The following is a 55235-nucleotide window of genomic DNA, read 5'->3' as shown; positions in this document are numbered from 1 at the left end:
CACCCCGACCATGCCGCTTGCTGTCGGCGACTACATGTTCGGCAACTATCCCGCCGACAACGTCCAGGCCGCAGTGCTCGCAGCCTACGCCGTCGAGAAGGGCTACAAGAAGGCTTACATCCTCAAGTCTCCCGATAGCGCCTATACGCTGAAGCTTCCGGAATATTTCGGCGAAGCCTTCAAGGCCAAGGGCGGCGAGCTTCTGGGCGAAGGCACCTTCAGCATGGGCCAGCAGGATTTCGGCGCCGAAGTCACCAAGATCAAGGCGATGAATCCGGCACCCGACGTCATCATGACGGCTGCCTACGAGCCCGATTTTCCGGCCTTCATCCGCCAGCTGCGCGGCGCCGGCGTCACCATTCCGATCCTCGGCAGCGACGGCATCGATTCGCCGACGACATTCGGACTTGGCGCCACCGTCGACGGCGTGGTCTTCACCACGGCCGGGTTTGCCAGTGAGGGCAGCCCGCTCGCCGACTTCAACGTGAAGTACAAGGAGAAGTTCGGTCAGGTGCCGGATACGGTCTACATTGCCAACGGCTACGACCTCGGAAAGGTCATCGACGCTGCCGTGACGGAAGCCAACAGCATCGACCCGGTCGCCATCCGCAACGCCATCGCCTCGCTCGAAAACGTCCAGGGTGTCACCGGCCCGATCAGCTACGCCGGCACGCAAGGCATGCCATTGCGTTCGGTCTCGCTGGTTCGCATCGGAGGTGGCAACCGCGAGCTGATCAGCCAGGGCGTTCCCGCCGCGGCCGACATTCCGGCCCCCTGAGCCGCCACCACTTGCGATCTTCGGCGCCGCGCCGGAGATCGTTCGGCCGCCTGCAGGGCCGTCTCGCAATCCATGGCAAGGACTTTGCCCCGATGATGCACAGTGAAATTCCCGCTCAGAAGCCCCTGCTCGAAGTGAGCGGCCTCAAGGTTGCCTATGGTGCCGTCGAGGCGCTGAAGGGGGTCGATCTCACCGTCAACAAAGGGCAGATCGTCACGCTGCTCGGCGCCAACGGCGCCGGCAAGAGCTCGACGCTGAATGCGCTGATGGGCCTGGCGGCAAAGAAGGCGGGGCGGGTGTCGTTCAATGGCCAGGACATTTCCGGCCTGCCGCCGGAACAGATCGTCAGGCTCGGCATGACGCTGACGCCGGAAGGCCGGCGCATCTTTCCAAGCCTGACGGTGGACGAACACCTGCTGCTTGGCGGCGCCATGCACAAGGCGCGCGGGGTGATATCCGACGTGCGCGAGGACATGCTGTCGCGTTTCCCGATCCTGAAAGAACGTCTTAGCCAGAAAGCCGGTTCGCTGTCCGGTGGCGAGCAGCAGATGCTGGCGATCGCCCGTTCGATGATGTCGTCGCCCGACCTTTTGCTGCTCGACGAGCCTTCGCTCGGGCTGGCGCCGCAGGTGGTCGACCTGATCTTCGACCTGATCGCCGGTCTGCGCCAGAAGGGCCTGACGATCCTGCTCGTCGAGCAGAACGTAGCACTTTCGCTCGAAATCGCCGACGCGGGCTATGTCATGGCGAACGGGCGCATCGTGCTCTCCGGCACTGCCGCCGAACTTCGCAATTCAACTGAAATCCAGGGTGCCTATCTCGGCGCTTGAGGCCGGGGGCAAAGAGGTCACAACGATGGACATGTTCCTGCAGCAGCTGGTCAACGCGCTGAGCCTCGGCGGCACCTATGCGCTTCTCGCGCTTGGGCTCGCGGTCGTCTTCTCGATCATGGGGCTGATCAATTTCGCCCATGGCGAACTGATGACGGCGGCGGGCTACGGGCTGTGCTTCGCCCTTCTGCTGGGCGTGCCCTTTCCGCTCGCCATCTTCGGCGCGCTGATGATCGCGGTGGCGCTTGCCATGTTGATGGAGCGCATCGCCTTTCGGCCGGTGCGGGGCGCGAGCGGCACGACGCTGCTTCTCACCAGCTTTGCCGTCAGCGCCATCCTGCGCGTCATCTTCCAGAACTTCATTTCGGCGCGGCCGAAGCCGGTGCCGATGCCGGAGAGCTTTTCCGGGACGATCGAGATCGGTGGCCTTCACCTCGGCCTGATCCAAGGCACATCGATCCTGGTCACGGTCATCATGCTCGTCGGGCTCAACCTCTTCCTGCGCACCACCGTTCTCGGCCGGGCGATGCGTGCGGCTTCGGAGGATTTCGCCATCGTCCGGCTGATGGGTATTCGCGCCAATGCCGTGGTTGCGACCGCCTTTGCCATTTCGGGACTGCTCGCGGGCGTCGCGGGCATTCTCTGGGTGGCGCAGCGCGGCAGCGTCGATCCGCTGATGGGCTTCCTGCCGGTCTTGAAGGCCTTCATCGCCGCGATCATTGGCGGGCTCGGCAGCCTCTCCGGCGCCGTTGCCGGCGGCTTCCTGCTCGGCTTCATCGAGGTGTTCCTGCAGGCCTATCTGCCGGAAAGCCTGCTCAGCTACCGCGATGCCTTCACCATCCTGCTCGTCATCGGCGTGCTTCTCTTCGCGCCGCAGGGGCTGCTTGCGCGCAAGACGATCGTCAAACTCTGAAGGGTTGCGCCCCACCTGTCGGTTGACCAGAAAAAACGCTCCGGCGTCGGAAATGTCAGACGGTGACAGATCCTGCTGTTTGACGAAAGGGGCATCCCCACGCCCTCATTCCGGCCTTGTGCCGGAATCCAGCGATCCGACGTCGGTCGGGTCAGAGGACTTTTCAGCCCAAGGACTTGGGCTGGCTGGATCCCTGTGACAGGCACAGGGATGAGGGAAGTCTTCGCTGGTGTCGGGATTTCCCGATCTGCTATGACGAGGCCTGACTTGTCGACTGTCCGCTGTCCATCATCGCCGTACGTTTTGTCGGAACCTCCAGATCCCCCTTGGGAAAGCTGCCACAAGCGGCGTTGCGCAACGCCTCGCTCCGAGCAGACAGACAGAATGCAACCGCTCCTTGTCAAACGCCAGAAGCGAAAAACGCCGCGGTGAGGGCCGCGGCGCATGGTTGGTTGGTCTATTTATTGGCGCAATTCCGGAGGGAAGACCTTCTCCGGATTTGCCTGCGATCAGCGCGCCGGCGGCGCGTACATCAGGCCGCCCTGGCTCCACAGCTTGTTGAGGCCGCGGTCGATCTTGAGCGCACTGTCCTTGCCCAGGTGCTTTTCGAAGACCTCGCCATAGTTGCCGACGGCGGAGATCGCCTGGAAGGCCCATGTCGGGCCGAGGCCCAGCGCCTTGCCGGCTTCGTTGTCGATGCCCAGGAACCGCTTCTGGCCGACCGTGCCGCTTTCCTGCATCTTGGCCGCGTTCTCCTTGGTGATACCAAGTTCTTCGGCCTCGATCATCGCGAACAATGTCCAGCGAACGACCTTGAACCACTGCTCGTCGCCCTGGCGCACGGCCGGTCCGAGCGGCTCCTTGGAGATGACTTCCGGCAACACGACGAAGCGGTCCGGGTCGTTCAGCGTCAGGCGCTGGGCGTAGAGCGCCGAGGCGTCGGTCGAATAGACGTCGCAGCGCGCCGTGTTGAAGGCCTGGATCGTCTGGTCGGGCTTTTCGAAAGCGATGACCTGGTACTGGATGTTGTTGGAGCTGAAGTAGTCGGCCATGTTCTGCTCGGTGGTCGTGCCGGTTTCCGTGCAGACGGAGGCGCCCGAGAGTTCCTTGACGCTCTTCACGCCGAGGTCGTTGCGCACCATGAAGGCCTGGCCGTCATAGTAGTTGACGCCGACGAAGCTCATGCCGAGATCGCTGTCGCGCGACAGCGTCCAGGTGGTCTGGCGCGAAAGCAGATCGACTTCGCCCGACTGCAGCGCGGTGAAGCGCTCCTTGGTCGAGAGCGGCACGTATTTCACCTTGTCCGGGTTGCCGAGCGTGGCCGCAGCGACCGCGCGGCAGAAGTCGATGTCGAAGCCGCTCCACTCGCCCTTGTCGTTCGGCGCGGAAAAGCCGAGCACGCCCTGGCTGACGCCGCAGCGAAGTTCGCCGCGTTCCTTGACGACATCAAGCGTGGCGGCGCTGGCTGCCGTTCCGGCGAGAAACGCCGCACTCGCAAGTGCTAGAATTCCAAGTTTCATTGTCCTGTTCTCCTCTTGTTATGCAGTTTTAAAGGCACGCGTCTTCGCTGCCGGGGCACGTGCGCGTCCCGGCCAACTGGCTATCGTTTCGGCGGTATCGAGCCCGGTCTTAACCGAGCTTCCTGCTCACATCCGCAAAGGTCTCTTCGAGGACGGCGAGCAGATGATCGGCGTCGCGTTTCGAGAAGATCATCGGCGGACGCATCTTCAAGACGTTGTCATGTGGCCCTTCGGTGCCCATCAACACGCCGCGCTGGCGGGCGCCGTTGGAAACGGCCCGGGCAAATTCGGTGGCGGGTGCCTTGGTATTGCGGTCGCTGACCAGTTCGATGCCAAGGAACAGCCCCATGCCGCGGACGTCGCCGATCACCTCGTAACGCGCCTGCATCGCCCGGAAGGAGCCGATGAGGTAGTTGCCGATAGCAAGTGCGTTGCCGCGCAGGTCCTGCCCCTCGATGACGTCGAGCACGGCAAGGCCGACGGCGCAGGAAACCGGGTTTCCGCCGAAGGTGTTGAAGTACTCCATGCCGTTGTTGAAGCTGTCGGTGACCTCGCGGGTGGTGACGACGGCGGCCAGCGGATGGCCGTCGCCGATCGGCTTGCCCATGGTGACGATGTCGGGAACGATCCCTTGAGTCTCGAACGCCCACCAGTGGCTGCCGACACGGCCGAAGCCGACCTGAACCTCATCGGCGACGCAGACGCCGCCGGCTTCGCGCACCAGGCGATAGACTTCCTTCAAGTAGCCTTCGGGCAGGAACACCTGGCCGGCAACGCTCGGGATCGATTCCGCGATGAAGAAGCCGAGGCCTTCGCCCTTTGCCTGCATGGCCGCGATCTGCTCTGCGACGCTTTCGGCAAAGCGCTTGCCGTGTTCTTCTGCCGGCCAATCGGCGGGCGCGCGATAGCTGTCGGGAACGGCAGCGACATGGACATGCGGTTTCGGGCCCTTGCCGCCTTTGCGACGGAATTTGTAGGGGCTGATGTCGATCAGCTCCTGCGTGGTGCCGTGATAGGACCAGTCGAGCGTGATGGCGTTTTCACGGCCCGTATGCGCGCGCATCATGCGCAGCGCCAGGCTGTTTGCCTCCGAGCCGCTGTTGACGAAACCGGCGACTGTCAGTTCTTTCGGCAGCGTCGCGGTCAGCCGTTCCGCATAGGCGACAATATTGTCGTGCAGATAGCGCGTGTTGGTGTTGAGGATCGCCGCCTGCTTCGTCATCGCCTCGACGACCGCGGGATGGGCGTGGCCGATGTGGCAGACATTGTTGAAGCAGTCGAGATAGGCGCGGCCACTGTCGTCGATCAGCCAGACGCCTTCGCCGCGCACGAACTTGATCGGCTTTTCGTAGGAGATCGACAGGTTCGGCAGCAGCAGTTCCTTGCGCAGCTTGACGATCTCGTCATGCGCACGACCGCTCTTTGCGTAAAACTCCTCGGCAATGCCGGCGAAGGTGCGCGCATCGGGGAAGAGCTCGGCCCAGACGTCGAGATATTGCGGTTCGCCGACGCCGATGATTTCGGTCGCCGAAAGGTTTGCGTCGATGGAAAGCTGCAAATGCAGGTGCGGCGCCCAGCCGCCGTTTTCCATCGGAGCACCCATTTCGCCGACGAGCGCACCGGCTTCGAGCCGGTCGCCAGCCTTGATCCGGCCCATTGTCTCGTGCGCCAGATGACCCCAGAGCGACACGAAGGGCGGGCAGCCCTCGGGTTCGTGGCGAAGCGCAATCAGGCAGCCGTAACCAAGCGGGTCCGCCTCGATCTCGACGCTGACGACGGTGGCGGCGATCGGTGTGAACACCTTGGTGCCGGCTGCCATGAACAGGTCGAGCCCGAGATGGCAGGTGCGGCGGGTGTTCTCGACCAGCCGTGAGACGAACATTTCGCCGGCATAGACGGTGCGCGCCTCACCCCAGGGGCCGATGCCGAGATCGACGCCGTTTTCGCGGCAATAGTCTTCCCAGATCGCCTGGGCCTCATCCGGCTGTTCACCGGCGGATTTCACCGTCATCGGATGATCAGGGTCGCCGTAGGGCACGAGCGCTGCTGGGTAGGTCGCGGCCGGGCGTTCGAGCAGCGGCGCGAGCGCCTTGCGGTTTTCGCTAATCCAGGCGGTAACGCCGCGCGTTCCCGGAGCTGCCTCGAAGCCGCAGGCCTTGCGCAGGATCGCGGTGGCAAAGCGCGGGTTCATCCGGTCGAGTTTGCGCAAGAGCGTCCAGGCTGGCCTTTCGCTGATGGCAAGGTAAGGATTGTCGGTCGTGTGGGCGCGGCGCGAGGCCGAGATCGTCACCGAGGTGACGAGCCGCATGGCGATGAGGTCGAAGAGAAGATCGACTTCCTCTTCGAGCAGCGGATATTCCGCGTGGAAGCCGCGGGCGATGGCGGCGGTGGCGCCGATCGGGTCGGGATGGTCGAGACCGGCATAGGCGGCGGCAATGGCGACTTCGGCAATGACGGGCGCATAGAGTGCGTCGCCGAAATCGATCAGCCCGGAGATGCGGTCATGATCTGATTTGTCGACCAGTACGTTCCAGTCGTTGGCGTCGTTGTGGATGACAGCCGACCGCAGTGTCGCCAGCCTCGGCTCCACCGACTTTGCAAAGCGGACAAGGAAACGCTCCAGCAATGCGCGGTCATCCGGCTCGGTTACATGGTTCAGCCTGTCCCTGGAACGGCCGGCCTTGCGAATGTCCCAGTCGAGGTCGCGCAACGCACCCGGATGCATGAAGCCTTTCAGCGAGGCGTCGAAGCGGCCGAGCATCTGGCCGAGCGACTGGAGCGCACTGGTGCTGCGGCCGGTTTCGGCGAGCGGGTTGCCCGAGACCCAGCTGACGAGGCGCAGCCTGTGGCTGACGCCGTGCTGGCTGGTGGTTCCGGCAAGGCTGGTGCCGGCCAATGTCGGCTTGATGTGCGGCACCGGCAATTCGGCGGCAAAGGTTCCGACATGGCTGAGCAGCGCCGTCTGGAAGTCGCTCTCGACCTCGGGCTCGGCGGCATTGACGACCTTCAGGATATAGGTGGCGCCGTCGGCGGCCTCGACCTTGAAGTTCTGGTCGCGTTCGCTGGCCAGCAGCGACAGCGTGCCGGAAAGGCCGTAATGCTGCTTCAGCAGTGCTGACGCAGCGTCGATAGAAAAGTCTGGTGTCGTCTTCAGCATGTCGTTCATGGGAACCCTCGTCTTGAGAGGCAGAGTTGCACGAGCGGCCGACGCATGCATCCGGCATTATGCCGGTTGCACCGACATTATGTTTATAATAACCGTCATCTTGTCGGCGCGCTCGGAGGCGGAAATCATGCAGGACATCGACGCGATCGACCGGACGATCCTCAGCATCCTGTCGCGGGAGGCGCGCATCCCGATGAAGTCGCTGGCGGGCAGGATCGGGCTTTCCCGAAGTGCGACGACGGAGCGCGTCACCCGCCTGGAAAAGGCGGGCATCATTCGCGGCTACCGCGCCGATATCGGCCAGCTGGAGGAGGGGCAGATCCAGGCCTTCCTGCTCGTCACGCTGCAGCGTACGCCGTCGATCGGCGTGCTTGACCGGCTCGCCGGCTTTTCTTCCGTGCGCAAGGTTTCCTCCGTCAGCGGCCAGCTCGATCTGGTCGTCGAGGTCGAGGTCGGCTCCATCAACGCGCTGAATGAACTGCGCAACGAAGTGGCGACCATGGACAACGTCGAGGATCTGACGACGTCGATCGTGCTCAGGCGGGATATCGAGCGTAGCTGATATTCCCGGGGATATCGAAAGAACCTGAGGCGTATCACCCCTCGCTCAGCATCTCCGCCTCGCCGGAGAAGCGCTCGACCAACGTACGGCGCACGCGGCCGATGTCGCGCAACGGCGGCTCGCCGAAGTGGCGGGCATATTCGCGACTGAATTGCGACTGGCTCTCGTAGCCGACCTGATGGCCGGCATCTCCGGCATCGAGACTTTCTTCCAGCATCAGCCGCCGCGCCTCCTGCAGCCGCAACTGCTTCTGGTACTGCAGCGGGCTCATTGCGGTGATCGCCTTGAAATGGTGGTGCAGCGACGAAACGCTCATCGAGACCCGGCTCGCTAGGTCGTCGATGCGCAGCGGCCGGGAATAGTGCTCCTTCAGCCAGGCGACGGCGCGGCCGACCTGATGCGGCTGGCTTTCGACTGTTGCCATCTGGCGAAGCCGGTGGCCGTGCGGGCCGGTCACCAGGCGATACAGAATTTCCTGCTCGACCAGCGGCAGCAGTGCGGGAATATCGTCGGGCCGGTCGAGTAGCCGCAAGAGCCTGAGTGCTGCATCTTCGAGGTCAGGTGTGATCTTGCTGACCGTCATGCCGCGCGGCGAGGCGGAGGCCGGCATATGCCCCTGCGCCAGAAAGTCGAGCAATGCCGGAATCTTGGCCGTATCGATCTGGAAGGCGAAGCTGAGATAAGGCTCGTCGGCCGAAGCCTTGCAGACCTGCGACAACACCGGCAGGTCGATCGACGTCAGCAGATAATCGGAAGCGCCATAGATCAGCGTCTCGTCGCCGAGTACCACGCGCTTGGCGCCCTGGACGATGATCGCAAGGCTCGGCTTGTAGGCCGCGCAATTGACGGGTGCGTCGCCGGAATGGCGATGAATGCTCAAACCTGGGATTGCGGTCTGGTGGTCGCCGTCCTTCCCGGTGATCCGGGCAATGACGTCGATCATGTCCTGTCTGGCAGTCTGTCGCGTGGCTGTCATATTCTGTGGTCTTTCCAGCGGCTTAGCATTGTGTGCGGCAATGCTCAGATAAGGCTTCGAAGCGCTATTGCCATCATATATTTTTCATTCTTGCAGGATCGGGCAAAAACTTTGCAGGATCGCGATAACGCTTTTGCCGATCGCGAACGCATAGTCCCTGCCTGCGATCTGCCGGTAACGCTCCGGTCATTTCGCATCTCCCAAAATTGAAGGACAGACTGATGGCCATTGCAAGAGGATATGCGGCGACCGACGCGTCGAAACCGCTGACGCCCTTCACCTTCGAACGTCGCGAGCCGCGCGACAACGACGTGGTGATCGACATCAAATATTGCGGCGTCTGCCACTCCGACATTCACCAGGCACGCAACGAATGGGGCAACTCGGCCTTCCCGATGGTCCCCGGCCACGAGATCGTCGGCATCGTCACCGCCGTCGGCTCCAAGGTCACCAAATTCAAGGTGGGTGACCGCGCCGGCGTCGGCTGCTTCGTCGATTCGTGCACCACCTGCGCGACACGCGACGTCGATCTGGAGCATTACATGCCAGGTCTGGTGGTGACCTATAACGGCGTCGAGGCCGACGGCAAGACAGCGACGCAGGGTGGCTACTCCGACAGCATCGTCGTCAAGGAAGGCTATGTCCTGTCGATCCCGGAAAACCTGCCGCTCGACGCGGCGGCACCGCTTTTGTGTGCCGGCATCACGCTCTATTCGCCGCTTCGTCACTGGAAGGCCGGTCCCGGCAAGAAGGTCGCGATCGTCGGCATGGGCGGTCTCGGCCATATGGGCGTCAAGATCGCCCACGCCATGGGCGCGGAGGTGACGGTGCTCAGCCAAAGCCTGTCGAAGAAGGAAGACGGGCTGAAGCTCGGTGCCGACCACTACTTCGCCACCAACGATCCGGAAACCTTCAAGACGCTTCAGGGCCAGTTCGACCTGATCATCTGCACGGTCGCAGCCGAGATCGACTGGAACGCCTATCTCAACCTGTTGAAGGTCGACGGCGATTTCGTGCTGGTCGGTATTCCGGAAAATGCCGTGCCGGTCCATGCCTTCGCGCTGGTTCCGGCCCGCCGCAGCATTTCCGGCTCGATGATCGGTTCGATCAAGGAAACCCAGGAAATGCTCGACTTCTGCGGCGCCCACAACATCGTCTCGGAGATCGAAACGATCAAGATCCAGGAGATCAACGAAGCCTACGAGCGTGTCGTCAAGAGCGACGTCCGCTACCGCTTCGTCATCGACATGGCGTCGCTCGACGCGGCGTAAGCGCGGGTTCAGGGGTGCCGTACTAAAGTGCTTGCCCCGGGATCCCATCGGCTCCCGGGGTCATTCTTATTTGGTCTCAGACGAGCGGCAGTGGCCCGTCGTTCTTGATCTCTTCCATGACAGCATAGGTGCGGGTTTCCTTGACGCCCGGCAGCGTCCACAGCACCTGGCCAAGGAAATTGCGGTAGGCCGCCATGTCCTCGAAGCGGGTCTTGACGAGATAGTCGAAGCCGCCGGCGACCATGTGACATTCGAGAACCGCCGGCGCCTGCTTGATCGCGATCGCGAACTGATCGAACACGTCGGGCGTCGTCTTGTCGAGCATGACCTCGATGAAGACGAGCAGGCCGAAGCCGAGCTTCTGCGGATCGAGACGGGCGCCGAAGCCCGAAACATACCCTTCCTTCAACAGCCGGCGCAGTCTTTCGCTTGTTGCCGTCGGTGACAGGCCGATGCGATCGGCAAGCTCCAGATTGGTGATCCGGCCATCCGCCTGCAGGATGTTGAGAATTCTACGGTCTATCTTGTCGATCTGATGCATCGTGCCGCCTCCCGCTCGCGCCTCAGGCGGCAAGTCGCGTTTCCGCGAGTTTCACCCAATAGGAAATCCCGTGCGGGATCGCTTCGTCGTTGAAGTCATAGCCCGGGTGGTGCAGCCCGGCGGTGTCGCCGTTGCCCATGAAAATGAAGGCCCCCGGGCGGGCGAGCAGCATGTAGGAGAAATCCTCGCCGCCCATCATCGGATCGAGCGACGGCCTGATATTGCCTTCGCCGGCAATTTCCGCCGCTGCCTTCAGCGCGTAGCCCGTCTCGTCCTCATGGTTGACGGTCACCGGATAGTTGCGGCTGTACCAGACATCGACGGTTGCGCCATAGACGTCGGCGATGCCTTCGGCGATCAGCCGGATGCGGGTCTCGCCGATATCGCGCACTTCGGGCTTCAGGGTGCGCACGGTGCCGCCGAGCACCGCCTCCTCCGGGATGACGTTGTGGGCAAAGCCGGCGTTGAATTTGGTGACCGAGACCACGACGGAAGCGAGCGGATCGACCGTTCTCGACGCGATTGTCTGCAATGCAGTGACGATCTGCGTGCCGATGACGATCGGGTCGATCGTCTTGTGCGGCTGGGCCGCATGGCCGCCACGGCCCTTGATGGTGATGGTGAACTCGTCGGTCGAGGCCATGATCGCGCCGACGCGGCTGCCGAAATGCCCGACGGGCATGCCAGGCATATTGTGCATGCCGTAGACTTCGGCGATGTCGAAGCGCTCCATCATGCCGTCCTTGACCATCTCGTTGCCGCCGCCGCCGCCTTCTTCTGCCGGCTGGAAGATGACCGCGACGCTGCCAGCGAAGTTGCGGGTCTCGGCCAGATATTTGGCCGCGCCGAGCAGCATGGCGGTGTGGCCGTCATGGCCGCAGGCGTGCATCTTGCCGGAAGTTTCCGACGCCCAGGACTTGCCTGATGTCTCGGTGATCGGCAGCGCATCCATGTCGGCGCGCAGGCCGATGGTGCGGCCAGCACCGAGATTGCCCTTGATCAGGCCGACGACGCCGGTCCGACCAAGGCCGGTCACGATTTCGTCAACGCCGAACTCCTTCAGTTTCATTTCGACGAAGGCTGCCGTATTTTCCACCGCGAACAGGAGCTCGGGGTTCTTGTGCAGATGACGCCGCCATTCGGTGACTTCGTTTTGCAGTTCGGCGGCGCGGTTGAGAATCGGCATGAGTTGAGTCCTGTCGGTCTGTTCGATCACATCTATCTGCGGTGGATTGGCGCAGCAGCCAACGAATGGGCTTTGCCATCTCCTCGCCATATAGGCTAAATAGCCGGACGAGACGAGGCAACAGCGGAATTTCGAGGACTATGGTGGTGACAGCAGGATTTTTCACGCGAGGCAAGGCAAGAGCAGTGGGTATCGTGGCCGGTGCCTGCGCGAGCCTTCTCATGGCTATGCCGGCGGTTGCCAATCCGCGGCTCGTCGTCGACGTCAATACGTTGAAGGTTTACGAGCATCAGGACATCTTCCAGAAATGGTATCCGGCGTCGCTGACCAAGCTGATGACGGCCTATACCACCTTCCGGGCGATCAAGTCGGGACAGTTGGCGCTGACAAGCCCTGTGGTGATGACCAAGAACGCCGCTTCGGAGCCGCCGAGCAAGATGTTCTACAAGCCCGGCCAGGCGATGACGCTCGACAGCGCGCTGAAGATGATGCTGGTGAAGTCGGCGAACGACGTGGCCGTGGCGATCGCCGAAACCGTTGGCGGTTCCGAGCCCGCCTTCATCGACAGGATGAATTCCGAAGCGCGCCGCATCGGCATGACGTCGTCGCATTTCATCAATGCCAACGGCCTGCCGGGGCCCGGCCAGTACACCACCGCGCGCGACCTTGCCGTGCTGGCGATCACGCTGAAGCGCGAGTTTCCCGAATACGCGTCCTATTTCTCGCTGGAAGGGTTCACCACCGGCAAGAAGGACTATGCGAACTACAACATGCTGATCGGCCGGTTCGAAGGCGCTGACGGCATGAAGACCGGTTTCATCTGCGCGTCCGGTTTCAACCAGGTCTCCTCGGCGACGCGTGATGGCCGCAGCGTCGTTTCCGTCGTGCTTGGCGAAGACAGCCTCGGCGCCCGTGCCGACGAATCCGCGCGCCTGCTGCAGACGGCGCTGACGACATCGGGAACAGCCAAGCCGTCGCTGGTACAGATCGCGCCTTATGGTGAAACGCGCGACCTGGTTGCCGATGTCAGCAAGCAGATCTGCTCGAAAGCGGCAGCCAGGGTGCGCAGCGAAGGGCGTGACGAAGCCGGGCGGCAGAAGCTGCTCTCGCCGTTCATCCACGAGATCGGCCGTCCGCTGAAGCTGGCCTTTGCCGGCCTCATCCCCGGCAGCGGCGACAAGCTGGCCAAGGTGGGCGCCGATCCGGCTGGCCAGGGCGATGTCGCCAATGTGCCGATCCCGGTGCCGCGGCCGAGCCTCTGATCGGAGTTTCCAATGGTTAGCCCACTGCCGGCCGTGCCGGTTTCGATCCTGACCGGTTTTCTCGGTGCGGGCAAAACGACGCTGCTGAACCGGCTTCTGAAGGACCCGGATCTCTCGGATACGGCCGTCATCATCAACGAATTCGGCGATGTCTCCATCGACCACCTGTTGGTGGAAGCCTCAAGCGACGGCGTCATCGAGCTTTCCGACGGCTGCCTGTGCTGCACGGTGCGCGGCGAGCTGGTGGATACGCTTGCCGACCTCATGGACCGGATGCAGACCGGCCGGATCAAGCCGCTGAAGCGCGTCGTCATCGAGACGACCGGACTTGCCGACCCGGCGCCGGTGCTGCAATCGGTGATCGGCAACCCGGTGATTGCCCAGAGTTTTCGTCTCGATGGCGTGGTGACTGTGGTGGATGCGGTCAACGGGCTGCAGACGCTTGCCAACCACGAGGAAGCTCTGAAGCAGGTCGCGGTCGCCGATCGCATCGTCATCAGCAAGGCGGACCTTGCCGACCAGGCACAATTGGACGAGTTACGGTTGCGACTGCGGGCGCTCAATCCGCGCGCGCCGTTCATTGATGGCGACAGTCCCGAAGCAGGGCGGGGCGCGCTCTTTGCCTGCGGCCTTTACGACCCGGCGTCGAAGATCGCCGATGTCGGCCGCTGGCTGCAGGACGAAGCCGATCATGGGCATCATCTCCACGATCAGCATCATCATGACGGCGACCACGGCCACCATCGCGATCATGATCACCACCACCACCACCACCACCACCACCACCACCACCACCATCATCACGATGCGACGCGCCACGGGGCGGACATCCGTTCGTTCAGCATCGTGCATGACAGGCCGATCGAGCCGATGGCGCTCGACATGTTCATCGATCTATTGCGCTCGGCCCATGGCGAGAAGCTGTTGCGGATGAAGGCGATTGTCGCAGTCTCCGACAATCCGGAGCGGCCGTTGGTCCTGCATGGCGTGCAGAATGTCTTTCACACGCCGGAGCGGCTGTCCGTCTGGCCGGATCCGGCTGATCGGCGCACGCGTATGGTGCTGATCACCAAGGGGTTGAGCGAAGCATTCGTGCGCGACCTTTTCGATGCCTTTACGGGCAAGCCACGCATTGATCGTCCCGACGCGCAGGCGCTTTCCGATAATCCTCTCGTGGTGCCTGGAATGAAATTCTAGAATTGTTTGCGTGACGCCGGCCGTCTTTTGCTGCAAATGGCGCGGGAAACGGTTAAAATCTGTAGTACTTTCGGGTGATGTTTCAGCAGGCGCATAAACATTTTTGGGCTAATATTTTGGCTTTACTTCTAACTTGCCGAAACCGCTCTGAGAATGGCGATGTTTGTGCCATGGACGCGTGGATTCACCAATCAACACGCGGTGTCAGATCTATAACTGCCTGTAAAGATTGAAGTCAACGAACCTTTGTCCGGTTTTTCCCATACGGTGCTTGTCGGCCTCTTAAATCAAAAAGGGCGAGTATTTGCGCGGTATTGTCGATGTTTAGTCCGCGGCTTTCGCCACGTCGGACCGATATTTCTGTGCTTGCCAAATTAACTAGAAGTTAGTGTCTTCTTTAAAACACTGATCTGATGAACTAGCATGTTTGTTGCGGAGGGAGAGCAACGACCATGTCGATATCAGTTGCATTTGTTGACGACCATCCGATCCTCCTGGAAGGACTGGTCAGCTTATATTCTGGAAAAAGTGACCTCGAGATCGTCGCGAAGGGCGAAAACGCGGTCGATGCTTTGAAAATAGTTGAAGAATTTTCACCTGAAGTTCTCGTGCTCGATTTGAGCATGCCCGGCGATGCCATTGCGGCTATCGAGCTGGTTACGCAAAAATACAAAGACACGCGGATCATCGTCTTCACCGCAAATTCAAGCATTGAAACCGCGATACAAGTCCTGAACTACGGGGTCTCTGGCTATGTGCTGAAGGGCAGCAGCGCCAGCGACCTGCACGAGGCCATACGCACGGTCTATGACGGTGAAACGTTCATCACGGCGGGGTTCGCGACCAAGGTCATCATGGCCATGAAGACAGCGGAAATCCGTCGGCGATCCCAGGCACAACGACGCCTGAGCCTGCGCGAAGAGCAGATCGTTCGCCATCTCATGCGTGGCAGCACCAACCGCGAAATAGCGGCCTGCCTCGATATCAGCGAAAAGACCGTCAAGCATTACATGACGGTGTTGATGCAGAAACTCGACGTCAGGAACCGTGTGGAAGTGGTGCTGGCGGCGCAGCGCCTGGATGTGTTGCCGGACGGCTCTGCCGAACGCAGCGCATCACGGCGCATCAACTAGCGCATGTCGCGCAAAGCGGTTTTGCGGTGACGACATGCTCTAGTGACGATCGAACGAGCCGCCGCTGTGATCGAGTGGCAGAACCGCTGTTACCACCGTTCCGCTCGCCCGGCGGATGGTACGCATGCGACCGCCAAATGCGCGAATGCGGCGCTTCTGCGTGATGGTGCCGAGCCCTGTGCGGCCGGTGCTGCGCACGGACACAGTCGTCGATGGTGCGGTGCCCACATCGGCCACGGTGATGAAGAGGCGGTTATGGCGCGTGCCGTAGCGCAGGTGCTGGCGGTTGCCCGGCGCATGTCGCTCGCTGTTCATCAGGGCTTCCTGGATGAAACGATAGACGCAGATGTTGAGGTGTGGATCGACCGTCTGCGAGGCGATCAGTCCGACAACATCGATCTCGCGGCCGATGACATCCACGTGCCGCCTTACCGCAAGCTGGATCGTGTCGCTGAGCGACATGTCGTCGAGCTCCGGCAGCACGAGATCGGTCGAAATGTTCCTCAGCTCCTCAAGTGCCGTCGTAACCGTACTGACCAGCTTGTCGATATCCTGCCGCCTTACCGGATCCGCTGACTGGCCGCCGATCGGTTGCGTGGCCATATCGCTCAGCCTCAGCTTCAGCAAGGTCAACAGCTGGACCGGACCATCGTGCAGATCCGTACCGATCTGGTCGAGGATCATCTCATTGAGCTTGCCGGCCTCGAGCCGCGCCGTTTCCGCAGCCCCACGCAGCCGTCGGTTCTGGTTGGAGAGTTCCAGCGCGCGTCGCAGGCTGTGGCGGATGGCGGCGTGTTGGCGATCGATGAGCAGGCTGCCGCTACGAACGATCAGGAAGAGGAGCGCCAGCATCGGGACCGAGACGAGAAGCACGATGCTGATCGTCTCCCGCCAGGCCGTCGACAGTTCGCCCACCAGGAAATCGGGGCGCTCGTAGAATTCACCGACCAACAGCACCTTGCCGGCTTCGTTTCGCACGAGCGGGGCGTAGACCTCGATGTACATGCCGCGCTGCTCGTCACCGGTGTATTCGTGTTTCTCGATCATCGTACGCGAAACGACGATCTCGCCCGCCAAGGCGCGCTGTAGCTCTTCGAAGACAACCTCCTCGTCGATCTCCTTGCCCGAAGTCGAATACATCAGGCTTCCGTCTGGCCCCCAGATCTTCAGCTCGTGGACATGCTGGCCGAGCGCGCTGGTGCCCAGCAGCTGCTTGAGTTTGTCTTCGACGAATGGCGGCAGCACGCCGCGTTTGATGTCCTCCTCGGAGATCAGCGGCGCAACAAATGTCTGGAGATAGGCAGCGCCGAGCGAGCCGACGCTATTGAAGACGGTCTTTTCCAGACGGTTCGTCGTCCAGACCGCGAGTGCGATCATCAACGCCACAACGACGAAGGAGGCAATGATGATGAACTGCACCTCAAGCCGCAGTCGCTGGAATGTCGACAGCAGGTTTCTCAAGGTTGCTGCCTGGCGCAGGTTCAGCAGGAAGGTTTGCTTGGCGGTTTCTGTGTCGTTCCCAACGGAGTCCATGAAATTTGCCCGATCACCTGCTAGTGTTTTTATGTTCCCTGTTCTTTAAAAATGCGACCGCCAATTCCGGCATCACAGGCAAAAAACGCGATAAATCGGATTTCGCACGCTGGTTGTCAGTTTGGCAGACATTCACTCTGTACGATCCTGCAAAATCTAGCGGCGACTAAGGTCCGACTCTAGGGGACCTTAGTCGGTGGTCGAACGGGCCTTTGGTCGCGAAAATCACACGACGTTATTCGTCGCGCTGACGACGGCTTCGCTGCGCGTCCAATTCTTCCACCATGGTCTCACCTGATCACCGGGGGTGGCGATAGCACCGTTCCGCTCGAGAATGACGATCCGTTGCTCATAGGGGTGGCTGGCCAGTTCGCAACCGCGGACGATATTCCGATCCATTTTGCGCTTCATCGCCCTCATCCGCTCCACTGAGGACCGCGACGACGATTGCCCTATCAACACGGCCACGCCTTTCGTCAAGGAAACCCGACCCACGGGCGCATGCGTCGCATCAGGTCTGCCAGCGCGAACGCATTACACAAGGGACGCGGTGCGGACGGTTCAAGACCAAGGACGCTGCTGTTTGGCTTCAAGCGCCCTTGCGGATCAGAAAGCGATAACCGCCGTCGGCCGGCGAGGCCGCTTCGAGGCTGTGGCCGTCTTCCCGGCAGAAATGCGGGATATCGATCACCGCCATCGGATCGGTCGTCTCGATCTCGAGCAGCGCGCCTGCAGCCATGGAGGCGATGCGTTTGCGCGCCTTCAAAACGGGAAGGGGGCACTTAAGCCCCCTGAGGTCGTAAATCGTCTTCTCTTCGCCAGGCATCAATTGCCCCAGATCTTCCAGAACGGCCGCTTCTTCGGTGGCTGCTCCACGGCAACAGGCGCTTCGGCTGCAGGCTCGACGGCGCCTTCGGCATTTGCCGATGCCACGGCGGTCGTCTCGGGCTGAACCTTTTGCTGGGCTCCAGCCGACCGTGTCTGCTTTGCCGCTGTGCCTGCCGGTTGTGTCTGCGGCTGAACGGCAGCCTGTTGCTCCGGAGCTTCGGCGACGGGTGCCGGTGCCTGTTCTGCGGGTTCGCTCCTGGAGAACAGGCTCCAGAAGGATTTCTTGGCCGGCTGCTCGACGGCTGCCTGCAGCACGGGCTGGGGGATCGGGTTGGCGGCCGGAACCGGCACATGGGTGCCACCCTGTGTCGCCTTTTCCAGTTCCTTCTTCTGGATCTCGACAGCCAGCTTGGTTTCTTCGGCTTCCTTCTGCGCGGCTAGCTTCTTTTCGAGGTCGCTTGCCTTCATCAGCTTGCCGGCATCGATCGAATTGCCGGTCGGCGCGTAGGCAAGCTCGCGGCCGGTGCGCTGCTTGGCGACGATCGCCTTGCGCTCGGCCTCGCTCGGCTCATACCAGACCATGCCGTCATACTTCTTCATGGCCTTGTCGTAGTCGAGCTTATAGCCCTTTTCGAAAGTCGACATGGCCATCTGCAAGGCAGGTGGGGTCGACATCGCCGGGCACGTGCCGCCCGGGTTGAAGGCGGCGCTGCCCTGCTGGTTGAAGACGTATTTCTTCTCGCAGACATTGATTTCCGGAGGACGCTTGGTGACTTCGAACTGATCGTAGCCGACCTTCAACATGTTCCAGAAATCGATGTTGGGATTGTTGCGATGACGCGCCATGTTCTCGGCGGTCATGCGGAAAGGAAATGCCTGCAGCTGGACGCTCTGCTGTCCGCCCTTGAAGGCGTCGCGCGCCATGGCGAAAATCTCGATCATCTGCTCGTCGGTCATCGAGTAGCAGCCGGACGACGAACAGGCGCCGTGGATCATCAGATGCGTACCCTGACGGCCGTTGGCGCGGTCATAGGTGTTGGGGTAGCCGGTGTTGATCGCCAGATAGTATTTCGAGTTGGGATTCAGCTGCTGCGGGAACAGCGGATAGAAGCCCTCCGGCGCCTGACGGTCGCCTTCTTTCACCTTCGGACCAAGTTTGCCCGACCAGGCGCAAATCTTGTAGCTCTTCAAGAGCTGGAAGCGGTTGGACGTGTTGGCCTTCCAGACTTCGAGCGTGCCTTCTTCCTTGAAGATGCGCAGCGCGATCGGGGATGTCTTCTGCATCCCGAGCTCGCTCATCTTGGCGCTCATCTTGCTCGAGAGCTGATATTCGGTCTTGTTCTTGACAGTCGAAAGATCGACCGTCGCCGTATCCAGGGCATCGTTGGTGCAGCCGGCAAGCAGCGCGGCGACAGCGGCGGTGGCTACAAGGTTTCTCAAGCGCATCGGCGAAAGCCCGTTCAAACCAAAATTCGTCAGTGAGAGCCGCGTTCGCAGAAGGGCCCTTAGGGAATCAGTAAGCCATTATACTTCACGAATTCTTAACCCTGCAGGGCACGCTGCGCACGCCGTTGTTCATGACCGTACGAATATGGCCAAGATTTGGCCACAGTCCGATTTGTGGTTGCGAATTTTCGGCGAACAATCGCGTCGGATCAGAGGTTCCGGCCGATATTCAGGTACTTCTGTCGGCGATCGGTGCGCAATTCGTCGCCGTTGCGTCCGGACAATTCCTTCAGAGCGTCGGCAATCACCGTTCCGGTGCGGGCGATCACCGATTGCGGATCGCGGTGCGCGCCACCGACAGGCTCGGGAATGATGCCGTCGATCACGCCGAGCGCCTTCAGGTCCTCTGAGGTGATCTTCATGTTGCTGGCGGCTTCCTTGGCGCGGGTCGAATCGCGCCAGAGGATCGAGGCTGCGCCTTCCGGCGAGATGACGCTGTAGATCGCATGCTCGAGCATATAGACGCGGTTGCCGGTGGCGATCGCGATTGCGCCGCCGGAGCCGCCTTCGCCGATGACGACGGTGACGATCGGCACGCGCACGTTCAGGCACATTTCCGTCGAGCGGGCGATGGCTTCCGCCTGGCCGCGTTCTTCCGCGCCGACGCCGGGATAGGCACCGGCGGTGTCGATCAGCGTGATCAGCGGCAGGCCGAAGCGGTCGGCCATTTCCATGACCCGGATCGCCTTGCGGTAGCCTTCAGGGCGCGGGCTGCCGAAGTTGTGCTTGATGCGCGACTTGGTATCGCTGCCTTTTTCCTGACCGAGGACGGCGACAGGCATGCCGCGAAAACGCGCAAGCCCGGCCTGGATGGCCTCGTCATTGCCATAGTTGCGGTCGCCGGCAAGCGACGTGAACTCGGTGAACAGTTCCGAGGCGTAATCGAGGAAATGCGGACGCGAGGGGTGGCGGGCGACCTGGGTCTTCTGCCACGGCGTCAGCTTCGAATAGATCTCGGCCATCGCATCGCGGACCCGTGTCTCGAGCCGTTCGACCTCATCCGAAGTGTTCACACTCTCGTCTTCGCCAGCGAGCTTCTTCAGTTCGAGAATCTTGCCTTCGAGGTCGGAGATAGGTTTTTCGAAATCGAGATAGTTGTGCATGAGATGCGTTTCCGATCGTTTTGCCACAAGGATCTGCCGGCCGAAACCAGCCTGCCCGGCGGTCCTAATCCTGTTTTTTCGCCTGTTTGGCAAGAGGGTGATGGTTTTGCACGAGGTCGTGCAGCCGTTCTTCCAGAACATGTGTATAGATTTGTGTCGTCGAAATGTCCGAGTGACCCAACAGTTCCTGGACGGCACGAAGGTCGGCGCCGTTGGCAAGCAGGTGGCTGGCGAAGGCATGACGCAGCACATGCGGCGAGATCGTCGCCACGCGGATGCCGGCACGCGCCGCCAGTGATTTCAGGTCGCGGGCAAAGACCTGGCGGGGGAGAAAACCTGCCTTTGCCGTTGACGGAAACAGCCACGGGCTTTCGCGCTCGCCCCTGTCGGCTTTTGCCGTTTCTTCTTCGAGGGCTGCCCCATAAAGACGCATCGCGCGGATCGCGGCCTGGGAGAGCGGCACCAGCCGCTCCTTGTTGCCCTTGCCACGGACGACGAGAAAGCGCCCGTTCTGGGCGAGCACGCTTGCGGGCAGCGACACCAGTTCGCTGACACGCATGCCGGTGGCATAAAGAAGCTCCATCAAAGCGTGCATGCGCAGCTTGGAAAGCCGCTCCGGTCCGCCTGCCGTCGCCTCGGCTTCGGTCTCGGCCCGGCCGATCAGTCGTGACACGTCGTCGATGCTCAGCGTCTTCGGCAGGCTTCTACCCTTTTTGGGCGCATCGAGTATGCCTGTCGGGTCGTCGGTGCGCAGGCCTTCTGCATAGAGGAATTTGTAGAACTGCCTGAGCGCCGACAGCCTGCGCGCCTGCGAGGACGGCTTGAAGCCTTGGCCCGCCAGATGGGCGAGATAATGCCGGAGATCGTCGGTCGCCGCACTCGTCAGCCCCGTTCCGCGGCCGCGCATGTGGGACAAGGCGTCTTCCAGATCGCGCTCGTAGGATTGCAGCGTATTGACGGCGGCGCCGCGTTCGGCGCTCATCATTTCGAGGAAGGCCTCGACGTGTGCCGCGGAAAGATCGCTCATTGTGTCTTGTTGACCCGTTCGGATGGGATCTTCACGGTCACGTTGCGCTCGACCGGCTCGACGAAGGTGACGAGCGCGATCATCGTGCCGTAGATCAGCCCGGCGATGACGCCGCAGAAGAACAGGAACCGGAAGAGGGTGGGCATTTCAGTTTCCTCCGCAGGATCCCTTAAACCGGAACGAATTTAAGGATAAAATCATGCAGCCGTTGAATGTGCTGGGGCAACCGTGTGCGCGCTGGACCGGACGCGCCGCACTTTGGTAGATGCCCGATCTATATGAACGCCCCTTTCGCCAAGTTCAAGAAGCATGCACGGACGCGCGCGACGGCTTGACGCTCCACCCCGATTTGTCGATACCGGAAGGGAATGGGGAATAAGAAGTCCAATGAACGACGTGATCGAACCGGTTTCCGCGACGCTTGCCGAACGGGCGAAGCTTGCGCTCGGTAAACGCAATCTCGTTTTCATCGGCCTGATGGGCGCCGGAAAATCCGCGATCGGCCGGTTGGCGGCGCAGGCGCTCGGCATTCCCTTCGTCGATTCCGACCACGAGATCGAGCGCGTCTCGCGCATGACGATCAGCGATCTCTTTGCCCGCTACGGCGAGGACGAATTTCGGGCGCTGGAAGCACGTGTGTTGAAACGCCTGCTGCGCACCGGCCCCCGTGTCGTTTCCACCGGCGGCGGCGCCTATATCAACGAGCGATCGCGCCGCCAGATCAAGCGCGGCGGCTTGACGATCTGGCTCAATGCCGAATTGGACGTGCTCTGGGAGCGGGTCAACAAGCGCGACACACGTCCTCTGTTGAAGACCGAGAACCCCAAGCAGACGCTCGAAAACCTGATGCGCGCCCGCTACCCGATCTACGCCGAAGCCGATCTGACGGTGATGTCGCGCGATGTGAGCAAGGAGACGATGGTGGAGGACGTTCTCACCGCCGTCATAGATTTCCGGAAAGTGCCAAATGATGAATAGCCATGTGATGCCTGCTGCCGAGCGCAAGGTTCGCGTCGATCTCGGTGATCGTTCCTATGACATTCTGATCGGTCCGGGGCTGATCGCTGCTGCCGGCAACGAGATCGCCTCGCGCCTCAAGGGGCGCAAGGTGGCCGTCATCACCGACGAAAACGTCGGTCCGCGCTATCTCGAACCGCTGATGGCGAGCCTGAAGCAGAGAGACATCGAAGCCGTGTCGCTGGTGTTGCCGGCGGGCGAAAAGACCAAGAGTTTCGAGCATCTCATTCCCGCCTGCGAAGCCATACTCGGTGCACGGATCGAGCGCAACGACGCGGTGATCGCGCTTGGCGGCGGTGTCATCGGCGACCTGACCGGCTTTGCGGCCGGTATCGTGCGTCGCGGCTCGCGCTTCATCCAGATCCCGACATCGCTGCTGGCGCAGGTCGATTCCTCGGTCGGCGGCAAGACCGGTATCAATTCGCCGCACGGCAAGAACCTGATCGGCGTTTTCCACCAGCCGGATCTGGTGCTTGCCGACACGGATGTGCTCGACACGCTGAGCCCGCGCGAATTCCGCGCCGGCTATGCCGAGGTTGCGAAATACGGGCTGATCGACAAGCCGGACTTCTTCGCCTGGCTGGAGAAAAACTGGCAGGCGGTGTTTTCCGGCGGGGCTGCGCGCATCGAGGCAATCGCAGTGAGCTGCCAGGCCAAGGCCGATGTCGTGGCGGCGGACGAGCGCGAGAACGGTTTGCGTGCACTGCTCAACCTCGGCCACACCTTCGGCCACGCGCTGGAAGCCGCCACCGAATACGACAGCGCCCGCCTGGTGCATGGCGAGGGCGTGGCGATCGGCATGGTGCTGGCGCATCAATTCTCGACGCGCATGAACCTTGCGAGCGCCGATGATGCGAGCCGGGTCGAAACGCACTTGAGAGCCGTCGGCCTGCCGACGCGCATGACCGAAATCCCCGGTAGCCTGCCGCCGGCTGAAAAGCTGATGGACGCGATTGCCCAGGACAAGAAGGTCAAGGGCGGCAAGCTCACCTTCATCCTGACCCGGGGCATCGGCCAGTCCTTCGTCGCCGACGATGTGCCGGCCTCCGAGGTCCTGAGCTTCCTGAGGGAAAAGCACCCGCAATGACCGGCGAAGCATTCCTGGCATTTCTCGGCGAATACTGGCTGTCGATTGCCGCGGTCTTCTGCCTGCTATTGTTTTCCGCTTTCTTTTCGGGCTCCGAAACGGCTCTGACTGCGGCTTCGCGCTCGCGCATGCATTCGCTTGAGAACAATGGCGACGAGCGGGCGGGTATCGTCAATCGCCTGATCGAGCGCCGCGATCGGCTGATCGGCGCGCTTTTGATCGGCAACAACCTCGTCAACATTCTCGCCTCGTCCTTGACGACGAGCCTGTTGATCGGCCTGCTCGGCAATTCGGGCGTGGCGATCGCCACGGTCGTCATGACCGTGCTGTTGGTAATTTTTTCCGAAGTGCTGCCGAAGAGTTGGGCGATTGCGTCGCCGGATCGCTTTGCACTTGCCGTCGCGCCGCTGGTTCGCCCCTTCGTCGCCGTGGCCGGGCCGCTGTCGAGCCTTGTCAACGGCATCGTGCGGCGCATCCTGTTTCTCTTCGGCGTCAACCTTTCGTCCGACATGTCGATGCTTTCGGCGCATGACGAGCTGCGCGGCGCAGTCGACCTGCTGCACCGCGAAGGCTCGGTCATCAAGGCCGACCGGGATCGGCTCGGCGGCGTGCTCGATCTCGGGGAACTCGAGATTTCCGACATCATGATCCACCGCACCAATATGCGGGCGATCAACGCCGACGATCCGCCTGAAATCTGCGTGCGCGATATCCTGCAGAGCCCGTTCACGCGCCTGCCGCTGTGGCGGAGCTCCACCGACAACATCATCGGGGTGGTGCATTCGAAAGATCTGCTGCGCGCGCTTGCCGAGCCGGATGTCGAGCCGGAAAACCTCGACATCGTCAAGATCGCGCAGAAACCCTGGTTCGTCCCCGACACGACCAACCTCAAGGACCAGCTCAACGCCTTCCTGCGCCGCAAGCTGCATCTTGCTATCGTCGTCGACGAATACGGTCAGGTTCAGGGACTGGTGACGCTGGAGGATATTCTGGAGGAGATCGTCGGTGATATCGCCGACGAGCACGATCTCGATATCCAGGGTGTTCGCCAGGAGGCAGACGGGTCCATCGTGGTCGACGGCTCGGTGCCGATCCGTGACCTCAACCGTGCGCTCGACTGGTCACTGCCGGATGAGGAAGCGACGACGGTCGCCGGTTTGGTGATCCACGAGTCGAAAAGCATCCCGGAGGAGCGCCAGGCCTTCACCTTCCATGGCAAGCGCTTCATCGTGATGAAGCGGGTGAAGAACCGGATCACGAAACTCAGGATCCGCCCGGCCGAGGACCAGACGCCGATCGGCTGATGCCTACCAGCGCGTCGGCTCACCGGGGGCTGCAGGCTCGACGGCCAGCGCGTGCAGGCCGGCGTCGAGTTCGGGCTTCAACAGGTCGTTGATGGCGCGATGGCGCGCCACTCGGCTCATGCCGGCAAAGGCGTCGGCAACGATGCGGACCCGCATGTGGGTTTCGCCGCCGCCGTCGAAATCAGGTTGATGACCCGCATGCAGGTGGCTCTCGTTGATCACGGCCAGCCGTTCGGGGTGGAAGGCTTCGGTCAATTTCTGTTCGATCGTGTCCCGCAGCGACATTCTTCCGTCCCATTTCCTTGGTTGCTGGATGCCCTTATGTTGGTCGGGTCCGGCAGCGCGGCCTAGGCGGCGCAAAATGCCCGCACAAAGCCAGCAACATTCCGCTTTGTCAATTCTTGTTGTGGCCCCGGCCAACCCCCATAATGAGCGCCATGAGACTCGATTCAAAATACTTCGATCGCATTCGGACACGGCGCAAGGTCGAGCCGCGCGCAGAGCCGGCCGCCCCCACCTGTCAGTGGGACGGCTGCGACAAGAAGGGCGTTCATCGCGCACCCGTCGGCCGCAACGCCGAGGGGCAGTATTTCATGTTCTGCTTCGAGCATGTGAAGGAATACAACAAGGGCTACAACTACTTCTCCGGTCTGTCCGACAGCGAAGTCGCGCGCTATCAGAAGGAAGCGGTGACCGGGCATCGTCCGACTTGGACGGTCGGCGTCAACAAGAATGCCAAGAATAGTCCGACCCAATCGCAGACCCGTTCGGGCTCTGCCGGGGCGCAGGCGCGCATGCGCGATCCCTTCGGGTTCGTCAGTGAGGCAAAAGCGCGCGCCGGCCGTCCTGAGCCGCGCCAGCGCAAGCTGAAGACGCTCGAAGCCAAGGCCTATGAAACGCTCGGCCTTAGCGCTTCGGCGACAGCCAGCGATATCAAGGCGGCCTACAAGGATCTGGTCAAGAAACACCACCCTGATGCCAATGGCGGGGACAGGGGATCGGAGGAGCGTTTTCGCGCAGTAATTCAAGCCTACCAATTGTTAAAACAGGCTGGTTTCTGCTAACAACGCGGATTATTACAGAAGCACTTTTGCAGGCGAATGCGCGGGTGCCGTCCGGTGGCCGCTCTGGAGACATGATGAGCAAGATTGACCTCGACATTTCCAACCTCCCCGACACAACCGTCTCGGTTCGGGACGTTTTCGGCATTGACACGGATTTGCGCGTTCCCGCCTACTCGAAGGCCGACGCCTACGTGCCGGATCTCGATCCGGACTACCTCTTCGACCGCGAAACCACGCTCGCCATTCTCGCAGGCTTTGCCCATAACCGACGCGTGATGGTCTCGGGTTATCACGGAACCGGTAAGTCCACCCACATCGAGCAGGTCGCAGCGCGCCTCAACTGGCCGTGCGTGCGCGTCAACCTCGACAGCCATGTCAGCCGTATCGACCTCGTCGGCAAGGACGCGATCGTCGTCAAGGACGGCCTGCAGGTCACCGAGTTCAAGGACGGCATCCTTCCCTGGGCCTACCAGCACAACGTCGCGCTCGTCTTCGACGAATACGATGCCGGCCGCCCGGACGTGATGTTCGTCATTCAGCGCGTGCTGGAATCCTCCGGCCGCCTGACGCTGCTCGACCAGAGCCGCGTCATTCGTCCGCACCCGGCATTCCGCCTGTTTGCAACCGCCAACACGGTCGGTCTCGGCGATACCACCGGCCTCTACCATGGCACGCAGCAGATCAACCAGGCGCAGATGGACCGTTGGTCGATCGTGACGACGCTCAACTACCTGCCGCATGACAAGGAAGTCGATATCGTCGCCGCCAAGGTCAAGGGCTTTACCGCCGACAAGGGCCGCGAGACGGTATCGAAGATGGTGCGCGTTGCCGATCTTACCCGCGCCGCCTTCATCAATGGCGACCTGTCGACGGTCATGAGCCCGCGTACGGTCATCACCTGGGCCGAGAACGCCTATATCTTCGGCGATATCGCCTTTGCCTTCCGCGTGACCTTCCTCAACAAGTGCGACGAGCTGGAGCGGGCGCTTGTCGCCGAGCATTATCAGCGCGCTTTCGGCATCGAGCTGAAGGAAAGCGCTGCCAACATCGTGCTTGAAGCCACCGCCTGATCCATCGTCCGTCTTTCCCCGGGAAAGGCGGACTTGTGACCCTGTGGCAAACTCGATGATGCCCCACCAGGCATCATCGCATCTGGCTGAAGAAGGAACTGTCGTGAGCTCGAACTCCAAGGCAAAGCCGACCACGCGCGAAAATGCAGCCGAACCGTTCAAGCGGGCGCTTTCCGGCTGCATCCGATCGATCGCGGGCGATGCCGAGGTCGAGGTGGCTTTTGCCAACGAGCGACCGGGCATAACAGGCGAACGCATCCGTCTGCCCGAAATCTCCAAGCGGCCGACGCGGCAGGAACTTGCCGTGACGCGCGGTCTCGGCGACAGCATGGCGCTGCGCAAGGCCTGTCATGACGCACGCGTCCACGCGACGATGTCGCCGCAGGGCGCCGACGCGCGGGTGATCTTCGATGCCGTCGAGCAAGCGCGTGTCGAGGCGATCGGCTCGCTGCGCATGGAAGGCGTTGCCAAGAACCTGAGTTCGATGCTCGAAGAGAAATATTCCAAGGCCAATTTCGGCGCGATCAGCAAGCAGGCCGATGCACCGCTCGGCGAGGCTGTTGCTTTGCTGGTGCGCGAGAAGCTGACCGGCGAGAAGCCGCCGGCATCCGCCGGTAAGGTGCTCGATCTCTGGCGCGACTTCATCGAGGAGAAGGCTGCCGGCGACATCAAGAATCTGTCGTCGACGCTCAACGACCAGCAGGCTTTCGCCCGCGTCGTGCGCGATATGCTGACATCGATGGATGTTGCCGAGAAATACGGCGACGACGACATCGAGCCGGACGAGCAGGAAAGCGAGACCGACGAGGATCAGCCGCGCAGCCAGGAGCAGGACGAAAACGCCAGCGACGAGGAAGCCGGCGACGATGCGGCCCCTGCCGACGAAAACCAGGCTGCTGAAGAGCAGATGGAAGAAGGCGAGATGGACGGCGCGGAGATCTCCGACGACGACCTGCAGGACGAGGGTGACGAGGACAGCGAGACGCCCGGCGAGGTCAAGCGCCCGAACCAGCCGTTTGCCGACTTCAACGAGAAAGTCGACTACACCGTCTTCACCCGCGAGTTCGACGAGACCATCGCCTCGGAAGAGCTCTGCGACGAGGCGGAACTCGACCGGCTGCGCGCGTTCCTCGACAAGCAGCTCTCGCACCTTCAAGGTGCCGTCGGGCGGCTTGCAAACCGGCTACAGCGCCGCCTGATGGCGCAGCAGAACCGCTCTTGGGAGTTCGACCTGGAAGAGGGCTATCTCGACACTGCGCGCCTGCAGCGCATCGTCATCGATCCGATGCAGCCGCTGTCGTTCAAGCGCGAGAAGGATACCAATTTCCGCGATACGGTCGTGACCCTCCTGATCGACAATTCCGGCTCCATGCGCGGCCGGCCGATCACGGTTGCCGCGACCTGCGCCGACATCCTTGCGCGCACGCTGGAGCGCTGCGGCGTCAAGGTCGAGATCCTTGGCTTTACCACCAAGGCGTGGAAGGGCGGGCAATCGCGTGAGAAGTGGCTGGCCGGTGGCAAGCCACAATCGCCGGGCCGCCTCAACGATCTGCGCCATATCATCTACAAGTCGGCCGATGCGCCGTGGCGGCGTGCACGCCGCAATCTCGGCCTGATGATGCGCGAGGGCTTGCTCAAGGAAAACATCGACGGCGAGGCGCTGATCTGGGCGCATGAGCGCCTGATGGCGCGGCGCGAGCAGCGCCGCATCCTGATGATGATTTCCGATGGCGCGCCGGTCGACGACTCGACGCTGTCGGTCAATCCGGGCAACTATCTCGAACGGCACCTGCGTGCCGTGATCGAGCAGATCGAGACGCGCTCGCCGGTCGAGCTTTTGGCAATCGGCATCGGTCACGACGTAACGCGCTATTATCGCCGCGCCGTGACCATCGTCGATGCGGATGAACTGGCCGGCGCGATGACCGAGCAGCTCGCCGATCTGTTCGAAGACGAAAGCATGCGCCGCCGTCCGGGGCGCATGCGCCGCGCTAGCTAATCTTTCGCGAAACCGGGGCGACCGTCTGTCGCCCCGTTCATCCCCTAGGCCGCTGCCGCGGTTGCCATCTCCTCCCCGCCTATTCTGCCCGCCCGAAGGAACTCCCCCAGATGCTTGGCCGCGGTCTCCTCGTTCTTTCCCTGTTGGCCTCGACCGGCGTGGCTTTGGCCGCCGGCGGCAGCGAGACGCTGCCCATTCGCAGCCGGCAGATAGACCCATTCAAGGTCGGCTCCAACCAGACGCGGTTCGGTCAGCTGGAATTCATCGGCGGCCTGGAGATGACGTCTTCCAATGCGCTGTTCGGCGCCGTATCCGCGATCCGATTCCGGCCGGATGGCACCTCCTTCGTCGCCGTCATGGATACGGGGCATTGGCTCGAAGGGGCGGTGATCCGTGATGCGAACGGCAGGCTTTCCGGTCTCACGGACCTGACGGCAACACCGATGGCGGACAGGAGCGGCGCGGTCGGGCTGGAGAAATGGAAGGTGGATTCCGAAGGTCTGGCACTGCGCGAGGGCGAGGTGATCGTCAGCTACGAGCAGGCCCACCGCATCGATATCTACCCGGATCCGGGTTTCTCGACTTCGGGGCCGGTCGGCAGCATGCCGCTGCCATTTCCAACAACCGAGCTGCGCAACAATGGCGGGCTTGAGACCGTGGCGATTTCGCCGAAGGATGGCCCGCTCGGCGGCGCTGCCGTCACCGTGTCCGAGCGCAGCGTCGACAAGGCGGACAATCTTCTGGCAGGCATTCTCGATGGCCCGATGAAGGGCGCCTTTGCCGTTACCCGTACCGATCCCTACGCCGTTACCGACGGCGCTTTCCTGCCCGATGGCGACCTTCTGCTGCTGGAACGTCGGTTCAACTTCGCCTCCGGTCTCGGCATGCGCATCCGCCGCATTCCGGGAGCCAGCATTCGGCCTGGCGCCGTGGTCGACGGCGACGTCATTCTCGAAGCCGACATGGGCTATCAGATCGACAACATGGAGGGCCTCGACGTGGTCGCTGGCGCCAGTGGCGATGTCCGCGTCATCGTCATCTCCGATGACAACCACTCGATCCTCGAGCGCAATCTGATGCTGGAATTCCGCCTGATCAAATGAAAACGGGGCCATTCGGCCCCGTCATCAATCACTTGTTCTGCTGCTGCATGTTTCCTGAAATCGTATTCGATTTAAGGATCAAAACATGCAGCAATTCAAAGTGCTACAGCGACCTTTGCGCGTCTATAAGACGCGCGGCGCTGTAGTATCAGGCTGTCGCCTTGCCTGATGGCATCGGCTTGATCACGCTCATCAGCGCGCCGTAGGGCAAAAGCATGATGATGCCGCAGAGGATCTTCACCGTCAGGTCGCCGAGCGCCCAGGAGATCCAGCGCGGAGCCTCGGTCGCAAGGATGCCGAGCAGCGGTGCTGTCTCCAGCGCAAAGCTGTCATTCGGCCCAAAGAACACGAAGAACGGCGCAAAGGCGAAGGAGAAGAACATGGCCGTGTCGAGCGCCGAGCCGATCAGCGAGCCTGCCAGCGGCGCATGCCACCAGCTCTGGCGGCGGAGCTTGTTGAACACGGAGATATCAAGCAGCTGGCCGAACAGGAAGGCGGAGCCGGAAGCGATGGCGATGCGCGGCGTCGCTGCGAAGAAGGACAGAACGATCGCCACGAGGAAGCCGACAACGACGACACGACGCGCAATGCGCGGGCCGAAATGGCGGTTGGTCAGGTCGGTGACGAGGAACGCGAAGGGATAGCTGAAGGCACCCCAGGTCAGGAGGTCGCCGAGCTGCATGCCGGCGATCGAGCCCGGCAGCGGATACTGAACGAGGAAGTTTGAGGCCACGACCACCAAGGTCATGAACGCGACATAGATGAAGAACGTGCGGTTGATCAGCATTTTTTTATCCTGGGAGATGCCACCAGTTGAGCGGAAGCCAGGCTTGAACGCCGGGCCGATGAAAATCTGCAAATTAAACACGAGAAAAAGGCTTGCCGGATAAACCCGCAAGCCTTTTTAAAGTCGTGTCGAAGACAGACGCTGGCGCTGATTAAGCGGCAGCGGCTTCAGCGTTCTTCTTGACGATCTGACGGCGCAGCAGGCGAGCGCGCATGCTCAGCTCGTTCTCGTCGGCCTTCACGAGGAAAGCGTCAAGACCACCGCGGTGTTCAACCGAGCGGAGAGCCGCTGCGGAAACGCGCAGGCGGAAGCGCTGGCCGAGAGCATCGGAAATCAGCGTGACGTTGCACAGGTTCGGAAGGAACTTGCGCTTGGTCTTGTTGTTGGCGTGGCTGACATTGTTGCCCGACTGGACGCCCTTGCCGGTCAATTCGCAACTACGGGACATGGTACACCTATTCTCTTTATCGCCGCCGGACGATGCGGTAGCGGGCCCAGAGCCCAGGCCGCGTTCCTGTTGGCCATTATTGGAAAGTTGCGGTTCTATAGTCAGAGACAGCCCGCCCGTCAAGCCAAACCTCTTGCATTCTCGGAAAACCGCCGTTTCTCCCGGCTGTTTCTGCATCAGGCAAGCTCGATCGCGGCCACAATAATGCTTCACGCGAGTCATTCCAAGCTGATTTACGATGCGCTATCTGTTGTCCTGCGGATGCAGCAGAGGTCCATGATGCGGTAGCGTTCCGGCCGCCGGATCTGTCGGAAAAGGCGTAGAAAAGCCGTAAACGACCTGCATTCCAAGGCATGGCGACGGCATTCGAGTAATGGATCTCTCAGGGCATGAAGTTGCGCATCGGTTCTCGCGCGGTAGCGCTGTTGTCAGTGGCAATGTTTTCCACAGCATCGCTTGCTGCAGATATCGAACATCAGACGGATTACAGCATCTCGCTTGCCGGTTTGCCGCTTGCGAGAGCGTCGTTCCATACGGCGCTTGTAAAGAATCGCTACACGATATCAGGAACGCTGCATTCGGCCGGCCTCGTCGACATTTTCAGCCGGACTTCGGGGCAGACCCGTGTTTCCGGCGTCATCGGCCGCGACTATCTGCGCGCAAACGAATATTCGATGTCCTATCGCAGCGGCAAGAAGGGCCGGGCGATCAGCGTCACCTACAGCAACGGCAACGTCGTGCATGCCAGCATGAATCCGAAGCGCACGCCGCTGCCGAAGAACTGGGTGCCGGTGACCTCGCGCGACATGCGCAACGTGCTCGATCCCTTGTCCGGCCTTATCATTCCCGGTAATGCCCGCGTCTGCCCCAATACCCTTCCGATCTTCGACGGCGAATCGCGTCTCGACATCAAGCTGTCGGCGAGGGGGACCAGGCCGTTCAAGACCAAGGGATTCGAAGGCGAGGTGATCGTCTGCGGCATCCGCTTTGTTCCGAAGGCGGGCTACAAGAAGGGGCGCGAAGACGTCGAATATCTCAGGCAGCTGCAGACCATGGAAATCTGGTTTGCCAAATCTGATGTCGTCGATGTCTATGCGCCCGTCTATGTGCGCATCCCGACCAAGCTTGGCCCCGTGACGGTTTCCGCGACGCGATTCGGCGGTTGATCCACCGAATGGTGGAGATTATCACTAACATTTCACGCCGAGTACTAACATTTCGCGCCGAGTCGTGATTTTATCCGCGCCGGTTTCCGCTACAGCGCAGCGCGTCAAACGTGACGTGCTGCGCTGTAGCGCTTGAAGCTTGCTGCATAATTTTCTCCTTAAATCGATTCCGATCTAAGGAATTATGCAGTTGGAGGCTGCACGAGGGGATAAGACATGAAATTCAAGGCAACGTTGATCGGTGCAACCGCCATTTTGATGTGGTCGCTCCTGGCGCTGTTTACCGCTGCATCCGGCAAGATGCCGCCGTTCCAGTTGTCAGCCATCTGTTTCCTCATCGGCAGCATTCCGGGGGTCGTCGTTCTCGCGCTGAAGCCGGAGCGGCTGGCGCTGTTGAAGCAGCCGGCGAAGGTCTGGATCACCGGCATCGCCGGTCTTTTCGGTTATCACTTTCTCTACTTTACCGCACTTCGCAACGCGCCGGCTGTCGAAGCCGGTCTGATCGCCTATCTCTGGCCGCTGCTGATCGTCGTCGGCTCTGCCCTATTGCCGGGCGAGCGGCTGCGCTGGTACCACGTTGCCGGCGCTTTTGCCGGCCTGATGGGAACGATCATGATCATCGCCCGCAACGGTATCGCCTTTGACGACGCCTATCTGATGGGGTACGGCGCAGCCCTGCTGTGCGCCTTCACCTGGTCCGGTTATTCGCTGCTGACGCGCCGCTTCGAGGCGGTCTCGACCGACGTCGTCACCGGCTTCTGCCTGGCGACATCGCTTCTCTCGTTCGTCTGCCATCTTGGTCTCGAGACGACCGTCTGGCCGGAAACGACGTTCGAGTGGCTGGCGGTTGCGGGCCTCGGCCTGCTGCCGGTCGGTGCCGCCTTCTATGCCTGGGACTTCGGCGTCAAGAACGGCAATATCCAGCTGCTCGGCGTTGCCAGCTACGCCGCACCGGTTCTGTCGACGCTGATCCTCATCCTGTTCGGTTTTGCCGAGCCGTCATGGCGTATCGCCGCCGCATGCCTTTTCGTGACGGGCGGCGCGGTGCTGGCGGCCAAGGACATGATCTTTCGTAAGGCGCGCACGGCGGTGCAGCCGGCAGAGTAACCTTCCGGGCGGAAAACCGCTTCACACTTTTCCTGAAAATGCTCTATTTCTCAGGCGGCGCCCAGTCGGGGGCCGCCATCTCGAAGACTGAGAAATCGAAGCCCGGCGCCACCGTGCAGCCGACAAGCGTCCAGTCGCCGAGCGAGACGGCGGATTGCCACCAGTTGGGCGGCACGAGCCCCTGTGGGCGCTCGCCGCCGAGAATGCCGGGGCCGAGGCGCAGAACCGTTGCAGGCTCGCTGTCGGCGGCAATGCTGAGCTCCAGCGGCGCGCCAGCATAGTGATGCCAGACCTCGGCGGCGTCACGTACCCGATGCCAGTGCGAGCGCTCGCCGCGCTCCAGCAGATAGTAGATCGCCGTCGAGTGGCCGCGCGGCCCGCCGTTGGCGTCGCGGAAGGTCTGCACATACCAGCCCCCTTCGGGGTGGCGCGTCAGCCCAAGGATCTCGATGATGGCGGCCGGCGTCAGTTCCTGATCGGCCGTCATCAGAAATTATCCTTGCGCTTGCGGATTTCGGCAAAGACAGCCGCATCGGTCGCCCCTTCCATGCCGAGATGCGCGCGGATCTTCGGGTCGGCGGCGCGCAGGAACGGGTTGGTGCGCCTTTCGAGGCCGATGGTCGTCGGCGCCGTAAAGCCGCCATCGCAGCGGGTTTCTTCGATCTCGGCCGCACGCTCCCTCAATGCATCATTGTCCGGGTCGATCGTCACGGCGAAATGGGCGTTCGACAGCGTGTATTCGTGGCCGAAATAAACAGTAGTGTCGTCGGGCAGGGCGAGAAGTCGGCTGAGCGACTGCCACATCGTTTCCGGCGTTCCCTCGAACAGGCGGCCGCAGCCGAGCGCAAACAGGGTGTCGGCGGCAAAGAGCAGCTTATCCTCAGGAAGGTGGAAACAGATATGGCCGGCGGTGTGGCCGGGCGTCTCGATGACGTCGACCGGGTGGCCGGCAAAATCGAAGCGTTCAGCGTGACGCACGCTCCTGTCGATGCCGGGGATATTGGCCGCCTCTGCCGCCGGCCCGATGATGGTGGCGCCGAAACGATCCTTGAGCGCGACGTTGGCCGCGACATGGTCTCCGTGGTGATGGGTGGTGAGGATATGGGTGAGCGTCCAGCCACGCCGCTCCAGGGCCTCCAGGATCGGCTGCTCCTCGGGCGCGTCGATCGAGGCGGTGGCGCCGCTTACCGGATCGTGCAGCAGCACGCCGAAATTGTCGGTGCGGCAAAGAAAGAGGTCAAGTTCGAGCGCGGCCATGGCGTGTCTTCCGATCGGGCTTCTGCTGCAGGCGCCTTCGATCGCGGTCGATCAAAGGACAAATCATGCGGCGAGTTTAACGCTACAGCGCCCCTTTGCACGCTCTATGAGCATGCGGTGCTGTGGTGACTGCCGCCGAATGTAGCGAGGCTTGCCTTGAAGTCTACCGCTTCAAGGCTAACATGTTGCGCATGCACACCGATATCGTCGACCTCCGAGAATTCTATCACTCCGAACTGGGCCGCATGGCCGAACAGTCCGTCACCATTGCGCTGTCTTCGGTCTGGGCGCGCCTGCCCGAGGAGCGGCTTGTCGGGCTCGGCTATGCCGTGCCCTATCTCGAGCGTTTCCGGAAGGACACGGAGCGGACCTTTGCTTTCATGCCGGCGGGGCAGGGGGCGGTGAACTGGCCGGTTGCCGAGTTGTCGTCGACCGCGCTGGTGTTCGACGAGGAATTGCCGCTGCCCGATTCTTCCATCGACCGGGTTTTGATGGTGCATTCGCTGGAATTTGCCGAAAGCCCGCGCGAGACGATGAAGGAGATCTGGCGGGTGCTGGCGCCGGGCGGCCGGCTGGTGATCGTCGTGCCCAATCGTCGTGGTGTCTGGGCGCGCATGGAGCATACGCCGTTCGGCTCGGGGCGGCCCTATTCGCGCGGTCAGCTGACGGCGCTTCTGCGCGAGACGAACTTCACACCCGGCGCCTCGTCGGAGGCACTGTTCTTCCCGCCGTCGAAGCTGAAGATGATCCTGCGCCTGCGCCGGGGCTTCGAGCGGCTTGGCCGCTCGCTCTGGCCGGTCTTCTCGGGCGTGATCGTGGTGGAGGCGCAGAAGCGGCTTTATCAGGGCCTGCCGGTTGCCGCGCGTGCGTCGCGGCGCGTGTTCGTGCCGGTGCTGGCGCCACAGGGTATCCCGAGCACCCGGGAGCGCCCGCGCGCCCAGCCTTGATCGCCACTCTGCCGGGCTTGCCGACCCTCGACAAATGCCGATTGCGCCGGTATTGGCTTGGCCTCATTTCCTGCCTTGAAAGCTGATCCGATGAGCCTTGCCTCGAAGAGCCCGCAGCCGCGTCCCGGCATTCTGGACATTGCCGCCTATGTGCCCGGCAAGGAGCATGCCCCCGGTGTCGCCAAGGTCCACAAGCTCTCGTCCAACGAGACGCCACTCGGCGCCAGCCCCAGGGCGATCGAGGCCTTCCAGGCCGCGGCCTTCAACCTGGAGCGCTACCCCGACGGCCAGGCCCAGGCGCTGCGCGCGGCGATCGGTGCTGTGCACGGGCTCAACCCGGCAAACATCCTGTGCGGCAACGGCTCGGACGAACTGCTCGGTCTCCTGTGCCACACCTATCTGGCGCCCGGCGACGAAGGCATCATCACGGAGCACGGGTTCGTGGTCTACAAGATCCAGATCATGGCCGCCGGCGGTACGCCGGTCATGGTCAAGGAGCGCAACGCGACCGTCGACGTCGATGCCATTCTCGCGGCGGTCACCGAGCGCACGAAGATCGTCTTCATCGCCAATCCGGCGAACCCGACTGGAACCTATATTCCCGTCGACGAAGTTCGCCGTCTGCATGCGGGCCTGCCCGAGGGCGTGCTTCTGGTGCTCGATGCCGCCTATGCCGAATATGTTCGGCGCAACGATTATGCGGCCGGGCTCGAACTGGTGTCGGCCAACCGCAACGTCGTCATGACCCGGACGTTCTCCAAGATCTACGGTCTTGCCGGTCTGCGTATCGGCTGGATGTACGCTCCGCCGCAAGTGATCGACGCGGTCGATCGCGTGCGCGGGCCGTTCAACCTCAGTGCGGCGGCGATTGCAGCCGGTGCCGCGGCCGTGCGCGATCAGGCCTTCGTCGCTGAGGCGGTCGACCATAACCTCGTCTGGCTGGAGCGTGTCAGCCGCGCGGTGGAATCGATCGGTCTCACGATCACGCCATCGGTTACCAACTTCGTGCTCATCCATTTCCCGGACGAGGACGGCATGCGTGCGAACGACGCGGATACGTTCCTCACTCATCGCGGCTACATCCTGCGTGCGATTGCGGCCTACGGCTTTCCCAATGCCCTGCGCATGACCATCGGCTCGCAGGAAGCCAATGAGGGCGTGATCGCGGCACTGACAGAATTCATGGGACGGAAATGATGACACAGCAGTTTGAAACGATCGCACTTATCGGCATCGGCCTCATCGGCTCATCGATCGCCCGGGAAATCCGAGACAAGCAGCTCGCCCAAACCCTGGTGATCTCGACCCGCAGCGAAGCGACGCTTTCGCGCGCCGAGGAGCTTGGCCTTGGCGATCGCTATACGCTGTCGGCTGCCGATGCGGTGCGCGGTGCCGATCTCGTCATCGTGTCGGTGCCTGTCGGTGCGTCCGGTGCGGTGGCCGCGGAAATCGCCGCCCACCTGAAGCCTGGCGCGATCGTCACCGATGTCGGCTCGACCAAGGGCTCGGTCATCGCCCAGATGGCGCCGCATCTGCCCGCCACGGTTCATTTCGTGCCAGGGCATCCGATCGCCGGTACCGAGCATTCCGGTCCGGACGCCGGCTTCGTCGGCCTCTTCCGCGGTCGCTGGTGCATCCTGACGCCGCCGGACGGCCAGGACGAGGAAGCGATCGCGCGGCTGCGGCTGTTCTGGGAAACGCTTGGTTCTATGGTCGAGCAAATGGATGCCGAGCATCACGACAAGGTGCTGGCGATCGTCTCGCACCTACCGCACATCATCGCCTACAACATCGTCGGCACGGCGGACGATCTGGAAGCGGTGACCGAATCCGAAGTCATCAAATATTCCGCGTCCGGTTTCCGCGACTTCACCCGCCTGGCCGCGTCCGACCCAACCATGTGGCGCGACGTCTGCCTGCACAACAAGGACGCGATCCTCGAAATGCTGTCGCGGTTTTCCGAGGACCTCGCCTATCTGCAGCGGGCAATCCGCTGGGGCGACGGCGACAAGCTGTTCGATCTCTTCACCCGCACCCGCGCGATCCGGCGGTCGATCATCCAGGCAGGTCAGGACACGGCCATGCCGGACTTCGGCCGTCACGCGATGGATCAGAAGTAGCCGATAAACGAAAGAGCCCGGGGCGTGGATCATCCACGCCCCGGGCTCTTTGTATTCTCGCGAAGGCCGCCAGAGCGAGCGGCTTTTCGCTGCACCGGGATCAGAGCGTCGGCAGCACGCCGATCGGGATGAAGGCGAGGAAGGCGGTGCCGTCGCGCACGTTGAGCTTGACTGTCGCCTCGTTCTTGCCGTTGGCCAGCGCCTTCAGCATGTTGGCCGTGTTGTTGACCAGGTTCGCATCGTCGGGGATCAGCGTGACCAGGTTTGTGCGCCAGGCGTCGATATTGGTCATCGTCAGCGAAAACTCGCCGGAGATCAGCCCCTGGTCGTTGACCGAGAAGGGGCCCGACAGCTTGGCGTTCATGCCCGAGCCAAGGTCGACTGTCATCTGGCGCAGTTCGCCCTTGCTCCCGCGCAGCATCGCCGGCGTCGGGATGCCGGAGCCCATCCAGCTCGCCTTGTCGACAAAGGTGAGGTCGGCGGCAAGATTGGCGGGTGGCGCGAAGCTTGCGCCGTTCTCAGGACGAAGATCGAGCTTGTCGACGCTCAAGGCCGCATCGAGATCGTTGCCGTTCTGACGCAGGTGCATTTCGCCGTGGCTGGCGCCGAAGCCGAAGCTGTCGCCGGTCAGCGGCAGGCGCACGGTGCCGGTCAGGTTGTCATAGGTCAGCGAACTGCGGTCGAGCCCGGAAAGGGTCGCCCTGACGCTTGCATGCAGCAGCGTCCAGTCGGCCGAGACATTGAGGTCGGGCGAAACGCGCAGTTCGGCCGGACCATCGAGCTCGATGATCGCATGGCTGGGCTGGTAGACTTGTGCCGCGGTCCGAAGCGCGCCGAAGGAGGCGGAGGCACCGCGGCGGGTGTCGTCGAGATTGACCTTGTCGCAGAACAGGCCGATGCGGAACGGGAAGCCGCGCACGTCCATGTTCGTGCACTCGCCGCCGAGCCCGTTTGCCCGGCCGTCCGCGAGCTGGGTCGTCAGGCGCTTCTCGACCTGGTCGGCGACGGCATACCAGCCGGCCGAATAGGCGGCACAGACGATCACTATGCCGGCGATAAGCCAGCGAAACTTCCGGCTGACCGGCGAGGGATTGGCGACTGCGGTTGCGGTCATGGTAACGCGTACTCCACCAAACTCAGATCGCGGCCGCCTTTCGGGTGGCGCCGCCGATCCTGCTTATTATCTTTCATTCTATGCACGGGAACGACTTGTCTCTTCCGTGCCGAGATGCTGTGCCGTAGAAAAACCGACATGGCTGGCCACCGATGAGCCGACGATTCGGCGATGAGCAGACAGCGCGGATTGAATGACAGTGGATATGGACGAATTTTGGGTCTTTGGCTACGGGTCGCTGATGTGGAACCCGGGCTTCCGGTTCGAGGAAAGATCGACGGCGCGGGCATTTGGCTATCGTCGGTCGCTTTGCGTGCGCTCTTGGGTGCATCGCGGTACTCAGCAGCGGCCGGGCCTGGTGCTCGGGCTCGACTATGGCGGCTCGTGCATCGGCGCGGCTTTTCGCATCGACAACGGCGAGAGGGCGGCGGTGATCGACTATTTGCGGGAACGCGAGCTTGTCACGCATGTCTACAAGGAAAAGACGATGCCGGTGCAGCTTGCCGACGGGCGGCGGGTTCCGGCGCTGACCTATGTGATCGACCGCGCCCATGTGCAGTATGCCGGAGCGCTGAGCGCTCCGGAGGCTGCGGCGATCGTCGCCGTCTCGTCGGGAAAGTCGGGTCCGAACAGCGAATACGTGTTCAACACGCTTGCCCACCTCAAGGAGATGGGCATTCGCGACCATTGGCTGGAAGAGGTCGTGGCGACCCTTAACGCATAATGTCCGGGATCAGGCTCGGTTTAGCCGCGGCCCATCGCCTTCAGTTCGGCAAGGCGCTGCTTTGCCGTCGGCGGCAGCGGCAGATGCGGGTTGTTTCTGACCGTCTCGATCAGAAGCTCGTCGCTTGCCGTCTCGGTCACCTCGATCAGCCTGGCGAGGAACTCGTCCGGATCGAGGCCCGCCTCGATCGGCGGCAGCACGCGAACCTTGAAATGGCCGGGGAAACGCAGAAACTTGCGGCGCGGCCAGAACAGGCCTGGATGCATGGCGACGGGCACAACAGGCACGTTGAGGTCACGGTAAAGTCGGGCGATGCCATATTTATAGTGCGGCGGTGCGCCGGGCGGCCTGCGGGTGCCTTCGGGATAGATGATCAGTTCTCGGCCGGACGCCATTTCCTGCTTGGTCCGATCCATGACTTCGGTCATGGCCCGGCCACGCGCGGCACGGTTCACCGGCACCATGCGCTGCTTGCGGACGTACCAGCCGAAGAGCGGGATCCAGGTCAGTTCGCGCTTGAGAATGAAGAAGGGATCGTTGAGCCAGGGCAGGAGCGCATAGACATCCCAGAACGACTGGTGCTTGGGCGCGAAGATGTAGCCGCTCTTGGGGATGTTCTCCAAGCCCTCGATCTCGAAGGTCGTGCCGACAATCTTTTTGAACAGCCAATGATTGCTGCGCGCCCAGTTCTTCGGAACGAACCAGGCCTTCTTCCGCGACACCAGAAAATAGGCCGGCGTGAAGACAATCATCTGCAGGATCAGATTGACGTAGAAGACCAGATTGAAAAGGACCGAACGCAGGACGATCATCAGCAGGCTCTCGAGGCGAGTTCAGGGATATCCAGCCCGTGGGCCGATGGATCGCTGCGTACACGAATAAACGCCGAAGGAAAACCGCCCGTCGTCACTTTGCTGATTAAGGGGTGGCAGCGATTATTCTTCGGCCGGTGTCGCACGCGAGGGAACGGTGCGCAATCCGCTCGCCGGGCGGGCACCGGCCATATCGCGCACGGAGGCGACGGAATACTTGCCGAACTCCAGCAGGATCGATTTCAGCACCATCGGATTGCGCAGCCAGTTCGTCGTCTTGAGGTCGGAGTTGACGACAGGATAGGCGATGAATTCGGTCTCCGGGCGGGCGCGACGCAACTCGAGCAGGCTTCGCGGCATATGGTAGTTGTTGGTCACAACAAGTACGCGCTTGTAGCCGTGATCGCTGATCCATTGGCTCGCCTCGGTCGCATTGCCGATCGTGTCGATCGCCTCGTGGCCGATGTCGACGCAGCATTTGAAGAGATCGGCCGAGCTTTGGGTGTTGCGCCGGATCTGGCTGCCGGTGGTCGCCGGGTGGACGCCCGAAATCAGCAGCCTTTTGCCGGCCCCGGATTTCAAGAGGTCGACCGCCTGATCGATGCGCTGGAAGCCGCCGGTCAAGACGACGATCGCTTCCGCCTTCGGGTCTTCCGGCGGTTGCATGGACGCGACGGTATCGGCGAAATTGAGGAAGGCCGCGACCACGATCGCGAACGGCACAAGCAGAATGAAAAAGGTCCGGCGGAGAATTTTGCGCAAGGGACTACGGGGTCGGCGTTCCTGCTCGGCCCCGCCTTGCCATTTGCCTCCTCCGGCCATCCCGCTCCCGCGAAGTCCTTGCGCCATCATGATTCTCTTCAGATAGCGCCAGATTGCGGCAAGGAATGGATCGAATAAAGGTGAAACATCTGGGCGTCAGCTTTGGTAGGTATCCGTACGTCCGGGATCAGAGCGGATCAGGTCGATCTCGTAGATCGTGCGCGTTACCGTGAGCCGAGCCGTCAGCGTCGTCAACACCGCAATGACGATCATGATGGCAAGAATACCGAGATAGCCACTGTAACCGATGGTGAACGTGCCGAAGAGGGCGGTGGCCTGGTCCGTTTCCGGCGTCGCCAATGTGCGCGATTGCCAGTAGCCAGCAAGCGCGAAGAACAGCGCCGCCAGCAGCCCGCCGGCGCCGGCCCCCTTGAGGCTTATTCTGAGGAAATGCTTCTGGAACTCCGATGCCACGAATCCTGCCTCGGCGCCGACGAAATGCAGCACTTCGACGATATGGCGGTTTCCGGACAGTGCGCCGCGCGTGGCGAAGATGACGGTCAGCACCATGGTCGAGAAAACGAGGATCAGCACGCCGGTCCCGATCATTGCCGTGGTGTTTGCCATCGCCACCAGGCGGTCGACCCAGGTACGGTGATCGTCGAGGAAGGCCTGCGGGATGATCTCGGTCAGCGCCTTGCGCATGGCTGCGAAATCGGGCGGATTGTTTTCATCGATGGTGATGATGACGAGGCGGGGAACGGGCAATTCGTCGAGATCGAGGCCTTCGCCGAGCCAGGGCTCAAGCAGGCGGGCCGTTGCTGCGCGGTCGACGATGTTGCCACCTGTCGCTCCGCTGAAGGTCAGGGCCAGATCTCGCGCATCGGCAAGCGCCTTTTCCATATCGAGACCGTCGTCCGGTTTGATCTGGATGGTGATCTCGCGGGAAATCTGGCTCTGCCAGCTTTGGGCCGTGGCGCGCACCATGCTGACACCGCCGAGCGTGAGGCAGGCGAGGAACGACATGATCGCGATCACGCACATCAGCGCGTGACCGGACACGTTCGTCGACGGCACGATCGGCCCCATCGGGCGCACGCGCATCTCCGTGCGGCGCGGCTGCTGCTGCGGTTCCGGTTGCTGCTCCGGCACCTCATGGGTGCGTTTGGTGCGGCCCTCACTCATAGATATCGAGCCGCCCTTGCGAAAGGATCATGCGCCGCGCCTCGACCTGATCCATCAGCGACAGATCGTGGGTGGCAATGACGACGGCGGTGCCGAGCCGGTTGAGTTCGAGGAAGAGGTTCAGCAAGCGGCGGGCCATCGGCGGGTCGACGTTGCCGGTCGGCTCGTCCGCAAGCAGGATTTCGGGGCGGTCAATCAGCGCGCGGGCGATTGCCGCGCGTTGCTTCTCGCCGCCGGAAAGTACGGGCGGCAGCACATTGATGCGCTCGCCAAGCCCAACCCATTTCAACAGTTCGAGCACGTCGGCGCGGTAGCTCGATTCGTCCTTGCCGCGCACGCGCAGCGGAAGCGCAACGTTCTCATAGGTGGTCAGATGATCGAGCAGGCGGAAGTCCTGGAAAACGATGCCGACGCGCCGGCGCAGCATGGGGAACTCTTCGCGCGGGATCGACGAAATGTTGCGGTCGAACATGCGGATCAGACCGCGCGTCGGCTGCAGCGAGAGGAAGAGCAGGCGCAACAGCGTCGTCTTGCCGGCGCCGGAGGGGCCGGTGAGGAATTGGAACGACCGGCGCGGAATGTCGAAGGTCAGGTCCCGGAGAATTTCCGGCCCCATGCCATAACGCAATCCGACGTTCTCAAAATGAATCAATGGGTACCCATCTCTCTCACGACCCGTGCGGTTCTGCTTGGGGACGGCTATCTGCGCATAGGACGCCAAGCGCCGAAAGGCAAAACCGCCAGCGGAATCATGGTTAAGCAGCGGTTAATTTTTCATGAAAAGACGCCGCTTTCACGGCCTCTTTCCGAAGCATTAACCATTTCGGTTTACGTGTCGGAAAGATTTGATGCAATGCCCTGATTCTTGCACCGCCAGGGATCGGCGCATTGCCCGATGGTTTCGCATGGATGGCAGGTCCGTCCGCGATCCAGGAGGAAAAGGCGATGCAGGCATTCCGCACGAAATCGGCTGGAGCCGCGGCCTATGCCGATCTGCTGCCACCGGACCGCGGTCCACGCGAAGCTGCACCCGCGCCGCGCCGCGTCGACTATGTCGACGCCGAATTCGAGACCGTTTCGGCGACGGCCCGCCGCAATCCCTATCCCGTTTTCAATGACAATCGGCGGCACACTCGACGCCACGGCCCGACATTGACGGTCGTTCGCGACGAGAAGGCCGCCCTCAGGCGCCTGTTGTCTCTCGCCGAGACTTGGTTGCGCGCCATGCCGGCACGCCGGTTCGCCGCGCTTGTCGCAGCTTTCGCCCTTGCGGCGTTTGCGGCTATCATCGTCCTTTCGACCGGTGACGGGGTCGAAAGCGAGCCATTGGCGATCACCGACGTCACTGCGTCGCTCGATTATTCCGGCGGCATGCGGGTACTTTCGGTCTACGGCTCCATCGACAATTCCTCTTCCGCCCTGCAGCGACTGCCGTTGGTCGTGGTGGATGTGGTCAGCAATGGCCGCAAGGTTACGGCGACGCGATTGATGCCGGAGGGTGCCGCCATCGCACCCGGCGAGAGCCGCCGCTTCGTGACCAGGCTCCCATATGCAGGTGGAAAAATGCCCGAGGTGAAGGTTTCCTTCGCCGAAAACGGTGTCTCCGTGCGCTGATTGTGCTAAGCGGGCGCAAAAGGGAAGGCGTTTGTCTTCCGGATGAAACGCTGGAGAAACCGCATGCCCGTCGTTCGCGGAAAGAATATCGAGCCCCTTTATACGGCAGAGACGATCGCCGCACGCAACACCGAGCTTGCCGACATGATCGTCGAGGGTCCGCACAAGGACCTTCTGGTGATCGCGGTGCTCAAGGGCTCGTTCATCTTTGCCGCGGACCTGATCCGCGCCATGCACAACACCGGCCTGGCACCGGAAGTCGAGTTCATCACGCTGTCGAGCTACGGGCTCGGCACGGTCTCCCAGGGCGTAAAGATCATCAAGGACATCGATAGCGACGTGCATGGCCGCGACGTGCTCCTGATCGACGATATCCTGGAATCCGGGCGCACCCTGCGTTTTGCGAAGGAACTGATGTACGAGCGCGGCGCGCGCAACGTCACCATTGCGGTGCTGCTCGACAAGCGCGTCAAGCGCAAGGTCGAGCTCGAGGCCGACTATGTTGGCTTCGAATGCCCTGATCATTTCGTCGTCGGCTATGGCATGGACGTGGCTTACGCGTTCCGAGAACTGCCCTTCGTTGGCGTCGTCACCGGCGACGCCGAGTAGAGACGAGAATGTGCAGCGCTGCGGCGTTTGAGATCGCGGCGCTGTAATGACCTCCAGGCCGCGTTCAGCGCTCGAAGCAGGGCCGCTGTAAAACGCGCATTCCGAAATCCAGCCGCCCGGCGTTTACCGAACACAAAGAAAAAGCTGGTTGTTTGGGGTCGTGTCGCGTTTCGCCCCCTGGGATGCCACGTGCCGCTGCGGACTGCCTCACGATTCTTGTGAGTGTTGCCGTATCCATTGGAATGGGCCGGCCTCTTCGCGAGAGAGCCGTGCCGTTGCAGCGAACGCGGGAGGCCATGATGGCGAAGATCCTGATTACCGAGGACGAGGATGCATTGCGCTCCTTCGTCGCCCGGGCCTTGAGGCTCGATGGACATGAGACCGTGGAGGCTGGAGACGGCGCAGATGGGCTTGCCTGCCTGCAGACCGAGAATTTCGATCTGCTGCTGTCAGATATCCGCATGCCCGTCATGGACGGCATCGAATTGACGCATCAGGCGTCCGCAGCCTTTCCGGCGATGAAGATCCTGCTGATGACCGGTTACGCCGAACAGCGCGAGCGGGCCGACGATCTCGCCGACAAGATCGTCGACGTCATCTCCAAGCCCTTTTCCCTGCCTGACATCCGCAAGGCGGTGGCCCTGGCGCTCGCTGCCTGACGGGTCCCCCTCCATCGCCCGATCGTGGGCGAGGCATTGATTGTTTGGCGATCTGACAAATTGAATACGGCCCTGGCGCGTTTCCGCTCCAGGGCCGTCGTCGTTTCCGGCTCTTTTGGCCGAGGGTCAGCGCATGTCGAGCAGGCGTTCGAGATACTGGCGCTCGGCCTCGGGCGACAGCGTGTTGCCAAGGCGGCGGCGGATTTCGTCGAGAATCTCACGCGCCCGCTGGGTGTCGATTTCATCGGGAACTTTCACCTGGTCGCCGAAGTCCGGACCGGCATTCTGCTGGCGTCGACCGAGCGGGTCGCGACCATTCTGGCCGTATTGCGGGACGCCCTGACCGGGTCCTTGTCCCTGGGCCTGCATCTGGTTCATCATGTCCTGGGCGCCGTCACGCAGCGCCTGCAGTGCGCGGCCCTGGCTGCCGACGGCCGGTTCGCCCTGGCCCTTGCCAAGGGAGCCGGAGGCGCCTTCCATTTCGCGCTTGGCGTCGCCGAACCCCTTGCCGGGCTTGATGCCAAGGCTCTCCAGACCCTTCTGCAGTTCGCCGAGTTGCTTGCCCAACGCATCCTGCTGCTGCTTCAGCTGCTTCAGCGCTTCCTTCAGTTGCTCGGCGGTCATGTCGTCGAGCGGGCTGGGCTGGCCGTTCTCGTCACCACGCTGGCCCGGATCCTGCGGCATGTCCTGACCATAAAGCTCGTTGTCCTCGCCCTGCAGCGGGTCGCCGCGCTGCATGCGGTCTCGCTGCGCCTGGTCGAGCTTGAACGTCTCGTCCATCAGCTTTTGCTGCTCCTGCATCAGCTGGCCGAGCTTGTCCATCTGCTCGCGCATGGCGTTGTTCTGTTCGCCCATCTGTTGCTGGCCGCGGTTGGCCTGCAGGTTGTTCATCAGACGCTGAAGCTCCGACAGCATCTGACGGGCCTGGTCGCGCGCACCCGATCGCGCCAGGTTCTCGATCTGGTTCATCATCCTGTCCAGATCCTGTTGGCGCAGAACATTGTTCTGATCCGGATTGGCGGCCATGCGCGGGTTTTTCGCGGCCTCCTTGGCCAGCGCCTGCATATATTCCTGCATGGCCTCGCGCAGTTCCTTCATCAGCTTGGCGATTTCCTCGTCGGGCGCATTGCGATCAAGCGCATCCGACAACGCCTGTTGCGCATCGCGCAGACGTCGGTCGGCGAGCGACAGATCGCCATCCTCGATGCCTAGCGCGATTTCCCAGAGATGCTTGGCGGCGTCGCGCAGCATGTCGTCGTTGCGCGCCAGCGCCATGCGCGAACGTGCCGATTTCAGGAGCAGGAAATGGGTGAGGTTGGGGATCGTTTCCTCGGCGAAGCTGGCGATCGCGTCATTGAGGTCGATCGCCCGCGGCAGGTCGTTGGCGTTGAGTGCAAAGACCTGTCGCTGTTCGGCAACGGCGCCCGCCAGCGGATTGAAGAATTGCCGCGCCGGAAGGATCATGTCCTGCGGCACGCTTCTCCCCTCCTGACCGGCGGCATCGCGGGCAACGAGGGTGACGCGAACGCGCTTGCCGGCCAGCGGATGTTCGCTGAGGTTGCGGCTGGTCGTGCCCTTGGCCTCGCGGGCGTTGCGGCGCGGCAGGTCGAGACGATACTCGGGAAGCGGATAGAGCGGCCGTGCGTCCTTCGCCTGTTCGTCCAAAGGCTTGATCTCAGCCCAGGCCTGAGCGATGCCGTAGTCGTCGCTCGCCAGGAAGGCGATGTCGAGCGAGGCATTTGGGGTGGGCTTTGGCAGGCCGTCAAAGGCGATCTGAGGCACGCTGTCGGGGGTGATCTTGAACGTCCACTTCTGGCCACCGACGGAGAGTTCGCCGTCCTTTACGATCTTGTAGAGGTGATTGCGCACGGCATTGTCGGGCGCCTTCTGGGCGGCCGGTTCCGCTGACGCAGTCTTTTCGTCCGGCTTTTCCCCGGCGGTCGGGATGACGATCGCGTCGGCCGATCCGTGTTCCGAATAGCGGACGGCTTCTTCCGTGCCGGCGCCAGTGACGCGCACGGTCAGATCGCTGAACTGCGGAATGGTAATCGCCGCCGTTTCGTCAGATGGGGACGCGACGCCCTGGCGGCCCGTGAGGAAGACGGGCGCACGCCCGGTATAGGCGGGCGGTGTCACCCAGGCATCGACCCGGATGTCGGCGACTTCGCTTGCTGGCTGCGGCAGGTGGAAGGCGTCCGAGAGAAGCCCCGCCCGGTTGGAATAGGAATAGGCGAAAGCGACGCAGGCGATCAGAACCGGCAGCGCCCGCAGCGCGAAAGGGTCGTGGCGGGCAATGTCGGGACGCGGCAGGCCCGTGTCGAGGGCACGGATCATCCCCGCCATGCGCGTCTGATGTTCGCGCCACAGCGCCTCGCCGAAGGCGCCGCCGGTTGCCGGAATGTCGTCCTGAACACGGATCGCCTGGTGGGGAAGGGCGTTGCGCTCTTCCAGCATCCGATCGGCATCGACGTTCCCAGGTAATCTCAACCGGGTCAGCGGAACGAGGGAGGCGATGAAGGCGACGAGAAAGCCCAGAAGCAGGGCGGCATGCAGCCAAAGCGGAGCAATGCGGAAGAGGCCGAGCCAGGCGGCCGACAGAAACAGGAGCACGATCGAAGCGGGAACGAGGGCGCGCGGCAAAACCTGCTCGGCGATCAACACCCCCCGCGCGACAAACCTTTTCAGCGCCAGCGTTCTGGCAAACGACTTCGGTTGTGGCGTTTCATCCTGCCGGAATTGCGTCATCCGCCCAAGTTCCCTTTCGGTCGCTCATGACCGCTCGTGACCGACCTATTGAATGATCAGGATAACATCGTTTGTGGCGAAGACGAGGGCGACAACAAAATCGTGATCGCCCGCGCGGGCGATCCACAGATCATCGTCCGATCCGAAAGACTGCTCAGTCGAGCCAGTCCGGAACCGAATCAAGCCCGATCAGGTCATCGTAGCTTTGGCGCGGCCGGATCACGTGGAAGCGATCGCCCTTGACCAGCACTTCCGGGATCAGCAGCCGGCTGTTGTAGGTGCTCGCCTGGACAGCGCCATAGGCGCCGGCAGAACTGATGGCGAAGAGATCGCCCGGCTTCGGCATGGCCATTTCGCGGTCAAGCGCCAGATAGTCGCCGGTCTCGCACACCGGGCCGACGACGTCGGCCTTGATGCGGGGCGCATTGGCGGCTGAAATGCGAACCGGCCTGATCTCGTGATAGGCCTCGTAGAGCGTCGGGCGGATCAGGTCGTTCATGGCGCCGTCGACAATGACGAAGGTCTTGTCGCCGCCATCCTTGACGTAGATGACCTCGGTCACGAGGATGCCGGCGTTGCCGACGATCAGCCGGCCCGGCTCGGTGACGATCTTGCAGCCGAGCGACTGCAGCTGGCTCTTGACGATTTCGGCATAGGCATCGGGCAGCGGCGGCGGATTGTTGTCTTCCTTGTAGGGAATGCCGAGACCGCCGCCGATATCGACGTGATCGATCGCGTGGCCGTCGCTGCGTAGCGTGTCGACCAGTTCGCGCAGCAGCTTGAAAGCGTCGTCGAAGGGCTGCAGCTCGGTGATCTGGCTGCCGATATGCATATCGATGCCGGTGACCTGGATGCCGGGCAGTGTCGCGGCATGGGCGTAGACGGCGCGGGCACGCTCCCACGAAATGCCGAACTTGTTTTCCTTCTTGCCGGTCGAGATCTTCGAGTGGGTGCGCGCGTCGACATCCGGGTTGATGCGGAAGGAGACGTGAGCACGCTTGCCGGCGCGAACGGCGCGCTGGTTCAGGACCTCGAGTTCCGGTTCGGACTCGACGTTGAAGCAGTAGATGCCGGCCTCGAGCGCCAGGTCCATTTCCTGCGGGGTCTTGCCGACGCCGGAGAACATGATGCGGCTTGCCGGAATGCCGGCGGCCAGCGCGCGGCGCAACTCACCGCCCGACACCACATCGACGCCGGCGCCAAGGCGCGCAAGCGTCTTCAGCACGGCCTGGTTCGAATTGGCCTTCATGGCGTAGCAGACCATCGCATCGACGTCGGCAAAGGCCTTGGAGAAGACCTTGTAGTGCCGCTCGAGCGTCGCCGTCGAGTAACAGTAGAAGGGCGTTCCGACGGCGCGGGCGATGTCGGTCACCGGCACGTCTTCGGCGTAGAGAATTCCGTCGCGGTATTCGAAATGGTTCACGGGGCGTGGCTCGGCTTAGAGGAGGGGATCGAGCAGGAAAGGGCGGTCGTCAGCCTGTTCTTTCTTTTCGACAGTTCCGGCAGGGGCCAGGGTGTTGATCGGCGCCGTCGAGCCGGGTCGGTCGAGGTCGCCCTTGCGTCCACAACCGACAAGAACCAGCCCGGGGATCGCCAGAAGAAGCGCAAACCGGGCCGCCTTCGTGAATGTCATCGTGATTTTCCTTCGCGGGGACTGATGCTGGTGCGATGTCTTATCGATTTTTCCGGCGCTTGTGCACCCTGATTCTGCGACGGGATTCAGCCCCTTGCGCTCAGGCACGTCGTTGCCCCGAAACCGCAACGCGGTCTCGGGGGACAAGCATCAGTTGCGCGCGCGCCACCAGGCGATCTGCTTGCGAACCTCGTTCGGTGCGGTGCCGCCGAAGGACGTGCGACTGGCGACCGAGGCCTCGACGGTCAGCACGTCGAACACCTTGGCGGTGATCGAAGGATGGATCGACTGCAGGTCTTCAAGCGAGAGGTCGGCGAGGTCGCAGGCCTTCTGTTCCGCAAGGGCGACGGCGCGGCCGGTGACATGGTGGGCGTCGCGGAAGGGCAGGCCGGCCTCGCGTACCAGCCAGTCAGCAAGGTCGGTCGCTGTCGAATAGCCGGAACCGGCAGCCGCCTTCATCCGGTCGGCCCGAATGGTCATGTCGCGCACCATGCCGGTCATCGCGGCAACGGCGAGTTCGAGGCTCTCGGCCGCGTCGAAGACCTGTTCCTTGTCTTCCTGCATGTCCTTGGAATAGGCGAGCGGCAGGCCCTTCATGACGGTCAGAAGCGCGATCAGCGAGCCGTTGATGCGGCCGGTCTTGGCGCGCACCAGCTCGGCGGCATCGGGGTTCTTCTTCTGCGGCATGATCGAGGAGCCGGTCGAAAACGCGTCGGACAGACGAATGAAGCCGAACTGCGGCGTCGACCAGATGACGATCTCTTCGGCAAGGCGCGACATGTGCGTGGCGGCGATTGCGGCAATCGACAGGAATTCGAGCGCGAAGTCGCGGTCCGAAACTGTGTCGATCGAATTGCGGGTGGGGCCGGCAAAGCCGAGTGCGCTCGCGGTCATGTGCCGATCGATCGGGAAGCCGGTGCCGGCAAGGGCGGCCGCGCCGATCGGGCTTTCATCCATGTGCTCGATGGCGTGGCGCACGCGCGAGCGGTCGCGGCCGAACATCTCGACATAGGCCATGCAGTGATGGCCGAAGGTGACGGGCTGGGCCGTCTGCAGATGGGTGAAGCCGGGCATGACGGTCTCGGCATGTTCCTCGGCGCGGTCGAGGAAGGCGGCGATCAGGCCGGTCAGCGCCTTTTCGGTCCTCTGCAGCTCTTCCTTGACCCACAGACGGAAATCGAGCGCCACCTGGTCGTTACGCGAGCGGGCCGTGTGCAGCCGGCCGGCGGCCGGGCCGATCAGGGTCGCAAGCCGGGCCTCGATGTTCATGTGGATGTCTTCGAGGCGGCGAGAGAATTCGAACTGGCCGCTTTCGATCTCTGACAGGATCGTGTTGAGACCGTGAACGATCTTGTCTTTGTCCTCGGCCGAAATGATGCCTTGATGCGCCAGCATGGTCGCATGCGCTATTGAGCCGCGGATGTCCTGAGCATAGAGCTTCTTGTCGAAGCCGATCGAGGCATTTATCTCCTCCATGATCGCGTCCGGACCCGAGGCGAAGCGACCGCCCCACATCTGGTTGGAGGTTTTTGTCTCGGAATTGCCGTCAGCCATGAAGAATGCCCGCCTTGGAGAATGAAATGCCCGACCAGAAGAAATCCCCCCCGGCCGTGAAATTGTTCGCGCTCGCCGCCTTGTTCGGCGTGATCATCGGTGCGGCTGCGGTATACGTGAAGGAGACGGGGTCTGGCAATGCCGAGCCGACCGAAACGGCAGCTGCCGTCTGCCCGTTGACGGGCGAAAAGGTCGCCTCGCTGACGCCGTTCATGAAGGGCCAGGTGGCGGCGATGTCGCCGGCCGCCTCGCCACGCCCGATCGCACTCGATTTCAACGACCCGGACGGCAAGCCGACGACGGTTGCCGCCTTTGCCGGCAAGACGATGCTTGTCAATCTCTGGGCCACCTGGTGTGGCCCCTGCCGCGAGGAAATGCCTGCCCTCAACGCGCTGCAGAAGTCCCTCGGCAGCGACAAGTTCGAGGTGGTCGCGATCAACATCGACGTCGGCGACGACGAGAAGCCGAAGGCCTTCCTCGACGAGACCGCCGTGCACGACCTGCGCTACTATCGCGATGCGTCAATGGGCGTCTTCAACAATCTGAAGAAGGAAGGCCTTGCCTTCGGTCTGCCGGCAACCTTGCTGCTCGACGACAAGGGATGCCTGATCGGCTCGATGAATGGCCCGGCGGCCTGGGACAGCGACGATGCCAAAGCGCTGATCAAAGCGGCCACGGGCGGGTAGGCGTCACTCTCCGTGGGTTGTGGTGCGGTTGTCGCGCAACAGGTGCCACTGCACCTTGTGGGGGGTGAAATGCTCTGCCGCTGCACGTTCCCACAACGGCGTGGGATGGTCACCAACGATGAAGATGTCGGTCGGCGGCAGGTTCGGGTCTGTGGCAATAGACGCGACGCCGTCAAAAACGTCAGCCCACAGCTCGGTCAGCTCGCAGACTTTCGTATTGGCAATTTCAGCTGCGTCACTGCCGCATTTGAAATTGCCTCCCTGCTTAGGCACGTAAGGTATATGGGAATTTAGTGTCAGCCAGTATAGGAGTTTCCGCTCAGCCGGGTTTGTCGTCAGCCGGTCGCGGACGGCACTTGCAATGTCGTTGTCGCACAGACCCGTGAAAACGCTGCCGCAGCGCTGGTGAAACCTATTGCTGTCGGTCGCAAGGCCTTCAAGGAAGTGCGATTCGAGAAAACCGATTCTTGGATACCACTTGTCCCGTTCGAACATCCTCTGCGAAAAGCCGTGATAGGAGATTGTTCGATAGCCCCGATCAGCCATGGCGGCCGGAAAGCAGTCGTAGCTGGTCCGGCGAAGATAATCGGTGTGATCGCCCCATTGTCCGCAGAGTTCGCGGGATTCAGCGCCCGTAGTCGAACCCTCGAAGTTGCTGAGGCCACTTGAAAGTTCATAGCGCCCGGTATCCAGTGCTGGCTGCAGACGCCGTGAAAGAATTGCAGTGTGCTCAGGGCTGGAGAATGCGCCAAGCCCTTCCACCATTACGAACAACAAGTTGCGACCACCATTCGCTACAGCGGCGGCGTCGATACCATTGATCGAGAGTGCGCTTTCAAATGAGTCAGCAGGTTGCTTCAGGAAAGGGCGATTGATATGGCGCTCCAACATCACCACGCTGAAAGCGACGAGAGCCCCTGGCAGTAGCGATGCGCCTCGCAATACCTGTCGATTGTGATTCACGAGGCAGGCGATTGCAACGCCATTCGCGATAAAGAGGCTGATCACGACGACGTAAAATACGGAAGAGGTGAGATCCAGCGATGCCATGTAGCGCACCGACTGGATTGCAGCGCCGAGCGGCAGGTGGAACGCTACCATAACCACGAGGCCGAAATCGATGAGGGCAATGAGCGGGAATAGCAGGTAGGCCAACGTAGGTTTGGCGCGCAGCGCGAATAGGCCTCCAATCAAGTAAAGGAATGGCGAAAGCGGTCGTGTGGCCACATAGAACGGCAAGACCAGCAGCATCATCAGATTAGGCGCTAGGCCGAGGATGAGCGCCAAACGCCACGCCCTCGCACTCCAAAGTGAGGGGAATGACCGTGCCGCCATTGAGGATATCGCTTGCGAAATCATATTCTCTCCCACGTGACTAGGAGAGGGCGTAACAGAACTGTCTTTAAGCTAAGTTACCAGTATGGCGAGCAAATTCCTTGTCGCGCAAGATGTAGGGTTGTGGATCCCGCGGAGATTGGACGTTCTTACTTGAACAGAATCCTATGTTCGAGACCTAGCGGGTCGGCACCGGCACGTCGCCGCGGTAGTCGTAGAAGCCGCGGCCGGACTTGCGGCCGAGCCAACCAGCTTCGACGTATTTTACCAGGAGCGGGCAGGGGCGGTATTTCGAGTCCGCCAAGCCGTCGTGCAGGACCTGCATGATCGACAGGCAGGTGTCGAGACCGATGAAGTCGGCGAGCTGCAGCGGACCCATCGGGTGGTTGGCGCCGAGCTTCATGGCGGTGTCGATCGCCTCGACCGTGCCGACGCCCTCATAGAGGGTGTAGATCGCCTCGTTGATCATCGGCAGCAGGATGCGGTTGACGATGAAGGCCGGGAAGTCTTCGGCGACCGTGACGGTCTTGTCGAGCGTGCCGACAAATTCCTTGGCGGCCTTGAACGTGCCTTCGTCCGTGGCGATGCCGCGCACGAGCTCGACCAGCTTCATCACCGGAACCGGGTTCATGAAGTGGATGCCCATGAACTTTTCCGGACGGTCGGTCGCAGATGCAAGGCGGGTGATCGACAGCGAAGAGGTGTTGGTCGCAAGCAGCGCTTCCGGCTTCATGATCGGGCATACCTGGCCGTAGATCTTGCGCTTGATGGTTTCGTCCTCGGTGACGGCCTCGATGACGAGGTCCACCTGCGACAGGTCGTTGATGTCGGACGAGCCCTTGATCAGCGCCAGCGCGCTCTTGCGAGCCTCGTCGGTCATCTTGCCTGATGACACCTGGCGGGCAAGGTTGCCGTTGACGGTGGCGAGGCCCGCCTCGATGCGATCAGCGGCAAGATCGTAGATCTGCACCTTGTATCCGGCCATCGCCGAAACATGCGCAATGCCGCAGCCCATTTGCCCGGCACCAATAACTCCGACCGTCTTGATCATCGCGGCGAACATCCATCTTCAAGAATTTTGGCGGCCGTGCCGCCGTCACATACGAAAATACCGGGCCGGTCTGGCCGGCCCGGTAGATTGTTAATGCCAAGTCCGCGCTTTTGCCAGCCCTTTTCCTTGAGGCTCGGGAAGTGCGGTTGGCGAATGGTTACAGCGCCTTTTCGAGCTCCGGCAGGGCTTCGAACAGGTCGGCGACGAGGCCGTAGTCGGCAACCTGGAAGATCGGCGCCTCCTCGTCCTTGTTGATGGCGACGATCACCTTTGAGTCCTTCATGCCGGCCAGATGCTGGATCGCACCGGAGATGCCGCAGGCAATGTAGAGATCGGGGGCGACCACCTTGCCGGTCTGGCCGACCTGCCAGTCGTTTGGGGCATATCCGGCGTCGACCGCCGCGCGCGATGCACCGACGGCTGCACCGAGCTTGTCGGCAACCGGCAGGATCACTTCCTTGAATTTTTCCGACGAGCCGAGTGCACGGCCACCCGAGATGATGATCTTGGCCGAGGTCAGCTCCGGACGATCCGACGACGACAGCGCGTCGGCAACGAAGGTCGACAGACCCGGATTGGCCGCAGCCGCGATCGTCTCGAGCGAAGCCGAGCCACCTTCGGCAGCGGAGGCGAACGAGGCGGTGCGCACGGTGATGACCTTTTTCGCTTCCGTCGTCTGCACCGTCTGGATGGCGTTGCCGGCATAGATCGGACGCTTGAAGGTATCGGACGAGACCACCTCGGTGATTTCGGAAACCTGGGCAACATCGAGAAGCGCTGCAACCCGCGGCAGGACGTTCTTGCCGACCGAAGTGGCAGCAGCAAGGATGGTGTCGTAATTGCCCGACAGCGAAACGATCAGCGCCGCCAAGGGTTCGGCCAGATTGTTGGCAAGGCTTGCATCCTCGGCCACCAGCACCTTGGCAACGCCGGAAAGCTTGGCG

54 protein-coding genes (1 of these 54 running past the window's edge) are annotated in these 55235 nt (G+C 62.1%); 25 read left to right on the top strand and 29 right to left on the bottom strand.

From position 1 onward, the window contains the following. The 3 genes from ASD00_RS11680 to ASD00_RS11670 all read left to right on the top strand — a co-directional run. Window positions 1-778 carry the 3' portion of an ABC transporter substrate-binding protein gene (locus tag ASD00_RS11680; protein WP_025424682.1) on the top strand. 386 nt of this gene lie to the left of the window's left edge, so only the last 778 of its 1164 coding nucleotides appear in the window; the start codon falls outside the window, past its left edge; the stop codon is at window positions 776-778. Between the two features lie 92 nt (window positions 779-870). Beyond that, entirely contained in the window at window positions 871-1608 is a 738-nt protein-coding gene (locus tag ASD00_RS11675) for an ABC transporter ATP-binding protein (protein WP_107028043.1), read from the top strand. Window positions 1609-1633: 25 nt separating this feature from the next. After that, on the top strand, window positions 1634-2521 hold the full coding sequence (locus tag ASD00_RS11670; protein WP_025424680.1) for a branched-chain amino acid ABC transporter permease: 888 nt from the start codon (window positions 1634-1636) through the stop codon (window positions 2519-2521). A 509-nt stretch (window positions 2522-3030) separates the two neighbouring features. On the opposite strand, the gene ASD00_RS11665 is transcribed toward ASD00_RS11670, so the two are convergent. Together ASD00_RS11665 and ASD00_RS11660 are read right to left on the bottom strand one after the other, a co-directional pair. Continuing rightward, complete coding sequence (locus ASD00_RS11665) at window positions 3031-4041, bottom strand: amino acid ABC transporter substrate-binding protein (protein WP_025424679.1); 1011 nt, start codon at window positions 4039-4041, stop codon at window positions 3031-3033. 109 nt (window positions 4042-4150) lie between these two features. Beyond that, on the bottom strand, window positions 4151-7207 hold the full coding sequence (locus ASD00_RS11660; RefSeq protein ID WP_025424678.1) for an aminotransferase class III-fold pyridoxal phosphate-dependent enzyme: 3057 nt from the start codon (window positions 7205-7207) through the stop codon (window positions 4151-4153). 79 nt (window positions 7208-7286) lie between these two features. Between ASD00_RS11660 and ASD00_RS11655 the strand changes: the two genes are divergently transcribed. After that, entirely contained in the window at window positions 7287-7769 is a 483-nt protein-coding gene (locus ASD00_RS11655) for an Lrp/AsnC family transcriptional regulator (RefSeq protein WP_051509126.1), read from the top strand. A gap of 34 nt (window positions 7770-7803) precedes the next feature. Here ASD00_RS11655 and ASD00_RS11650 read toward each other — a convergent pair whose 3' ends face one another. Continuing rightward, window positions 7804-8745, bottom strand: coding sequence for an AraC family transcriptional regulator (locus tag ASD00_RS11650; protein WP_025424676.1), 942 nt, complete (start codon window positions 8743-8745; stop codon window positions 7804-7806). A 221-nt stretch (window positions 8746-8966) separates the two neighbouring features. Between ASD00_RS11650 and ASD00_RS11645 the strand changes: the two genes are divergently transcribed. Further along, complete coding sequence (locus ASD00_RS11645) at window positions 8967-10016, top strand: NAD(P)-dependent alcohol dehydrogenase (RefSeq protein ID WP_025424675.1); 1050 nt, start codon at window positions 8967-8969, stop codon at window positions 10014-10016. A gap of 76 nt (window positions 10017-10092) precedes the next feature. Here the strand turns inward: ASD00_RS11645 and ASD00_RS11640 are convergent, their stop codons facing one another. Both ASD00_RS11640 and ASD00_RS11635 read right to left on the bottom strand, forming a co-directional pair. Further along, a complete protein-coding gene (locus tag ASD00_RS11640; protein WP_025424674.1) occupies window positions 10093-10557 on the bottom strand; it encodes an Lrp/AsnC ligand binding domain-containing protein in 465 nt (154 codons plus the stop codon). A 22-nt stretch (window positions 10558-10579) separates the two neighbouring features. Next, on the bottom strand, window positions 10580-11743 hold the full coding sequence (locus ASD00_RS11635; RefSeq protein ID WP_025424673.1) for a M20 aminoacylase family protein: 1164 nt from the start codon (window positions 11741-11743) through the stop codon (window positions 10580-10582). 191 nt (window positions 11744-11934) lie between these two features. Between ASD00_RS11635 and ASD00_RS11630 the strand changes: the two genes are divergently transcribed. The 3 genes from ASD00_RS11630 to ASD00_RS11620 all read left to right on the top strand — a co-directional run bounded on the left by ASD00_RS11630 (window position 11935) and on the right by ASD00_RS11620 (window position 15335). Next, window positions 11935-13005, top strand: coding sequence for a D-alanyl-D-alanine carboxypeptidase family protein (locus ASD00_RS11630; protein WP_057206615.1), 1071 nt, complete (start codon window positions 11935-11937; stop codon window positions 13003-13005). A gap of 12 nt (window positions 13006-13017) precedes the next feature. Continuing rightward, a complete protein-coding gene (locus tag ASD00_RS11625) occupies window positions 13018-14202 on the top strand; it encodes a GTP-binding protein (RefSeq protein WP_057206568.1) in 1185 nt (394 codons plus the stop codon). Between the two features lie 452 nt (window positions 14203-14654). Continuing rightward, window positions 14655-15335 (top strand): response regulator transcription factor, encoded by a 681-nt coding sequence (locus ASD00_RS11620; protein ID WP_025424670.1) that lies wholly within the window; start codon window positions 14655-14657, stop codon window positions 15333-15335. Window positions 15336-15374: 39 nt separating this feature from the next. On the opposite strand, the gene ASD00_RS11615 is transcribed toward ASD00_RS11620, so the two are convergent. The 7 genes from ASD00_RS11615 to ASD00_RS40920 form a co-directional block, all read right to left on the bottom strand. Then, a complete protein-coding gene (locus ASD00_RS11615) occupies window positions 15375-16868 on the bottom strand; it encodes a histidine kinase (RefSeq protein WP_025424669.1) in 1494 nt (497 codons plus the stop codon). A gap of 225 nt (window positions 16869-17093) precedes the next feature. Beyond that, window positions 17094-17279, bottom strand: coding sequence for a hypothetical protein (locus ASD00_RS11610; RefSeq protein ID WP_025424668.1), 186 nt, complete (start codon window positions 17277-17279; stop codon window positions 17094-17096). Between the two features lie 178 nt (window positions 17280-17457). Continuing rightward, entirely contained in the window at window positions 17458-17694 is a 237-nt protein-coding gene (locus ASD00_RS11605; RefSeq protein ID WP_025424667.1) for a sulfurtransferase TusA family protein, read from the bottom strand. Continuing rightward, window positions 17694-19142 carry a murein L,D-transpeptidase family protein gene (locus ASD00_RS11600; protein WP_025424666.1) on the bottom strand — a complete coding sequence of 483 codons (1449 nt, stop codon included), beginning with the start codon at window positions 19140-19142 and terminating at the stop codon, window positions 17694-17696. Before ASD00_RS11600 ends, ASD00_RS11605 begins: the two co-directional genes overlap by 1 nt. 209 nt (window positions 19143-19351) lie before the next feature. Beyond that, the gene (locus ASD00_RS11595) at window positions 19352-20305 is read right to left on the bottom strand and encodes an acetyl-CoA carboxylase carboxyltransferase subunit alpha (RefSeq protein ID WP_025424665.1); all 954 of its coding nucleotides are present in this window, start codon (window positions 20303-20305) and stop codon (window positions 19352-19354) included. Window positions 20306-20369: 64 nt separating this feature from the next. Further along, window positions 20370-21332, bottom strand: coding sequence for a site-specific tyrosine recombinase XerD (gene xerD, locus ASD00_RS11590; RefSeq protein WP_025424664.1), 963 nt, complete (start codon window positions 21330-21332; stop codon window positions 20370-20372). Next, window positions 21329-21478: a hypothetical protein gene (locus ASD00_RS40920; RefSeq protein WP_025424663.1), complete on the bottom strand. Its 150-nt coding sequence runs from the start codon at window positions 21476-21478 to the stop codon at window positions 21329-21331. Before ASD00_RS40920 ends, xerD begins: the two co-directional genes overlap by 4 nt. A gap of 241 nt (window positions 21479-21719) precedes the next feature. Here ASD00_RS40920 and ASD00_RS11585 point away from each other — a divergent pair, with 241 nt between their 5' ends. The 3 genes from ASD00_RS11585 to ASD00_RS11575 are packed head-to-tail and all read left to right on the top strand — an operon-like array spanning window position 21720 to window position 24740. Then, window positions 21720-22310: a shikimate kinase gene (locus tag ASD00_RS11585; RefSeq protein WP_025424662.1), complete on the top strand. Its 591-nt coding sequence runs from the start codon at window positions 21720-21722 to the stop codon at window positions 22308-22310. Next, window positions 22303-23436: a 3-dehydroquinate synthase gene (gene aroB, locus ASD00_RS11580; RefSeq protein WP_025424661.1), complete on the top strand. Its 1134-nt coding sequence runs from the start codon at window positions 22303-22305 to the stop codon at window positions 23434-23436. Before ASD00_RS11585 ends, aroB begins: the two co-directional genes overlap by 8 nt. After that, entirely contained in the window at window positions 23433-24740 is a 1308-nt protein-coding gene (locus ASD00_RS11575; RefSeq protein ID WP_025424660.1) for an HlyC/CorC family transporter, read from the top strand. Before aroB ends, ASD00_RS11575 begins: the two co-directional genes overlap by 4 nt. A 3-nt stretch (window positions 24741-24743) precedes the next feature. On the opposite strand, the gene ASD00_RS11570 is transcribed toward ASD00_RS11575, so the two are convergent. Next, window positions 24744-25025, bottom strand: a complete 282-nt coding sequence (locus tag ASD00_RS11570) for a BolA family transcriptional regulator (RefSeq protein WP_025424659.1) — start codon at window positions 25023-25025, stop codon at window positions 24744-24746. A 143-nt stretch (window positions 25026-25168) separates the two neighbouring features. Between ASD00_RS11570 and ASD00_RS11565 the strand changes: the two genes are divergently transcribed. The 4 genes from ASD00_RS11565 to ASD00_RS11550 all read left to right on the top strand — a co-directional run bounded on the left by ASD00_RS11565 (window position 25169) and on the right by ASD00_RS11550 (window position 29976). Next, on the top strand, window positions 25169-25804 hold the full coding sequence (locus tag ASD00_RS11565) for a J domain-containing protein (RefSeq protein ID WP_025424658.1): 636 nt from the start codon (window positions 25169-25171) through the stop codon (window positions 25802-25804). Window positions 25805-25878: 74 nt separating this feature from the next. Beyond that, complete coding sequence (gene cobS, locus ASD00_RS11560; protein ID WP_025424657.1) at window positions 25879-26874, top strand: cobaltochelatase subunit CobS; 996 nt, start codon at window positions 25879-25881, stop codon at window positions 26872-26874. Window positions 26875-26977: 103 nt separating this feature from the next. After that, the gene (cobT, locus tag ASD00_RS11555; protein WP_025424656.1) at window positions 26978-28873 is read left to right on the top strand and encodes a cobaltochelatase subunit CobT; all 1896 of its coding nucleotides are present in this window, start codon (window positions 26978-26980) and stop codon (window positions 28871-28873) included. Between the two features lie 110 nt (window positions 28874-28983). Continuing rightward, window positions 28984-29976 carry an esterase-like activity of phytase family protein gene (locus tag ASD00_RS11550; protein ID WP_025424655.1) on the top strand — a complete coding sequence of 331 codons (993 nt, stop codon included), beginning with the start codon at window positions 28984-28986 and terminating at the stop codon, window positions 29974-29976. A 148-nt stretch (window positions 29977-30124) separates the two neighbouring features. Here ASD00_RS11550 and ASD00_RS11545 read toward each other — a convergent pair whose 3' ends face one another. Then, the gene (locus ASD00_RS11545) at window positions 30125-30763 is read right to left on the bottom strand and encodes a queuosine precursor transporter (protein ID WP_025424654.1); all 639 of its coding nucleotides are present in this window, start codon (window positions 30761-30763) and stop codon (window positions 30125-30127) included. Window positions 30764-30914: 151 nt separating this feature from the next. Beyond that, complete coding sequence (gene rpmB, locus ASD00_RS11540) at window positions 30915-31211, bottom strand: 50S ribosomal protein L28 (protein ID WP_025424653.1); 297 nt, start codon at window positions 31209-31211, stop codon at window positions 30915-30917. Between the two features lie 389 nt (window positions 31212-31600). Between rpmB and ASD00_RS11535 the strand changes: the two genes are divergently transcribed. Continuing rightward, window positions 31601-32377 (top strand): DUF3108 domain-containing protein, encoded by a 777-nt coding sequence (locus ASD00_RS11535; RefSeq protein ID WP_025424652.1) that lies wholly within the window; start codon window positions 31601-31603, stop codon window positions 32375-32377. A gap of 216 nt (window positions 32378-32593) precedes the next feature. Further along, complete coding sequence (locus ASD00_RS11530; RefSeq protein ID WP_025424651.1) at window positions 32594-33484, top strand: EamA family transporter; 891 nt, start codon at window positions 32594-32596, stop codon at window positions 33482-33484. Between the two features lie 43 nt (window positions 33485-33527). On the opposite strand, the gene ASD00_RS11525 is transcribed toward ASD00_RS11530, so the two are convergent. Both ASD00_RS11525 and gloB read right to left on the bottom strand, forming a co-directional pair. Beyond that, window positions 33528-33971, bottom strand: a complete 444-nt coding sequence (locus ASD00_RS11525) for a cupin domain-containing protein (protein ID WP_025424650.1) — start codon at window positions 33969-33971, stop codon at window positions 33528-33530. Further along, window positions 33971-34741, bottom strand: a complete 771-nt coding sequence (gloB, locus tag ASD00_RS11520) for a hydroxyacylglutathione hydrolase (RefSeq protein WP_025424649.1) — start codon at window positions 34739-34741, stop codon at window positions 33971-33973. Before gloB ends, ASD00_RS11525 begins: the two co-directional genes overlap by 1 nt. A gap of 182 nt (window positions 34742-34923) precedes the next feature. Between gloB and ASD00_RS11515 the strand changes: the two genes are divergently transcribed. The 3 genes from ASD00_RS11515 to ASD00_RS11505 all read left to right on the top strand — a co-directional run bounded on the left by ASD00_RS11515 (window position 34924) and on the right by ASD00_RS11505 (window position 37808). Then, window positions 34924-35688, top strand: a complete 765-nt coding sequence (locus ASD00_RS11515) for a class I SAM-dependent methyltransferase (RefSeq protein ID WP_025424648.1) — start codon at window positions 34924-34926, stop codon at window positions 35686-35688. Between the two features lie 90 nt (window positions 35689-35778). Beyond that, on the top strand, window positions 35779-36885 hold the full coding sequence (hisC, locus tag ASD00_RS11510) for a histidinol-phosphate transaminase (RefSeq protein ID WP_057206566.1): 1107 nt from the start codon (window positions 35779-35781) through the stop codon (window positions 36883-36885). After that, window positions 36882-37808: a prephenate/arogenate dehydrogenase family protein gene (locus ASD00_RS11505; RefSeq protein ID WP_025424646.1), complete on the top strand. Its 927-nt coding sequence runs from the start codon at window positions 36882-36884 to the stop codon at window positions 37806-37808. Before hisC ends, ASD00_RS11505 begins: the two co-directional genes overlap by 4 nt. Window positions 37809-37908: 100 nt before the next feature. On the opposite strand, the gene ASD00_RS11500 is transcribed toward ASD00_RS11505, so the two are convergent. After that, window positions 37909-38922 carry a DUF2125 domain-containing protein gene (locus tag ASD00_RS11500; protein WP_025424645.1) on the bottom strand — a complete coding sequence of 338 codons (1014 nt, stop codon included), beginning with the start codon at window positions 38920-38922 and terminating at the stop codon, window positions 37909-37911. Between the two features lie 193 nt (window positions 38923-39115). Here ASD00_RS11500 and ASD00_RS11495 point away from each other — a divergent pair, with 193 nt between their 5' ends. After that, window positions 39116-39646 carry a gamma-glutamylcyclotransferase gene (locus ASD00_RS11495; RefSeq protein WP_038575656.1) on the top strand — a complete coding sequence of 177 codons (531 nt, stop codon included), beginning with the start codon at window positions 39116-39118 and terminating at the stop codon, window positions 39644-39646. A 20-nt stretch (window positions 39647-39666) separates the two neighbouring features. Here ASD00_RS11495 and ASD00_RS11490 read toward each other — a convergent pair whose 3' ends face one another. The 4 genes from ASD00_RS11490 to ftsE all read right to left on the bottom strand — a co-directional run bounded on the left by ASD00_RS11490 (window position 39667) and on the right by ftsE (window position 43057). Next, window positions 39667-40458, bottom strand: a complete 792-nt coding sequence (locus ASD00_RS11490; RefSeq protein WP_057206564.1) for a 1-acyl-sn-glycerol-3-phosphate acyltransferase — start codon at window positions 40456-40458, stop codon at window positions 39667-39669. A 123-nt stretch (window positions 40459-40581) separates the two neighbouring features. Beyond that, window positions 40582-41280 carry a YdcF family protein gene (locus ASD00_RS11485; RefSeq protein ID WP_025424643.1) on the bottom strand — a complete coding sequence of 233 codons (699 nt, stop codon included), beginning with the start codon at window positions 41278-41280 and terminating at the stop codon, window positions 40582-40584. A 96-nt stretch (window positions 41281-41376) separates the two neighbouring features. Continuing rightward, entirely contained in the window at window positions 41377-42405 is a 1029-nt protein-coding gene (locus tag ASD00_RS11480) for an ABC transporter permease (RefSeq protein ID WP_025424642.1), read from the bottom strand. Continuing rightward, window positions 42398-43057: a cell division ATP-binding protein FtsE gene (gene ftsE / locus ASD00_RS11475; RefSeq protein WP_063934108.1), complete on the bottom strand. Its 660-nt coding sequence runs from the start codon at window positions 43055-43057 to the stop codon at window positions 42398-42400. The genes ASD00_RS11480 and ftsE overlap by 8 nt, the downstream gene beginning before the upstream one ends. Before the next feature lie 257 nt (window positions 43058-43314). Between ftsE and ASD00_RS11470 the strand changes: the two genes are divergently transcribed. The 3 genes from ASD00_RS11470 to ASD00_RS11460 all read left to right on the top strand — a co-directional run bounded on the left by ASD00_RS11470 (window position 43315) and on the right by ASD00_RS11460 (window position 45287). Beyond that, window positions 43315-44019, top strand: a complete 705-nt coding sequence (locus ASD00_RS11470; protein WP_225906529.1) for a hypothetical protein — start codon at window positions 43315-43317, stop codon at window positions 44017-44019. A 63-nt stretch (window positions 44020-44082) separates the two neighbouring features. After that, the gene (gene hpt / locus ASD00_RS11465) at window positions 44083-44628 is read left to right on the top strand and encodes a hypoxanthine phosphoribosyltransferase (RefSeq protein ID WP_025424639.1); all 546 of its coding nucleotides are present in this window, start codon (window positions 44083-44085) and stop codon (window positions 44626-44628) included. 299 nt (window positions 44629-44927) lie between these two features. After that, complete coding sequence (locus tag ASD00_RS11460; protein WP_025424638.1) at window positions 44928-45287, top strand: response regulator; 360 nt, start codon at window positions 44928-44930, stop codon at window positions 45285-45287. Window positions 45288-45413: 126 nt separating this feature from the next. Here the strand turns inward: ASD00_RS11460 and ASD00_RS11455 are convergent, their stop codons facing one another. From ASD00_RS11455 to argH, 4 genes are all read right to left on the bottom strand, one after another. Further along, the gene (locus tag ASD00_RS11455) at window positions 45414-48032 is read right to left on the bottom strand and encodes a TIGR02302 family protein (RefSeq protein ID WP_057206562.1); all 2619 of its coding nucleotides are present in this window, start codon (window positions 48030-48032) and stop codon (window positions 45414-45416) included. A gap of 154 nt (window positions 48033-48186) precedes the next feature. Continuing rightward, window positions 48187-49455 (bottom strand): diaminopimelate decarboxylase, encoded by a 1269-nt coding sequence (lysA, locus tag ASD00_RS11450; protein WP_025424636.1) that lies wholly within the window; start codon window positions 49453-49455, stop codon window positions 48187-48189. 15 nt (window positions 49456-49470) lie between these two features. Then, a complete protein-coding gene (locus ASD00_RS11445; RefSeq protein ID WP_038575652.1) occupies window positions 49471-49665 on the bottom strand; it encodes a lipoprotein in 195 nt (64 codons plus the stop codon). Between the two features lie 150 nt (window positions 49666-49815). Beyond that, window positions 49816-51219: an argininosuccinate lyase gene (gene argH, locus ASD00_RS11440; protein WP_025424634.1), complete on the bottom strand. Its 1404-nt coding sequence runs from the start codon at window positions 51217-51219 to the stop codon at window positions 49816-49818. 26 nt (window positions 51220-51245) lie between these two features. On the opposite strand from argH, the gene ASD00_RS11435 reads away from it, so the two are divergent. Then, complete coding sequence (locus ASD00_RS11435; protein ID WP_025424633.1) at window positions 51246-51905, top strand: TlpA disulfide reductase family protein; 660 nt, start codon at window positions 51246-51248, stop codon at window positions 51903-51905. Between the two features lie 3 nt (window positions 51906-51908). On the opposite strand, the gene ASD00_RS11430 is transcribed toward ASD00_RS11435, so the two are convergent. The 3 genes from ASD00_RS11430 to ASD00_RS11420 all read right to left on the bottom strand — a co-directional run. Next, window positions 51909-53192 (bottom strand): sulfatase-like hydrolase/transferase, encoded by a 1284-nt coding sequence (locus ASD00_RS11430; protein WP_057206560.1) that lies wholly within the window; start codon window positions 53190-53192, stop codon window positions 51909-51911. Between the two features lie 226 nt (window positions 53193-53418). Further along, complete coding sequence (locus ASD00_RS11425; RefSeq protein ID WP_038576434.1) at window positions 53419-54291, bottom strand: 3-hydroxybutyryl-CoA dehydrogenase; 873 nt, start codon at window positions 54289-54291, stop codon at window positions 53419-53421. Window positions 54292-54448: 157 nt separating this feature from the next. After that, window positions 54449-55235: electron transfer flavoprotein subunit alpha/FixB family protein (locus ASD00_RS11420; RefSeq protein ID WP_057206558.1), on the bottom strand; the 787-nt coding region annotated here is incomplete at its 5' end.

The sequence above is a fragment of the Ensifer sp. Root31 genome, from assembly GCF_001424825.1.
GTDB lineage: Bacteria > Pseudomonadota > Alphaproteobacteria > Rhizobiales > Rhizobiaceae > Ensifer > Ensifer canadensis.
Note: the sequence above shows the minus strand (reverse complement) of the source record. Positions and strands in the feature narration are given on the sequence as shown.

What these genes read in the sequence shown, in the direction of transcription:
- ASD00_RS11675 (WP_107028043.1), top strand. Translation starts at nt 871, where the DNA reads ATGATGCACAGTGAAATTCCCGCTCAGAAGCCCCTGCTCGAAGTGAGC.
- ASD00_RS11670 (WP_025424680.1), top strand. Translation starts at nt 1,634, where the DNA reads ATGGACATGTTCCTGCAGCAGCTGGTCAACGCGCTGAGCCTCGGCGGC.
- ASD00_RS11665 (WP_025424679.1), bottom strand. Translation starts at nt 4,041, where the DNA reads ATGAAACTTGGAATTCTAGCACTTGCGAGTGCGGCGTTTCTCGCCGGA.
- ASD00_RS11660 (WP_025424678.1), bottom strand. Translation starts at nt 7,207, where the DNA reads ATGAACGACATGCTGAAGACGACACCAGACTTTTCTATCGACGCTGCG.
- ASD00_RS11655 (WP_051509126.1), top strand. Translation starts at nt 7,287, where the DNA reads ATGTTTATAATAACCGTCATCTTGTCGGCGCGCTCGGAGGCGGAAATC.
- ASD00_RS11650 (WP_025424676.1), bottom strand. Translation starts at nt 8,745, where the DNA reads ATGACAGCCACGCGACAGACTGCCAGACAGGACATGATCGACGTCATT.
- ASD00_RS11645 (WP_025424675.1), top strand. Translation starts at nt 8,967, where the DNA reads ATGGCCATTGCAAGAGGATATGCGGCGACCGACGCGTCGAAACCGCTG.
- ASD00_RS11640 (WP_025424674.1), bottom strand. Translation starts at nt 10,557, where the DNA reads ATGCATCAGATCGACAAGATAGACCGTAGAATTCTCAACATCCTGCAG.
- ASD00_RS11635 (WP_025424673.1), bottom strand. Translation starts at nt 11,743, where the DNA reads ATGCCGATTCTCAACCGCGCCGCCGAACTGCAAAACGAAGTCACCGAA.
- ASD00_RS11625 (WP_057206568.1), top strand. Translation starts at nt 13,018, where the DNA reads ATGGTTAGCCCACTGCCGGCCGTGCCGGTTTCGATCCTGACCGGTTTT.
- ASD00_RS11620 (WP_025424670.1), top strand. Translation starts at nt 14,655, where the DNA reads ATGTCGATATCAGTTGCATTTGTTGACGACCATCCGATCCTCCTGGAA.
- ASD00_RS11615 (WP_025424669.1), bottom strand. Translation starts at nt 16,868, where the DNA reads ATGGACTCCGTTGGGAACGACACAGAAACCGCCAAGCAAACCTTCCTG.
- ASD00_RS11610 (WP_025424668.1), bottom strand. Translation starts at nt 17,279, where the DNA reads ATGAAGCGCAAAATGGATCGGAATATCGTCCGCGGTTGCGAACTGGCC.
- ASD00_RS11605 (WP_025424667.1), bottom strand. Translation starts at nt 17,694, where the DNA reads ATGCCTGGCGAAGAGAAGACGATTTACGACCTCAGGGGGCTTAAGTGC.
- ASD00_RS11600 (WP_025424666.1), bottom strand. Translation starts at nt 19,142, where the DNA reads ATGCGCTTGAGAAACCTTGTAGCCACCGCCGCTGTCGCCGCGCTGCTT.
- ASD00_RS11595 (WP_025424665.1), bottom strand. Translation starts at nt 20,305, where the DNA reads ATGCACAACTATCTCGATTTCGAAAAACCTATCTCCGACCTCGAAGGC.
- xerD (WP_025424664.1), bottom strand. Translation starts at nt 21,332, where the DNA reads ATGAGCGATCTTTCCGCGGCACACGTCGAGGCCTTCCTCGAAATGATG.
- ASD00_RS40920 (WP_025424663.1), bottom strand. Translation starts at nt 21,478, where the DNA reads ATGCCCACCCTCTTCCGGTTCCTGTTCTTCTGCGGCGTCATCGCCGGG.
- ASD00_RS11585 (WP_025424662.1), top strand. Translation starts at nt 21,720, where the DNA reads ATGAACGACGTGATCGAACCGGTTTCCGCGACGCTTGCCGAACGGGCG.
- aroB (WP_025424661.1), top strand. Translation starts at nt 22,303, where the DNA reads ATGAATAGCCATGTGATGCCTGCTGCCGAGCGCAAGGTTCGCGTCGAT.
- ASD00_RS11575 (WP_025424660.1), top strand. Translation starts at nt 23,433, where the DNA reads ATGACCGGCGAAGCATTCCTGGCATTTCTCGGCGAATACTGGCTGTCG.
- ASD00_RS11570 (WP_025424659.1), bottom strand. Translation starts at nt 25,025, where the DNA reads ATGTCGCTGCGGGACACGATCGAACAGAAATTGACCGAAGCCTTCCAC.
- ASD00_RS11565 (WP_025424658.1), top strand. Translation starts at nt 25,169, where the DNA reads ATGAGCGCCATGAGACTCGATTCAAAATACTTCGATCGCATTCGGACA.
- cobS (WP_025424657.1), top strand. Translation starts at nt 25,879, where the DNA reads ATGAGCAAGATTGACCTCGACATTTCCAACCTCCCCGACACAACCGTC.
- ASD00_RS11550 (WP_025424655.1), top strand. Translation starts at nt 28,984, where the DNA reads ATGCTTGGCCGCGGTCTCCTCGTTCTTTCCCTGTTGGCCTCGACCGGC.
- ASD00_RS11545 (WP_025424654.1), bottom strand. Translation starts at nt 30,763, where the DNA reads ATGCTGATCAACCGCACGTTCTTCATCTATGTCGCGTTCATGACCTTG.
- rpmB (WP_025424653.1), bottom strand. Translation starts at nt 31,211, where the DNA reads ATGTCCCGTAGTTGCGAATTGACCGGCAAGGGCGTCCAGTCGGGCAAC.
- ASD00_RS11535 (WP_025424652.1), top strand. Translation starts at nt 31,601, where the DNA reads ATGAAGTTGCGCATCGGTTCTCGCGCGGTAGCGCTGTTGTCAGTGGCA.
- ASD00_RS11530 (WP_025424651.1), top strand. Translation starts at nt 32,594, where the DNA reads ATGAAATTCAAGGCAACGTTGATCGGTGCAACCGCCATTTTGATGTGG.
- ASD00_RS11525 (WP_025424650.1), bottom strand. Translation starts at nt 33,971, where the DNA reads ATGACGGCCGATCAGGAACTGACGCCGGCCGCCATCATCGAGATCCTT.
- gloB (WP_025424649.1), bottom strand. Translation starts at nt 34,741, where the DNA reads ATGGCCGCGCTCGAACTTGACCTCTTTCTTTGCCGCACCGACAATTTC.
- ASD00_RS11515 (WP_025424648.1), top strand. Translation starts at nt 34,924, where the DNA reads ATGTTGCGCATGCACACCGATATCGTCGACCTCCGAGAATTCTATCAC.
- hisC (WP_057206566.1), top strand. Translation starts at nt 35,779, where the DNA reads ATGAGCCTTGCCTCGAAGAGCCCGCAGCCGCGTCCCGGCATTCTGGAC.
- ASD00_RS11505 (WP_025424646.1), top strand. Translation starts at nt 36,882, where the DNA reads ATGATGACACAGCAGTTTGAAACGATCGCACTTATCGGCATCGGCCTC.
- ASD00_RS11500 (WP_025424645.1), bottom strand. Translation starts at nt 38,922, where the DNA reads ATGACCGCAACCGCAGTCGCCAATCCCTCGCCGGTCAGCCGGAAGTTT.
- ASD00_RS11495 (WP_038575656.1), top strand. Translation starts at nt 39,116, where the DNA reads ATGACAGTGGATATGGACGAATTTTGGGTCTTTGGCTACGGGTCGCTG.
- ASD00_RS11490 (WP_057206564.1), bottom strand. Translation starts at nt 40,458, where the DNA reads ATGATCGTCCTGCGTTCGGTCCTTTTCAATCTGGTCTTCTACGTCAAT.
- ASD00_RS11485 (WP_025424643.1), bottom strand. Translation starts at nt 41,280, where the DNA reads ATGGCCGGAGGAGGCAAATGGCAAGGCGGGGCCGAGCAGGAACGCCGA.
- ASD00_RS11480 (WP_025424642.1), bottom strand. Translation starts at nt 42,405, where the DNA reads ATGAGTGAGGGCCGCACCAAACGCACCCATGAGGTGCCGGAGCAGCAA.
- ASD00_RS11470 (WP_225906529.1), top strand. Translation starts at nt 43,315, where the DNA reads ATGGCAGGTCCGTCCGCGATCCAGGAGGAAAAGGCGATGCAGGCATTC.
- hpt (WP_025424639.1), top strand. Translation starts at nt 44,083, where the DNA reads ATGCCCGTCGTTCGCGGAAAGAATATCGAGCCCCTTTATACGGCAGAG.
- ASD00_RS11460 (WP_025424638.1), top strand. Translation starts at nt 44,928, where the DNA reads ATGGCGAAGATCCTGATTACCGAGGACGAGGATGCATTGCGCTCCTTC.
- ASD00_RS11455 (WP_057206562.1), bottom strand. Translation starts at nt 48,032, where the DNA reads ATGACGCAATTCCGGCAGGATGAAACGCCACAACCGAAGTCGTTTGCC.
- ASD00_RS11445 (WP_038575652.1), bottom strand. Translation starts at nt 49,665, where the DNA reads ATGACATTCACGAAGGCGGCCCGGTTTGCGCTTCTTCTGGCGATCCCC.
- argH (WP_025424634.1), bottom strand. Translation starts at nt 51,219, where the DNA reads ATGGCTGACGGCAATTCCGAGACAAAAACCTCCAACCAGATGTGGGGC.
- ASD00_RS11435 (WP_025424633.1), top strand. Translation starts at nt 51,246, where the DNA reads ATGCCCGACCAGAAGAAATCCCCCCCGGCCGTGAAATTGTTCGCGCTC.
- ASD00_RS11425 (WP_038576434.1), bottom strand. Translation starts at nt 54,291, where the DNA reads ATGATCAAGACGGTCGGAGTTATTGGTGCCGGGCAAATGGGCTGCGGC.